This is a genomic window from Geotalea sp. SG265 (assembly GCF_022808985.1).
In the GTDB taxonomy this organism is placed as follows: domain Bacteria; phylum Desulfobacterota; class Desulfuromonadia; order Geobacterales; family Geobacteraceae; genus Geotalea.
Map to the genome: position 1 here is coordinate 1 of NZ_JAKZFT010000021.1, position 51,233 is coordinate 51,233.

At 57.1% G+C, this 51,233-nt stretch carries 37 protein-coding genes and 1 riboswitch; of the genes, 19 read left to right on the forward strand and 18 right to left on the reverse strand.

The features are described 5' to 3' along the window. Window positions 1-189: 189 nt before the first annotated feature. On the reverse strand, window positions 190-339 hold the full coding sequence (locus tag ML541_RS17390) for a hypothetical protein (protein ID WP_243374883.1): 150 nt from the start codon (window positions 337-339) through the stop codon (window positions 190-192). Window positions 340-444: 105 nt separating this feature from the next. Between ML541_RS17390 and ML541_RS17395 the strand changes: the two genes are divergently transcribed. Then, window positions 445-1,374: a zinc ribbon domain-containing protein gene (locus ML541_RS17395; RefSeq protein ID WP_243374884.1), complete on the forward strand. Its 930-nt coding sequence runs from the start codon at window positions 445-447 to the stop codon at window positions 1,372-1,374. A gap of 47 nt (window positions 1,375-1,421) precedes the next feature. Beyond that, entirely contained in the window at window positions 1,422-1,940 is a 519-nt protein-coding gene (locus ML541_RS17400; RefSeq protein WP_243374885.1) for a DUF2059 domain-containing protein, read from the forward strand. A gap of 147 nt (window positions 1,941-2,087) precedes the next feature. Here ML541_RS17400 and ML541_RS17405 read toward each other — a convergent pair whose 3' ends face one another. Next, complete coding sequence (locus ML541_RS17405; protein WP_243374886.1) at window positions 2,088-3,182, reverse strand: TIGR03118 family protein; 1,095 nt, start codon at window positions 3,180-3,182, stop codon at window positions 2,088-2,090. A gap of 240 nt (window positions 3,183-3,422) precedes the next feature. Then, window positions 3,423-4,553 carry an alpha/beta hydrolase gene (locus ML541_RS17410; protein WP_243374887.1) on the reverse strand — a complete coding sequence of 377 codons (1,131 nt, stop codon included), beginning with the start codon at window positions 4,551-4,553 and terminating at the stop codon, window positions 3,423-3,425. A 138-nt stretch (window positions 4,554-4,691) separates the two neighbouring features. On the opposite strand from ML541_RS17410, the gene ML541_RS17415 reads away from it, so the two are divergent. Beyond that, window positions 4,692-5,663 carry an ATP-dependent 6-phosphofructokinase gene (locus ML541_RS17415; protein WP_243374888.1) on the forward strand — a complete coding sequence of 324 codons (972 nt, stop codon included), beginning with the start codon at window positions 4,692-4,694 and terminating at the stop codon, window positions 5,661-5,663. Window positions 5,664-5,746: 83 nt separating this feature from the next. Here ML541_RS17415 and nrfD read toward each other — a convergent pair whose 3' ends face one another. The 5 genes from nrfD to ML541_RS17440 all read right to left on the reverse strand — a co-directional run bounded on the left by nrfD (window position 5,747) and on the right by ML541_RS17440 (window position 13,627). Then, window positions 5,747-6,766 carry an NrfD/PsrC family molybdoenzyme membrane anchor subunit gene (gene nrfD / locus ML541_RS17420; protein WP_243374889.1) on the reverse strand — a complete coding sequence of 340 codons (1,020 nt, stop codon included), beginning with the start codon at window positions 6,764-6,766 and terminating at the stop codon, window positions 5,747-5,749. After that, a complete protein-coding gene (locus ML541_RS17425; protein ID WP_243374890.1) occupies window positions 6,763-7,554 on the reverse strand; it encodes a 4Fe-4S dicluster domain-containing protein in 792 nt (263 codons plus the stop codon). The genes nrfD and ML541_RS17425 overlap by 4 nt, the downstream gene beginning before the upstream one ends. Window position 7,555: 1 nt before the next feature. After that, window positions 7,556-10,825 (reverse strand): formate dehydrogenase, encoded by a 3,270-nt coding sequence (fdh, locus tag ML541_RS17430; RefSeq protein ID WP_243374892.1) that lies wholly within the window; start codon window positions 10,823-10,825, stop codon window positions 7,556-7,558. 107 nt (window positions 10,826-10,932) lie between these two features. After that, complete coding sequence (locus ML541_RS17435) at window positions 10,933-11,952, reverse strand: SDR family NAD(P)-dependent oxidoreductase (protein WP_243374893.1); 1,020 nt, start codon at window positions 11,950-11,952, stop codon at window positions 10,933-10,935. Window positions 11,953-11,983: 31 nt separating this feature from the next. Beyond that, window positions 11,984-13,627: an aspartate:alanine exchanger family transporter gene (locus ML541_RS17440; RefSeq protein ID WP_243374895.1), complete on the reverse strand. Its 1,644-nt coding sequence runs from the start codon at window positions 13,625-13,627 to the stop codon at window positions 11,984-11,986. A gap of 141 nt (window positions 13,628-13,768) precedes the next feature. On the opposite strand from ML541_RS17440, the gene ML541_RS17445 reads away from it, so the two are divergent. From ML541_RS17445 to ML541_RS17465, 5 genes are all read left to right on the forward strand, one after another. Continuing rightward, entirely contained in the window at window positions 13,769-14,110 is a 342-nt protein-coding gene (locus ML541_RS17445; protein ID WP_243374896.1) for a YtxH domain-containing protein, read from the forward strand. A 41-nt stretch (window positions 14,111-14,151) separates the two neighbouring features. After that, window positions 14,152-14,619 (forward strand): DUF2844 domain-containing protein, encoded by a 468-nt coding sequence (locus tag ML541_RS17450; protein ID WP_243374898.1) that lies wholly within the window; start codon window positions 14,152-14,154, stop codon window positions 14,617-14,619. Beyond that, window positions 14,606-16,075 carry a DUF3443 family protein gene (locus tag ML541_RS17455; protein ID WP_243374900.1) on the forward strand — a complete coding sequence of 490 codons (1,470 nt, stop codon included), beginning with the start codon at window positions 14,606-14,608 and terminating at the stop codon, window positions 16,073-16,075. Before ML541_RS17450 ends, ML541_RS17455 begins: the two co-directional genes overlap by 14 nt. Before the next feature lie 224 nt (window positions 16,076-16,299). After that, on the forward strand, window positions 16,300-16,509 hold the full coding sequence (locus ML541_RS17460; RefSeq protein WP_243374902.1) for a GSU3473 family protein: 210 nt from the start codon (window positions 16,300-16,302) through the stop codon (window positions 16,507-16,509). Window positions 16,510-16,535: 26 nt separating this feature from the next. Beyond that, complete coding sequence (locus ML541_RS17465) at window positions 16,536-16,967, forward strand: hypothetical protein (RefSeq protein WP_243374904.1); 432 nt, start codon at window positions 16,536-16,538, stop codon at window positions 16,965-16,967. Window positions 16,968-17,067: 100 nt separating this feature from the next. Here the strand turns inward: ML541_RS17465 and ML541_RS17470 are convergent, their stop codons facing one another. The 5 genes from ML541_RS17470 to ML541_RS17485 form a co-directional block, all read right to left on the reverse strand. Continuing rightward, window positions 17,068-18,432 carry an MATE family efflux transporter gene (locus ML541_RS17470; RefSeq protein ID WP_243374906.1) on the reverse strand — a complete coding sequence of 455 codons (1,365 nt, stop codon included), beginning with the start codon at window positions 18,430-18,432 and terminating at the stop codon, window positions 17,068-17,070. After that, window positions 18,433-18,684, reverse strand: coding sequence for a GSU3128 family (seleno)protein (locus tag ML541_RS18930; protein WP_279342563.1), 252 nt, complete (start codon window positions 18,682-18,684; stop codon window positions 18,433-18,435). Between the two features lie 33 nt (window positions 18,685-18,717). Beyond that, on the reverse strand, window positions 18,718-19,848 hold the full coding sequence (locus ML541_RS17475) for a M20/M25/M40 family metallo-hydrolase (protein ID WP_243374908.1): 1,131 nt from the start codon (window positions 19,846-19,848) through the stop codon (window positions 18,718-18,720). Continuing rightward, on the reverse strand, window positions 19,845-20,354 hold the full coding sequence (locus ML541_RS17480; RefSeq protein ID WP_243374909.1) for a GNAT family N-acetyltransferase: 510 nt from the start codon (window positions 20,352-20,354) through the stop codon (window positions 19,845-19,847). Before ML541_RS17480 ends, ML541_RS17475 begins: the two co-directional genes overlap by 4 nt. A gap of 77 nt (window positions 20,355-20,431) precedes the next feature. Further along, the gene (locus ML541_RS17485; RefSeq protein WP_243374911.1) at window positions 20,432-22,270 is read right to left on the reverse strand and encodes a glycoside hydrolase family 15 protein; all 1,839 of its coding nucleotides are present in this window, start codon (window positions 22,268-22,270) and stop codon (window positions 20,432-20,434) included. Window positions 22,271-22,458: 188 nt separating this feature from the next. Here ML541_RS17485 and ML541_RS17490 point away from each other — a divergent pair, with 188 nt between their 5' ends. Together ML541_RS17490 and ML541_RS17495 are read left to right on the forward strand one after the other, a co-directional pair. Next, window positions 22,459-22,848, forward strand: coding sequence for a hypothetical protein (locus ML541_RS17490; RefSeq protein WP_243374913.1), 390 nt, complete (start codon window positions 22,459-22,461; stop codon window positions 22,846-22,848). Window positions 22,849-23,014: 166 nt separating this feature from the next. Continuing rightward, window positions 23,015-23,773, forward strand: a complete 759-nt coding sequence (locus tag ML541_RS17495; RefSeq protein ID WP_243374915.1) for a hypothetical protein — start codon at window positions 23,015-23,017, stop codon at window positions 23,771-23,773. A 127-nt stretch (window positions 23,774-23,900) separates the two neighbouring features. Here the strand turns inward: ML541_RS17495 and ML541_RS17500 are convergent, their stop codons facing one another. Both ML541_RS17500 and ML541_RS17505 read right to left on the reverse strand, forming a co-directional pair. Continuing rightward, window positions 23,901-24,389: an NUDIX hydrolase gene (locus tag ML541_RS17500; RefSeq protein ID WP_243374917.1), complete on the reverse strand. Its 489-nt coding sequence runs from the start codon at window positions 24,387-24,389 to the stop codon at window positions 23,901-23,903. A 158-nt stretch (window positions 24,390-24,547) separates the two neighbouring features. Beyond that, window positions 24,548-25,567 carry a c-type cytochrome gene (locus ML541_RS17505; protein WP_243374919.1) on the reverse strand — a complete coding sequence of 340 codons (1,020 nt, stop codon included), beginning with the start codon at window positions 25,565-25,567 and terminating at the stop codon, window positions 24,548-24,550. 359 nt (window positions 25,568-25,926) lie between these two features. Here ML541_RS17505 and ML541_RS17510 point away from each other — a divergent pair, with 359 nt between their 5' ends. The 4 genes from ML541_RS17510 to modC all read left to right on the forward strand — a co-directional run bounded on the left by ML541_RS17510 (window position 25,927) and on the right by modC (window position 29,324). Next, window positions 25,927-26,577: a TVP38/TMEM64 family protein gene (locus ML541_RS17510; protein WP_243374943.1), complete on the forward strand. Its 651-nt coding sequence runs from the start codon at window positions 25,927-25,929 to the stop codon at window positions 26,575-26,577. Window positions 26,578-26,813: 236 nt separating this feature from the next. Then, window positions 26,814-27,551, forward strand: a complete 738-nt coding sequence (modA, locus tag ML541_RS17515; RefSeq protein WP_243374921.1) for a molybdate ABC transporter substrate-binding protein — start codon at window positions 26,814-26,816, stop codon at window positions 27,549-27,551. Window positions 27,552-27,583: 32 nt separating this feature from the next. Further along, window positions 27,584-28,267 (forward strand): molybdate ABC transporter permease subunit, encoded by a 684-nt coding sequence (modB, locus tag ML541_RS17520; protein ID WP_243374923.1) that lies wholly within the window; start codon window positions 27,584-27,586, stop codon window positions 28,265-28,267. 1 nt (window position 28,268) lies between these two features. After that, the gene (gene modC, locus ML541_RS17525; RefSeq protein WP_243374925.1) at window positions 28,269-29,324 is read left to right on the forward strand and encodes a molybdenum ABC transporter ATP-binding protein; all 1,056 of its coding nucleotides are present in this window, start codon (window positions 28,269-28,271) and stop codon (window positions 29,322-29,324) included. Window positions 29,325-29,443: 119 nt separating this feature from the next. Here the strand turns inward: modC and ML541_RS17530 are convergent, their stop codons facing one another. From ML541_RS17530 to ML541_RS17540, 3 genes are all read right to left on the reverse strand, one after another. Continuing rightward, window positions 29,444-31,300: a cytochrome c3 family protein gene (locus tag ML541_RS17530; RefSeq protein WP_243374927.1), complete on the reverse strand. Its 1,857-nt coding sequence runs from the start codon at window positions 31,298-31,300 to the stop codon at window positions 29,444-29,446. A gap of 223 nt (window positions 31,301-31,523) precedes the next feature. Continuing rightward, complete coding sequence (locus tag ML541_RS17535; RefSeq protein ID WP_243374929.1) at window positions 31,524-33,392, reverse strand: radical SAM protein; 1,869 nt, start codon at window positions 33,390-33,392, stop codon at window positions 31,524-31,526. A gap of 52 nt (window positions 33,393-33,444) precedes the next feature. After that, entirely contained in the window at window positions 33,445-33,990 is a 546-nt protein-coding gene (locus ML541_RS17540) for an MXAN_5187 C-terminal domain-containing protein (RefSeq protein WP_243374931.1), read from the reverse strand. A 198-nt stretch (window positions 33,991-34,188) separates the two neighbouring features. On the opposite strand from ML541_RS17540, the gene glmU reads away from it, so the two are divergent. From glmU to ML541_RS17565, 5 genes are all read left to right on the forward strand, one after another. Next, entirely contained in the window at window positions 34,189-35,559 is a 1,371-nt protein-coding gene (glmU, locus tag ML541_RS17545) for a bifunctional UDP-N-acetylglucosamine diphosphorylase/glucosamine-1-phosphate N-acetyltransferase GlmU (RefSeq protein ID WP_243374933.1), read from the forward strand. Window positions 35,560-35,642: 83 nt separating this feature from the next. Further along, the gene (gene glmS / locus ML541_RS17550) at window positions 35,643-37,472 is read left to right on the forward strand and encodes a glutamine--fructose-6-phosphate transaminase (isomerizing) (protein ID WP_243374935.1); all 1,830 of its coding nucleotides are present in this window, start codon (window positions 35,643-35,645) and stop codon (window positions 37,470-37,472) included. Between the two features lie 449 nt (window positions 37,473-37,921). Further along, window positions 37,922-37,997: riboswitch (cyclic di-GMP riboswitch) on the forward strand. 81 nt (window positions 37,998-38,078) lie between these two features. Further along, complete coding sequence (locus ML541_RS17555) at window positions 38,079-39,470, forward strand: hypothetical protein (protein WP_243374937.1); 1,392 nt, start codon at window positions 38,079-38,081, stop codon at window positions 39,468-39,470. A 40-nt stretch (window positions 39,471-39,510) separates the two neighbouring features. Further along, window positions 39,511-50,094: a SpvB/TcaC N-terminal domain-containing protein gene (locus ML541_RS17560; protein ID WP_243374939.1), complete on the forward strand. Its 10,584-nt coding sequence runs from the start codon at window positions 39,511-39,513 to the stop codon at window positions 50,092-50,094. A gap of 83 nt (window positions 50,095-50,177) precedes the next feature. Continuing rightward, window positions 50,178-51,014, forward strand: coding sequence for an ankyrin repeat domain-containing protein (locus ML541_RS17565; protein WP_243374941.1), 837 nt, complete (start codon window positions 50,178-50,180; stop codon window positions 51,012-51,014). The last annotated feature ends 219 nt before the right edge of the window (window positions 51,015-51,233 follow it).

Here is a 51,233-nt window from a genome sequence, read left to right on the forward strand (position 1 = left end):
AACAAAGCGGTACCTCAACATCGATCTTCTCAAAGAACAGGAATTGAACCAGAAACTTGAAGTGGCCGAGGTAATCTAACCGAAACAGGCACTGCTAAGAAAAAAGCGAAAAACTCTTTACACTACCCAAAATTTAGGGACAGATTCGGCACGATCAAGACCCACCTCACCAGCCTGGATGATCAGCCTTTAGGTAAAGCGGCCCTTGTAATCATCATCTTCCTGGACATTTTCATCCTGGTTTCCATTTTCGATGGCCTCGACGCCCATACCAGGCAGCTTTCCTCTCCCGATAGCTACATTCCTGGCACCTGCCGGGAGATCGTCATCAACCGCCACTGGAACCCCACCAACAGGATCGACAACCTTTCGCAGATCATCATCTCTTCAAGCACCAGCTATTACCGGGAGGAAGAAAAGAAAAACGAGCAGCATCCCATCTGCGTGCCGTACATGGGCCTGGTCGATCAGGTCAAGAACGACAAGACCCTGATCGCCCTCTTCGAAGAGCGGAACAAAGCGGACGGTGAGGCCAGGGAACTGCAGAGGGAAATCGACAATCTGAAGGGATCGTACGACACTGCCCTGTTGGAAACCATTGCCAGTAAGCAGGGCAGCCAAACGAAGGTTGCCGCAACAAAGGAAGATTTTCAGAAGAAGACCGCAGCCCTTGATACGCTGAAGTCCAGGGTAGCATCCCTGGAACGATCCATTGACAGTGATGGGAAAATAAAGCTTCTGTGGGAAAAACTCCAGAGCCTCCGGGAGCAGGACCGGCAAAGATTGCTGTCCGATTTGCGGACGCTGAATTTCTGGTACCCGGTAAAGAAGCTGGGAATGCAGATGATTTTCCTGCTGCCCCTTTTTATTGCCTTTTATGCCTGGAACAACGCCAGCATCAGGAACAACCGGGGCCTGCAAACCCTTGTCTCTTCCCATCTATTGGGAATTTCCTTCATCCCCATCCTCTGCAAGATCGTTGAAACGGTCTACGACATCATTCCGAAAAAACTGCTGAAAAAGCTTATCGACCTCCTCGAGTCCCTCAAGCTCGTGGCCATCTGGCACTACCTCATTATTGCCCTTGCGGTAGCTGCCGCTCTCTTCCTGATCTACATCTTTCAGAAGAAACTTTTCTCCCGCGAGAAACTCATCGAGCGCAGGATTTCGAAAGGTGAATGCCAGCAATGCGGGAAACATTTGCCTGCCGGATCACAGGCATGTCCCTTCTGTGGCTTCGTGCAGTTCAAACCATGCAGTAATTGCAACAAGCAGATGCATGCCCATGGGAAGTATTGCCGGGAATGCGGCCATGAGGCAATGAACTTGTACCAGGGCAAATGCACAACCAAGTTGCCAGACGAGGCAGGATAAAAGGCAGCCCTTGGCCATATCTACAGTCTTTAGCCAAAGGAGAACCAATGACTACACCAAAGAGAACCATGAGAACGATGTCCGGTTTGATCGCTGCCTGTTTGTTGCTGCTGCTGGTTCAAAATGCCTGCGCCCAAGAGATACCGACGCAATTTCGCAGTGACATCGAGAGGCTGCTGAAGATGACCGGTGCCGAGGCCCTTGGCCTGCAGATGGGTGCGGCGGTCTCCAACCAGATGGTTGACTCGCTGCTCAAGCAGGAGCCGGACGTGCCGCCGAAGGCGGTGGAGGCGGTCAAGGACGAGATCCGCCTGGTCTTTGCGGAGGAAATGCCCAAGCTGATGATGGAGATCGTGCCGATCTATGCCAGGCATTTTACCCATGAGGAGATCAAGGGGCTGATCGCCTTTTACAGTACTCCCCTTGGGAAGAAGAGCATAGCGGCAATGCCTGCGGTCATGCAGGAATGCATGCAGGCAGGGCAGGCATGGGGGGAGCGTATCAGTCCGGTACTCGCCCCGCGTCTTGAATCCCGGCTCAAGCAAGAGGGCTATGGGGACAAGTAGCTGCGGCCTGTTTTCCAAGGAATACAGGCTCCTTCTTTTTGAAACTCCTTAAGAAGCGCGGCGCTGAGCACTTTAAAGGGGACAAGCTCCTTTTACCAATGCGAGCTTGTCCCCTTCTTCATTCCGTACTTCGGTTGTTATCTCGCGTCACTTGCCCGTTGGGGTGATGGTGCCGAAGAGGCCGTCTTTTTCATCGTTTATGCCGGCTGCGAAAAACAGCGTATTCGTCGGCCCAGCGTTCTTGCCATTGCCGAATTCCAGCCCCCACAGCCCATCGATTGTCAGTGTCTTGCCATCGTTTGTCTCAAGAAGGTCAATGAATTTTCCTGTCTCAGGATTGTAAGCAGCAATCTGGCCACTACCGAAGTTCCCGATCAGCAGACTGCTGCTGAACTTCCCGAATTCCGCCGGGGCAAGGGCGACGCCCCAGGGAGAGTTCAACCATTTGCCGGTTTCAAGACGCTGGAGCAGCGTGCCGTTTGGGTCGAAGATATCGACAAAGCCATTACCCGCTCCGGCAACATCGTCATGCTTGGCAGAATCCTGCTTGGCATAGGTGACAAACAGCCTGCCACTGATGTTCATGACGTTGAAAGGAGCAAAGCCGTCTGGAATCTTGGCATCGGAAAAGGCATCCTTGGCCAGCGTCACCGGCTTAAAGTTGGTATCGAAGACATCTATGCTGCCACCCCTGAAGTTGGCAGCATAGAGGAAGAGCTCGCCTTCATTCAAGGCGGTAGCGGCGCCCTTGTAAACTGCCGAATCGGAGTTATCCACCTTGAGAATGGCATTCTTTGCATCGACCGACTGATTCCAGGCAGAGATGGTGCCATCTTCGGTGACAAAGATAAAGGTGGCAGGTTTGTCCTCGGCGACTTCAAAATCCTTGGTGCCATTGAAAACTATCCCGGTGGGAGTCGCCGGTCCAGCCGCACCCTTCGGTGGGGGAATCGTTATGATGAAGGGAGAGTTAAGGGGAAATGGTTGCCCCTGGCCGTTATAGACGGTTGCAACCCCGGTACCGTTGTCATTGATCCACCATGGGCCGGTTGGAGAGTGTGCGATGCCCCAGGAATTGACCAGGTTGCTGTCGGTTTCCTTGGCAAGGCCGGCAACGTCGGAAACCAGGTTGGTCTGCTTATAAAATTCAGCCCGTGCGCCAGTGGCAATGTTTAACAGCACCCCCATTGTGAAAAATGCCATCACAACGTACATAGCTGCCCGTGATTTTTTCAATGCCATAAATGTACCTCCTTTTTGGGTTGGGGTTTTCGTTGAGGGTTCAGTCACCTCCTTTGCCGTAGGATGACTATGATTGAAAACAAAAAAGCCGAGCTCACCGAAAGGAAGATATCCTTCAGCAGCTCGGCCACCATAGTTGGACCGTATCGCTCTGCCCCCTCCTGAGAAGGATTTTTGGATATTGCAGTGCAGGTTGTTACATTAGGTACTTTACCGTAGATATTAGGCGTGTCAAATGAATCAGCCGTTTTCCCTCTCCCGCAGTAAGAGCGAAAGGGCCCGCCAAAGGCGATAGCCGTCCATGAAGGTCGGTTTCAGGTTGACGTGCATCAGTCCGTTAATCAGGTAGAGATGCCCCTGGCCGGGGGGGATCTGCTGGGCAAGGGCTTTGCTCTCGGTGTAGGGAATGATGTCGTCGTCGTAGCCGTGGAGGATGATCATGTGCGCCTTCAGACGGTGCAGGTCGTAGCGGGCGATGTTGAGCCGGTCGATTTCGGTACGGATGGCAGGGGGGAGGTGGCTGATCAGGGCCGGTACCCTGTCCGGGTCCCTGTTCTGGAGAAAGGCAAAGAGACTGCGCCCCTCGGCGGTCAGGCCGTCTGCAAGATCGCCGATGGTGGCCCCCTCGTCGTTCATTTTCCGGGCCGCCATCCTGGCAAAGAGCTGCCTGTCCATGGCCGAACCCAATCGGTTGAGGTTGCTCAGGACGAAGACCCATTTGCCGTAATGATTGGGCTCCCGGTAGCGCCACATATCCTCCTTCTGAAAATAGCCGGTGGTGAAGAAGGTGAGGACCCGGACCAGGTCGTGGTAGCCGCCGATGGTCAGGATGAAGCGGGTCCGGCCGACGATGAGGGGATCAAGAGCCGCCAGCACTGCCGGGCCGCAGGCGTAACTGATGGCACAGAGCCCGGCACGCCCCTCCGGCGCCAGATCTTGTCGGGAAGATAACCAGTAGAAACAGCGGGCCACATCACCGATGTCCCGGGAGCCCACCTGCAGGGAGCGGAATCCTTGCAGATCTGGGACCAGAACGGCAAAGCGCGCCCGTGCCATGCTCCTGGCCAGGGCCTGCAGGCGGGGATCGTCCTTTCCCGTTTCCGCGGCTCCCGGCAAGAGGAGCATTGCCGCAAGCGGCTTTTCAGGTGAAAGGTAGAGATCGGCCTGGTAGCGGACCCCCTTCACTACAAAGGTCTTCGGCACCCGCTGCGGCTGGGAACTCGCTGCACCCGGTTTTTTTGCACTGCCGCCGGCAATGTCGGCAAGGAGCTTTGCCGCCTCGTAATCCCTGACGGGGCTGCAGGCGGCGAGCAGGGTGGCGAGGACCATGATGGCGAGAAGGGTGCCCGGCAAGGCAGGGGTTCTTTTCATGGGGGACTCCCGGTGGTCTGTTTCATGTGCTTTCCTTGCCGGCATGACCGGCAATCGGGCGAAAAAACTTCCCGGCGGCTATGCTTATCCCGATTCTGATATAAAATTATTGAAAAATCATCATGTGTGGAGGGAGCCATGAAACGTATTGCCGTACTCACCAGCGGCGGCGACGCCCCTGGCATGAATGCTGCCATCCGTGCCATTGTCAGGACCGGTCTCGATAAGGGATGGGAGATGTTCGGCGTTCATAACGGCTATTCCGGCCTGATCAGTGGTGAAATAGCACCACTCGGCGCACGGGACGTGGGGGGCATTATCCAAAAAGGGGGCACTATGCTCGGCAGTGCCCGCTGCCGCGAGTTCGAAACCGAAGAGGGCCGCCGCAAGGCCTTGGCCCAGATGGAGCAGCAGGGAATCGGCGGGCTGATCGTCATTGGCGGCAACGGCTCCCAGACCGGCGCCTACGAATTGTCCCGCATGGGTTTCCCGGTGGTGGGGGTCGCCTCCACCATCGACAACGATCTCTACGGCTCCGATATCACCATTGGCGTTCAAACGGCCATGGATGTGGCTCTTGAAGCGATCGACCGGCTCAAGGTTACCGCTTCTTCCCATCACCGCGCTTTCCTCCTGGAGGTCATGGGTCGCAAGTGCGGCTATCTGGCCCTGATGGCGGGTATTGCCGGCGGCGCCGAGGCGATCATGATTCCCGAACAGAAGACCGACCCGGAAAAGGTGGCCGCCGACCTGCGCAAGGCCTACGACAACGGCAAGGCCCATGCCATCATCGTCGTCGCGGAAGGGGCGCAGAACAATGCCGACGGCATGGCCCAGTACTTCCAGATCCACCGGGAGCGGCTCGGCTTCGAGCTGCGGGTTACCAAGCTTGGCCATGTGCAGAGGGGAGGATCGCCAGGTTCCTTCGACCGCATCCTCGGTACCCAGCTTGGCGCCGCCGCCACGGAAGCCATGGAGAAGGGCAACAAGGGGGTCCTGATGGGGACCATCAAGGGTGAGATTGCCGCCACTCCCCTGGATGTGGTGGTGAACAACAAGAAAGACCTGGACCTGCGCCTGCTGGAGCTGGCCAAGGTCCTTGCCACATAAGATTCCCCATCGCCAGAAGGCAGCCGCGGCTTTGCCACTCCCTCCCGAAGTCACGGCAGCCACTCCTTGGGATTCCCTTCCCTTTATTTCTGCACCGCGAAGACTGCCTGGGGTTCCCGCGCCGATTCCTTTCCCGCTTCCAGCAGGGCATAGCGTAACATGATCGAGCCGACCGTGGTAAGCCCCCCACCGAGAAGATGCTTGCCGCGCCACCTGCCTGGGATCAGGCTCACTGCCATGCCGGCGACGATCAAGGCCTTTGCCCCGCGCCACAGGGCAGAGGATCTCCCTTTCTGCAGCGGCTGTGCAACCAGCGGCTTGCGCGCCGCCTCCCCTTCCACGGCAGCGATGGCGGCAAGTTCCGCCGCTTTCCCCATCAACCCAAGCTGTCTGACTACTCCGGCTTCCATATTGTTCAAGGGCAGCATCTCCAGCACTGCTGCGGTGCTCGCCAGGGACGAGGCGACAAAAAGCACCGGCAGCCCGCGCCGCGTCTCGTGCCAGAGTGGATTGGCGGTGTTGCCCAAGAGGACACCCGTGTAGCCGGCCAGTACCAAGCCTCCCGCCGCCAGACCCCAACCGGTGATCTGGCCGGAGGGCTTTTCCCCCTGCAAAAGCGAAAGGCTTGCCAGCAAGCCGGTGGCGGCCAGGGACCAGGAGCCGATGCTCATGGGGGAGGTCGGCCGGAAGACCCGCAGCATGTTGATGAAACGGAATTTTCGCCCCAAGTCCCAGGTCAGCAGCCCCGGGCCGACGGTCGTGCCGAGAAAGGCGAGCATCTTGCAGGCGGCGGCCAGGTCTTCCGTGGATTTCAGGCCATGCAGTACCGCGGCAAGGACCGCGCTTCCTCCCGCCACCCCCCCAAGGTAGAAATAGGCGGGGACCGACCAGATCCAGACCGGCTCCTTCAGCAGGGGAAGCCGGTAGTAGTCGGGGTGCGGTTCGGCCGTGACGGAAGGGACCTGATGCCAGATGGGCACGGGCCAGGTCCCCTTGCGCAGCTCGGGCTGCCGGAGCTTCTGTCCGGCCCCCTCGCCCGAAAGCACAGTCCATTGCGGATTCAGCTCCCTACCGACAGTTTCCCGTTTCCATGGCAGATTCATGTGCGCTCCCCTCCGTGTCGTACCGCAGCTACCGTCACCGCCACCATGCCCGCTGCCGCCAGACCCATGGCCAGCCAGGACGTGCCTATCGTTTTTGTTGGCACCACCGGGCTCGGTGGGAGGTTGTAGGCCTCCGGGGCGTGCAAGAGCAGAAAAAAGGCGTGGAGCCCCTCGGTGCCCGGCTGTTCCTCGGCAGTCATTCCGTAAAGCCAGGCCTCCTGCCTCCCCTGGCGGTGGAGCTCTGCAAGTCTTGCCTCCGCGCGATTCCGCAACTCATCCACGGGACCGAAAAAGATGGAATCGGTGGGGCAGGTTTTGGCGCAGGCCGGCTCCATCCCTTGCCGCTGGCGGTCATAGCAGAGGGTACATTTCCAGGCCCGGCCGTCGTCATTGCGCCGGTTTATGACGCCGAAGGGGCAGGCGACGACGCAGTAACCACAGCCGTTACAGACATCGGGCTGCACATAGACGCTCTCGAACTCGGTGCGGACGATGGCGCCGGTGGGGCAGGCCTCCAGGCAGCCGGCCCGCCGGCAGTGTTTGCAGACGTCGGAGAGGAAGAGCCAGGAGAAGGGCTGGGCCGTTGTCTGCCCGGAGAGGTTCCTGTTCTGCTCGACAAAGGCCACATGGCGCCAGGTGGTCGATTCAAGGTGCAGGGTGTTGTCGTATGAACGCCCGCTGAAGAAATTGCCGTCGGCCGGGAGCTGGTTCCACTGCTTGCAGGCCACCTCGCACGCTTTGCAGCCGATGCAGACGCTGGTGTCGGTGAAGAATCCGGTAGCCGCCATCTCATGCCTCCTCGGTGAGTTCGGTTTTGCCTGCCCGCAGGCCGTGCCGCCCCACCGGCTTGTGCTGCACCGGCGGCAGGTCGCGCTGCCCCGCATCGCCGAGCTCCGTCTCGGCCAGCGGTCCGGCTGCTGCCGCCCGTCTCTCTTCCGGCCGGCGCCCGGCAACGATCTGCACGGAAAAAGCCTTCGATTCCTCGATGCTGACGTTGGGGTCGGCAATGAAGGCGGTCAGCTCGTTGGCGGCATCGCCAGTGGAGCGGCCGACCCAGCTCCAGTGGTAGGGTAGCCCCACCTGGTGCATGATCCTGCCCTGCATGACCAGCGGCCGCATCCGCTCGGTGACCAGTACCCGCGCCTCGATTTCCCCCCGAATGGTGCTGACGGTGGCCCAGCCGCCGTTGATCAATCCTCGCAGCCCGGCCAGTTCCGGTGAAACCTCGACGAACATCTCCGGCTGCAACTCGTTCAGCCATGGCAGCCAGCGGCTCATCCCCCCCGCCGTGTGGTGCTCGGTGAGACGGTAGGTGGTGGCAATGAAAGGGTAGCGGGGATCGCCCCACGCCTTGTGGTAGGGGTTGTCCCGGCGGACCCATTCCATGCGCGCCGGATTGCACTGCTGGCCATAGAGGGGGTTTTGCAGCACCGACTCCTGGGGCTCGTAGTGGGTGGGAAGCGGGCCGTCCAGGAGGCCGCTCGGGTCATAGAGCCAGGCTTTTCCCTCCGCCTGCATGATGAACGGATCGATGCCGGAAAGGGTGTCTATCCCTTTCGCCCCTTCGCCGGGTCGATAATCGGGGGGTCGGGTGGCTATGAAGTCGGGGGTGTCGAAGCCGGTCCACTTCCGCTCCCCTTCATCCCACCAGATGTACCGCTTCCGCTCCGACCAGGGTTTGCCGTCCGGATCGGCCGAGGCGCGGTTGTAGAGCAGACGGCGGTTAGCCGGCCAAGCCCAGCCCCATTCGGGCGCCACCCAGCTCTGCTCGCTCTCCGGCTTGCGCCGCGCCGTCTGATTGATGCCATCCTTCCTGCAGCCGCTATAGATCCAGCAGCCGCAGGCTGTGCTGCCGTCCTTCTCCAGTTCCGTATAAGCAGCAAGAGGCTTGCGGTCGGGAAGGGTATAGCCGTTGATCTCCGCCAGCACCTCCTCGGCATCGGGCTCCTCGTGTGGTCCAATGGTCCGGTATTGCCACGCCAGGTCAAGAATAGGCCGGTCCTTGGCCGCTTTGGAATCTTGGTAAAGCGCCTTGAGCTTTCTCCCCAGATGAAAGGTGAAGTGGAGGTCGCTGCGACAGTCCCCGGGGGGCTCAACCGCCTTGTGGTGCCACTGGAGGAGCCTTTGGGTGTTGGTAAAGGAGCCGTCCTTTTCGGTGTGGGCGGCGCAGGGGAAGAAGAAGACTTCGGTGCCGATCTCCTCCGGCTTCACGTCCCCCCTTTTCACCTCCGGTGCAGTCCGCCAGAACTCTGCGGTTTCAGTGGGCGCGAAATCCCGCACCACCAGCCACTCCAGCTGCCGCATCCCCTTGCGCTGCAGTGCCGTATTCATGGAGCCGACCGCCGGGTTTTCCCCAATGACGAAATAGCCCTTAACGACGCCGTCGGCCATGGCGGAGACCGTCACCATGTGGGAGTGGTCGCCGCTGATGTGAGGGAGGTAGTGGTAGCCCCAGTCGTTGTCCGCAGTGGCGGCATCCCCATACCAGGCCTTGAGGAGCGAGACGATGTACTTGGGGAATTCGCTCCACCAGCCGCTGGCCGATTCGTTGTACTCGATGTACTTCTTCAGGTCAGTATCGTAGGAGGCCTTGGGCATGGGGAGGTAGCCGGGGAGCATGTTGTAGAGGGTGGGGATGTCCGTCGAGCCCTGGATGGAGGCGTGGCCGCGCAGGGCCATGATTCCCCCGCCGGGACGGCCGATGTTGCCCAGGAGCAGCTGGATGATGGCCGCGGTACGGATATACTGCACCCCCACGGTGTGCTGGGTCCAGCCGACCGCATAGCAGAAGGCGCTGGTCCGCTCCCGGCCGGAGTTGGCGCAGAGGGCCTCCGCTACCTTGGAAAAAAGTTCACGCGGGATGCCGCATGCCTCTTCAACCACTTCCGGTGTATAGCGTGAAAAGTGGCGCTTGACTATCTGGAAGACGCACTTGGGATTGGTCAGGGTCTCGTCGTACTCCTCGGCGGAAATCATTGCCCCTCGCTCGGAGCGGGGCTCGCCGGAGAACATCTCCCGGTGCCCCGCCGCTGGCGTGACCTCAACCCCCTTGTACTGCCAGGAGGCGGGGTCGTACTGGCCGCTTTCCTCGTCCCAGCCGCTGAAGAGACCGTCCAGATCCTCCGTATCCAGGAAATCATCGGAGACGATGGCGGCAGCATTGGTGTAGTTGACCACGTACTCCCTGAACCAGCGGTCGTTCTGGATGATATGGTTGACAATGGCGCCGAGAAAGGCGATGTCGCTCCCGGCGCGGATGGGGACATGGATGTCGGCCACGGCACTGGTGCGAGTGAAGCGCGGATCAACGTGAATGATGGTCGCGCCGCGCCGTTTCGCCTCCATGACCCACTGGAAGCCGACCGGGTGGCATTCGGCCATGTTCGAACCCTCGATGACTATGCAGTCGGAGAACTGCAGGTCCTGCTGAAAAGTTGTAGCGCCCCCCCTACCGAAGGAGATCCCCAGACCGGGGACCGTGGAGGAGTGTCAGATGCGCGCCTGGTTTTCCACCTGGACCATGCCCATGGAGGTGTAGAGCTTTTTCAGCAGGTAGTTTTCCTCGTTATCCAGGGTGGCTCCCCCCAGATGGGCAATGCCAAGGGTGCGCCGCAGGGGGTGGCCCTTCTGGTGCTCCTCTTCCCAGGTTTCGTCGCGGGTCTTCTTTACCCGCGCCGCCACCAGGTCCATGGCCCGCTCCAGGGGAATCTCCTCCCACTCCTTACCGTAAGGGGGACGATAAAGGACCTTCTGCAGGCGATGCGTGCCGGTTACCAGCTGCGTGGTCGCCGCCCCTTTAGGGCAGAGACACCCCCTAGAGATGGGGGAGGCATAGTCCCCTTCGATATCCAGGATCTTGCCGTCCTTGACGAAGACTTCCTGGCCGCAACCCACGCCGCAGTAAGGGCAAATGGAGCCGACGACCCTGTCAGCACCGGCCGTCCGAGCGCTGAGGTTCTCCGTGTGGCGTGACCAGGCGCTTTCTCCCAATCCCAATGCATCCAGGTTCGTGAACTGGCGCAAAAGGGGTATCCGCTCCGCCAATCGTTTGTCTGCCATAGAGGTTCCTTCCTCTCGCCTGGAACAGGCAGAAATGTTGAGAATTAAATGTAGCTAATATAACAGCAAACACAGCAGTTGCCCAGAGGCCTCGGGAATTTCCCGGTCTAAGGGGCCTCGTTGTTGCGGGGTACGGCCCGGTCGGCCAGGCGGGTGAGCAATGATGGCGCAATGTTGGAGCGGCACTGCCAACCCGGCTTGAGGCGATCACCGCCGGGATGGGTGGGGGCGGGGAGCAGGCGGTTGGCAAAACTGAATGCCGTGGCGGTGAGATCGGGAAAATTGGCATTCAGCCCATGGAGCAACATGGCGGGCAGGGTGACGATCAGCCGGGGCTTTCCGTAGCGGCAGGCGCCGATGATGCGCCGGGCGGTCCGTTCCGGCGTCGTCGAGAGGAACGGGTTGGCGCCGGAGATGGAGAACCAGGCGAATTCACTGGTGTGTTTTCCCTTGAAAAAAGCCCTGACATGGGAGCCGGTGCGCATCAGGCCGGGGGCGACGGTGGTGACGAGAATGTTGTCTTTGGCCAGCTCGCTCCGCATCCCGTCCGAAAGGCCGGTGAGGGCGAATTTGCTCATGCAGTAGGGAAGCAGATGGGGCACGGCCACAAGGCCGCCGATGGAGGAGATGTTGACGATACGCCCCCTTCCCTGGCGTTTCATGATCGGCACCACCTTGCGCATGAGCAGCAGGGGCGCCCAGGCATGAATGGCCATGGCCTCCCGATAATCCTCCAGCTGCTGGTTCTCCTCCGGTCCCACCTGGATTATGCCGGCATTATTGATCAAAACGTCGATCCCTCCCCGCACTCCCTGCACCGCCGTGACGGCCCGCTCGATCTCTTCCTCGTTGCGCAGATCGCAGGGAAAGACGAGGACATCGGCGCCGCTTGCCATCAGCTCCCGTCGTGCCCGCTCCAGCTCCGCCTTGCCTCGGGCGATGAGGCTGAGGCGTGCCCCTTGAACCGCCAACTGCCGCGCCAGCTCAAGCCCCAGCCCCCTTGAACCTCCGGTGATGAACACCGAGGTGCCGCGGAAATCAAACCTCCGGCTGCGGATTACGGCCACGGCGGCCATTGCCATGATGGCGGCGCCTGCCGCGACGACAGTCATTCCCTTGTTTGCCATGGTGCCTCCTTTTTAAGAAGAGTTCCACCGTTCATGCCAGGACGGCCAGCAGCACCTGTACGCAAATAATCTTGTAAATTGTCGCCGCCGGATAGACCGAGGCAAAGCCGATGTTCGGCAGGTCGTTGCGGGTCTGGTCCAGGGCATAACCCAGCACTGCCGTCTGGGTCTGCAGGCCGGCGATGATGCCGATCAGAAGGGTCATGGGGATCTTCAGCAGACGGTAGCCGATCCAGAGCGCCAGGAGCGATGCGGTGAATGTGATGACAATACCGGTTCCGAAAATGAGCAGGCCTCCCCCTTTGATGAAAGTGGAGAGAAAGCTGTAGCCGGCGCGGGTCCCGACCCCGGCAAGGAACAAAACCATACCGATCTGACGCAGGGTCATGTTGGCGCTGTAGGGAAGATTCCAGACCATTTTGCCGCTGTAACCGATCGTCCCCAGTATCAGGGCCACCACCAGGGGTCCGCCGGCAAAACCGAACTTGAAGGTGATACCGCCAGGGAGGGGGATGGGTACGATACCGAGCAGCAGCCCCAGGGCCAAGCCGCTGCTGAAGGTCAGAATATCGACCTCGCTCACCGCCCGATAGGAATCCCCGAAATAGCGCGTTACCGCTTTCATATTGTCGTGGTGGGTGACCACCCGCACCCGGTCCCCCAGTTCAAGGACCAGGTCGCCGTTGGGCAGAAATTCGTCATCTCCCCGCCGGACCCTGGTGATGACTGCGCCAAACCGTTTGCGCAGGTTGAGGTCCCTGATGCGCCGCCCCGCGACTTGTGGACTTGAGACGAAGATGCGCCGGAAGTCGAATTCACTGCGATCCAGATCAATCTCTTCCTTGCTCCGCTCCCCAAGGTAGGCGGCGGCCCGTTCGATTTCCCCGGCCGACCCCACCACCGTGATCAGATCCCCGACCAACAGTTTGTCTTCCATGGTTGCCAGCTGAAACTGCCCGGCCCGCTTGATCCGTCCAAAGATCACGTCCCAGCCCTGTTCGCGGCGGATATCCTCAAGGGGCTTGGTGCAGCAGATCGGTGCCCGGGTGACCTGGATGGTGAAGTTCTTCAAAGGTTCGGTGGGAGCTCCCAGATCGCGGAGCTGTTTTGCCTCGCTGCTGAAATTGATCCGCCACAGGCGCTGGGCCAGACTGATTGCCAGAACGGTACCGATGACCCCCATGGGATAACAGAGGGAATAACCGACCACTGGCTCGGCCAGGAGGTCTTCCAGTCCACTGCCGGAATAGTTATGCTTGAGGGTGTCGAGAATGGCCGCCAAGGCAGGTGTGCTCGTGAGGCTCCCGGCGAACAAACCGGCGGCGATGGTCGATTTCAGATGGAGGAATTTCCCCACCCCCGCCACAACGGCAGCGCAAACCGTCAGGATACCGACCACCAGCAGGTTGTAGCGCAGCCCCTGGCGCTTGAATGAGGCCAGAAACGCAGGTCCGCCGCTCAGGCCGATGGTGTAGATGAAGAGGCTTAAGCCCAGCATGTAGATCACTTCCGGCAATTTCATGGCCGGATCGAGGGCGCCGAAGGCCAGGCCGACGAAGAGCACCGCTGCAACCCCGAAGCTGCTGCCGCGAATGCGGATCCTGCCCAGGGGATAGCCGATCCCTGCTACGAGAAAGAGGAGCAGCAGGGGATTTTCCATGAGGATCTTGGTCATAGTGGATGCCTTTCTTTTTTGCTTAAAAAATTATAACTAATTTTTCCGGATATCCAGCCGCGATTTCACCTCTGTCGTTTGCGGCGGTCATTTTTATGCTATAGTTTAAATTAAAATTTATAAATAAAAGGAGGAACGATTATGGCACAGAAAGACACCATGGCGGATGCTTTGATGCTTGTCGGTGGCGGTATTGTTGGCGCGGGCCTGGCCTTGTTGCTTGCTCCGAAGGCAGGAAAGGAGACCCGCAAGGATATTGCCCGTGTGGCGCGAACCGTCGGCAGCAAAACAGACAAGGTGGTCCATGAGTTTGCGGACAACATTTCCGAACTGGCCGACACCGTCGGCGAAAAGGCCTCCAGCATCTTAAGCAGTGGGACCGAACTTGCTCCCGAGTCGAAAAAGGAGCTCCTGGCGGCCATCGAAAGGGGGCAGGTCAAGTTGGAGAAGCAACGGCAGAGAGTGGCGCGCCTGATCGGCTGATTCGCGGCATGTCCGCATACCCTACCCGGAGGACGACCATTATGCCCAGTCACCTGTTTTTTATAGGAGCACTTGTCTTCCTGGCGGCGCAAACGATTGCCGTCCAACCGGCAGCAGCCGTTTTGGGCGAGCCGGCCGCCTCCATTGCCACAGATAAGAATGCCCTGGGGGGGGAGCGGATCGCCAAATCGGCAGGCAATGGCTACGAGGTCCAGGAAATAGAATCAGAAGCAACTGCAGTACGGGAATACGTATCCCCGGAGGGGATTGTTTTCGCCCTTGCCTGGAATGGTCTGGTCAATCCGGACCTTACCCATCTCCTAGGTTCCTATGCGGCGGAGTACGAACAGGCGCTGAAAAAAACGCCCCGGAAGCCGGGACAGCGAAGCCTGCAGGTAACCGCGCCCAGGGTGGTTGTGGAAAAATGGGGTCACATGCGGAACCTGCAGGGACGAGCCTATGCACCTGATCTCTTGCCGGCGGGGGTGACCATCGATGAAATCCGCTAATTTTCTTCTGTTCTGCGTGTTGATGCTGGTCATTACCGGGTGCGGGGGTGACGGTGCGTCAGAGGCAGCATTGGCGCCAAAGGCTCTCCGCTCCATTGCCGTTACCCCGGCGGCTCCAACCCTCGCCATCGGTAAAACCCAGCAGTTTACCGCCACCGGCAGCTACTCCGACGGCACGACCCAGGATATTTCGGCCTCAGCCACTTGGATGTCGGCAAATGGGGCTGTGGCAACCATTGACAAGAAGGGGCTCGCAACTGCAGTTGCTGCCGGTACAGCGGCAATTACGGCGTCAGCCGCAGGTATCACCGGCACCACCACCATTGCGGTAAACGCAGGCGATGGTACTACCGCTGCCGATGGCGCCACCGATCCCAATGTCATGGCGGTTACGGTCAATGGTGCTCTCTGTTCAGCCAATTCCTATCCCAATAAGCCGTGCGTCAGCGTTACCGTCTGTATTCCCGGTACCACCACCTGCAATACGATCAATGATATCCTGCTGGACACGGGAAGCTTCGGCCTGCGTCTTTTTAAGCAGCCCCTGGGGCTCGACCTTCCCCCCGCGCCGGGTGGAGCAGGGGAATTGGCCGAATGCATCCAGTTTGCCGACGGATCTTCCGAGTGGGGGCCGATCCGCATGGCCAGGGTCATCCTGGGCAACGAGCCGGCCATAGAAATACCGATCCACGTGTTCGACACCACCTTCGGCACCCGCCCCGCTGCCTGTCTTGATGCCGATCCCGATCCGGCCAAGGCAGGATTCAACGGCATCCTGGGGGTCGGACTGTTTCCCCAGGACTGCGGCAGCAGGTGCGCCGGCAGCGTCGCCAACGGCATGTATTTTTCCTGCAGCGGTGCTGCCTGCACCGGAACCTCGGTAGCCGTTGCCAACCAGGTGAAGAATCCCGTCGCCTCCCTTCCCCAGGACAACAACGGCATACTGGTCCACTTTCCTTCCGTCCCGACAGGGGGCGCTCCGTCCCTTGACGGCAGTCTCATTTTCGGCATCGGCACCCGGCCCAACAACACTTCTACGGCGGTGGAAACCTTTCCCGTGAACCAGTTTGGAGAGATCACCACCGTTTTCAATGGGGTGTCCAACGGCAGCTTCATCGACAGCGGCTCCAACGGTCTTTTCTTTTCCCAGGCGTCCCAGCCGGCGCTTCCAGTCTGTCCTGCTCCTTTCGCCGTCTGGTACTGCCCCCCCGAGGAGGTATCACTTTCCGCCACCACCATTGCGGCTTTCGGTAATCCCCTCGCCGAGATTCCATTCCGCATCGGCAACTTCAGCAGGCTTACCGCCACGGGAAGCAGGGTCTTTGACAATATCGGCGGCCCGGCCCATGGAAATATCTTCGACTGGGGATTTCCCTTCTTTTTGGGGAGGAATGTCTTCATCGGCATTGAAGGGAAGGCTACGAACCTGGGAACCGGCCCTTTCTGGGCCTATTGAAAATTAAATTTGCACTCTCCTGTAGCCGTACCGGGTCCTAGCCCGCCCGGTGCGGCGATTATCCCTCAGCGGTAAGTCGGCAGGGGCATCTCAAGATTTCCAGGGCGGATTTCCGGAACATATCTTGTGGCCATGCGATATTTTTTTCGGGTGCGGCAGATATTGTGGCGTCGGTTTAGTATACTTATCGTGTTAGATCAATCTAATTTGACCTGGGGATCTACATGCTGATCAATGTCATATACCGCGACGGCAGCGTCGATATCGTCAATTCCTCAGTTTTGGGCCATCTGATCAAAAACGGACAGATCTTTGCCTTCTGTCGGTCTGATGGCTGGGTACGACTCGATCGTGACCCGATCCGCAAGGGGCGGCTTCCCTTCGACGGGCCCGGGAAGCGGGTCAACGACCTGATGGAAGACTACTTCGGCTGACCGCCAAGGGGTCACCTTGCTTTCAAATGTCTGCTCCTGCAAATACGCCAATCCACAAGCCTTCCCGCTGGAATCCGACGGCGGCACTGGAAGAGGCGTTGACGAAGAATTCCCTTTCCCTTGCCGATCTCTTCGACCGCGCCTATAGGCCGATCCCGAACAGCATCCCCCAGAAATTCACTACCCGCTTCGACCGATTCTTTGATCAGGCCATCTCACCCATCCAGGAACGGATTGTGGCGGAAAATGATGATATATATTTTGCCATCTGCGTGGATCACGGCTATTGCCCATCCCACAACCTGCGCTACACCAAGCCGCTTACCGGCGATCCCGACATCGACAAAGGGCCAACCGGACCAAGCGGATATTCGACGACCGGACCGGCGTGCGGGGAGCGCAGAACACGGAGCCTTTCCTCCTGCAGACATACATACGGGACACCGGCGAGATCATGAATGACATGTCCACCCCCATCGTCATCGGCAACCGCCACTGGGGGGCGGTGCGGATCGGCTATAAGGCAAAGTAGAGCTCCTAACCTCTGATTACTTCAGGTTATACTATGATCTGATGCAGGTCGCGCTGCTTGTATCGCCAGGCGAAAGCTACGGCGCGGAAGAGCCAGTCCAGGAGAAAGACCCCCCAGACCATATAGAGGGAAAGGTGGAGAGGAACTGCGGCGAGATAGGAGAAAAGAACCCTGATTCCCCACATGGCGGCGAGGGTGACGAGGAATACGTAGTGGGTGTCGCCGGTGCCGCGCAGGCTGCCGGCATAGACGAAGGAAATCGCCAGGGGGATCTGGGCGAAGGCCACCAGGCGGAGAAAGACGCACCCCTTTTCGACTACCTGCGGATCATGGGTGAAGAGACCGATGAGCAGGTGGGGAACGAAGAAGAAGAGCACCGCCATGAAAGCCATGACGAGAATCGCCAGTCGCAGGGCTTCGTTATGGCTGATGCGTGCCCGGCTGATCTTGCGTGCTCCCAGCGCCTGCCCCATGAGGGTTGAGGCGGCAATACCCATCCCCGCCCCGGGCATGAAGGAGAGGGACTCGATGGAGAGACCGATCTGATGGGCGGCATAGGCGGCGGTACCGTAGCTTATGATGAACTTGGAATAGAAGAGCTGCCCCGACTGCTGGGCGACCCGCTCCAGGGCCACCGGATAGCCAACCTGCCAGACCTTGCGGAAGAGGGGAAGGTCCGGTTTGCCGATCTTGATGTAGTCCTTGCGCAGGGCCTGGATCAGCAGGTAGAGAAAACCGCAGAGCTCGGAAATGTTGATGGCATAGGCGGCGCCGGTGACCCCCAGCTGGGGCAGTCCCAGCTTGCCGTAAACCAGCGGATAGGCGATGAGCACATGGAGGATGTTGACTAGGATGATCCCCTCCATGGGGGTCCGGGTATTGCCGGTGCCGTGCATGATGGCGGAGAGGATATTGAGCCCGGCGGTGAAGGCGAAATAGAGAAAGACCAGCTTGATATAGCCGGCAGCAAAGGCGAGCACGTCCGCCCGTGCCCCGAGGAAGCGCGCCAGCTCCTCACCGAAGAACCAGCCGAGGAACGAGGCGACGACTGCCATGCCGGCACAGGCGAGGCAGGCGGCAAAAGCGGCACGCCTCGCTTCCCCATGGCGCCCTCCCCCCCACAAATGTGCGATAACGACGGTCGTGCCGGTGGCAAGTCCCCAGAAGACGGTCATGACGACGAAGATCAACAACTGGCCGAGACCTGTTGCGGCAATGGCGGCCGCTCCCAGTCCGCCGACGATGAAGATATCCACGATGGAGACTAGCCGCTGGAAGAGGGAAGAAAGAAGCACCGGCAGGGAAAGATTGATGACGTTGCGGCGGATGGAGATCCGCTTGGCGGGTCTCCTCCTGAGCAGCTCGGTAAATACGGCAAGGTTCAGCGACAATTACAGCTCCAGTTCCTCCGCCATGGCCATGACGAAATTCTTCGCCCGTCCCGAGGGGGCGATGATGCCGTAGGCAATGGCTTCTTTCAGTTCAGCCTGTGTTGCTCCAGCTTCCTTCGCCACGGCGAAGTGTTTCCTCAGTCAGGTGGGGCAGCCCACGGCTGCGGCGCAGCCGATGCGGATCAGCTCCCGGGTCTTAACGTCGAGCACTTCTTCGAATTCGAAATCCAGAATCTTCTTTTTAATGTTCATTGTGCGTCTCCTTTCGCCTGATTGCGGTGGCAATCAGCCGGCGCTAAGGCAAAGGGCGGCATAGATTTTGGCAGCGGCAGCGACATCATCGAAAAGTACCTGCTCGTCGGAGGTGTGGGCGGTCTCCAGGTCGCCGGGACCAAGAATGAGCGGCTTCGTGCCGGCGGCAAAGAAAAGGTTTCCGTCGGAATGGGAACGGAAGGCATCGAGACGCAATGCTCGACCCAGCTGCGGATAGATCCGTTCCAGGGTGTGCACCAGATGATTGTTCCGGTCCAAGGCGTAGCCAGGAGAGGCGAAATCGAAGGTCACATCCAGATCCAGCCCCTGAATGGCAAGCTCCGCTCCTGCGGCGATACGACGGATCGCCTCCTGGATCGGTGCCGGGTTCTGGGAGGGGGGCAGATGCAGGTCGATCCATGTCTCGCAACGATCCGGGACGACAAATCCGGCGCGGGATGAGCTCATTTCGCGGATGGAGTAGACGATGTCAGACTTGGCGCGGTCGAAGAGAGGGTCACGCCCCAGGTGCATGAGGACGCGGAGCATGGACTCCACGGCGTTGTGTCCCAGCTCCGGCAGTGACGAATGGCTGCGCACGCCGCGGGTAACAAAACCTGCCTCCATATAGCCGTAGTGGGCGAAACAGGCGGTAAGGCCCGTCGGCTCGCCGATCACCGCCCAGGGGGGGCGGCATTGTTCCAGGAAGGCGGCACTGCCGTCCCCGTTTTCCTCCTCGCCCACCGCCAGGAGCAGCCCGACCGGCGGGCGCTCCTCCGGCTCAAGCGCCGCGGCCAGTGCGAGCCACGCCTCGACCATGGCGGCGCACCCTCCCTTCATGTCGGCGCTCCCCAGGCCATGGATCACCGCTCCTTCTTCCTGGGCGCCGAATGCCTCCAGGTCCCAGGCGGGCACGGTGTCCACGTGGGCTACCAGGTAGAGGAGGGGTTCGCCTCTGCCCATGGTGACGCAGAGGTTGTAACGTTCCTCGTCCACCTCCTGGCGCCTGACAGCAAAACCTGCTGTCGTCAGGAGCCCCTCCAGATAGAGCTGGATGTCTTCCTCCTTGCCCGAAGGGGAGTAGATATCCACCATCTCCACGAGGGTCCGGCGCAGGCGTGCCGGATCGATGGCCTGCCATACTCGCTGGACGCGGTCGGTCATGCCTTTTTCCCCGGCTTCCTTTTCTGCTTGCGAGTCAGGTTGAGGGACATGTAGACGTGTTCCTGGATGTCGGCAAAGCCGTGCTTCTCGAAGAAGCGGATTGCCGGCAGGTTATCTGCCGAGGTGTCGATGAGGATCATCCGCACCCCCTGGTCCTTCATGCGCCGTTTCATTTCGGCAAAAAGGCTGGTGCCGACCCGTCCCTTCTGGATATTCCTGCTTACCCCGAGCCAGACCAGATAGCCGTATTTCCAGGGGGAGTGGTGCTTTTTCACCGTCGTTCCCAGGGCAAACCCGCAGATGCGCCCCCCCGCCTCCGCCACCAGGCAGAGCTCAGAGTCGGAATTGAAGAGGGTGGTGATCTCGTACTCGTCCCAGGTGCGGTAGAGGCTCTGGGAATACTCGGCGGTGAAGACCTCTTCGCCGATGTGGAATACCTCCGGGAAATCATCGATGTTCATGTCGCGGATGCGGAGCGGCTCCTCCGCTGCCGATGTCTCTGCCATAGCTACCTCGCAAAATTAGCAGTACTCCATAAAGCGGCAAATTTCAAGCTGTTGTATAAAGGCCTTGTCATGCCGGCTCAAAACCTGCTGCTCAGGGTGCGATCCAGGTTGAAGGCGGCGCTGATCAGGGCCAGATGGGTGAAGGCCTGGGGAAAATTGCCGAGTGCCTCCCCTTGGGAGCCGGTCTGCTCTGCGTACAGCCCTAGATGATTGGCGTAGCCGAGCATCCGTTCGAAGAGGAGCCTGGCTTGGTTCAACTTTTCCGGATTGGCCCTTCCGGCGCGGGTCAGGGCCTCCACCAGCCAGAACGAACACATGTTGAAAGTTCCCTCTTCCCCCGGCAGTCCGTCTACACGAGGTTGGGGAGGATAGCGGTAGACCAGGCTGTCGCTGGCTAGACCGCCGTTTTTCGGATAATCGAGAATGGCCTCGATGGTGCCGAGCATGCGGGGGTCGGTGGGGGCAAGAAAGAACACCAGCGGCATGATCAGCAGGGAGGCATCCAGGTCGTTGCTGCCGTAAAACTGGGTAAAGGCGCGCCGCTGTTCATTCCACCCGTGGCTCATGACCTCTTCGTAAATGCGGTCCCGTTCTTTTTGCCATTTCCGGTGCCGGGCGGGGAACGAGCGTTTGTCAGCCAGGCGCAGCCCCCGGTCCAGGGCCACCCAGTTCATCACCTTGGAATAAATGAAGTGTTCCCGCCTGTTGCGCATCTCCCAGATCCCCTCATCGGGGCGGTGCCAGTTGTCGCAGATCCAGTCTAGCCGCTCGCGGATTTTTACCCAGACATCGTAGGAGATGGGGCTGACATACTTGTTGTACAGGTAGAGAGCGTCCATCAGCTCACCGTGGATGTCGATCTGAAACTGGGACGCGGCGGCATTGCCGATCCTGACCGGCCCGGACCGGCGGTAGCCTTCCCAGTGGTCCAGGGTCTGTTCCGGCGGGAGACAATCGCCGCCGACGGTGAGCACCACCGGCAGCGCCTGCCCCGGTACAAAGTGCTGGGCGGCGCAGCCCTCCAGCCAGCTGACGAAGGCGGCCGCCTCGGCGACGAAGCCGATGCGCAGGAAGCCGTAGACGGTGAAGGCCGCATCCCGCAGCCAGGTGTAGCGGTAATCCCAGTTGCGGCTGCCGCCGATCACCTCGGGCAGGCTGGTGGTCGGGGCGGCGATGATGGCGCCGGTCGGCTCGAAGGTGAGTAGTTTCAGGGCAAGTGCGGACCGTTGCACCTGCTCCCGCCAGCGACCGTGGTAGGTGCAGGCGGAAAGCCATTTCTGCCAGTATTTGACGGTGTTCTGGAAGAGTTCTTCGGCCTCCTCTTCCGGCGGAGGACAGGGACATTGGACAGCATCGACATTTTTGAAAAGGAAAACCCGCGATTCCCCCTCCTGCAATATGAATTCGCCGGCAACGCCCCCTTGATCGTCCAGCCGCAGTGGAACTGCGGTGGAGAGGGCAAAGCTGGCCTCATCGGTCCGGAAGACGGCGCCATTTTCTTCGATGGCCGTTTCATGGCGCTTTCTGCCGTAGTCGAAGGCTGGGCAGCAGAGGACGGAGAAGGCCATCGCCCCCCTGACGCAGCGCACCCGGCGATAGATATAGTGGTACCAGGGGGATTCCTGTGCCGGTCCGACAGGCATGAAGTCCTCGATCTCGGCGATGCCGTCTGCCGTCAGGAAGCGGGTAATGAGGATGTTGGTGGAAGGCCAGTAGAATTGCTTGTGCTTGAACAGTTCGGCAACGGGGGAAATGCGGAATCGTCCGCCGCGGCTGTCGTCCAGGAGGGCACCGAAAACGCTGGGGGAGTCGAAGTGGGGGTGGCAGTACCAGTCGATGGAACCATCCACCCCCACCAGGGCGACGGTGCGCATGTTGCCGATCATGCCGTAGTTTTCTATGGGCTGGTAGGACATGTGTGCCTCAGCGGAAGGAGAGCCATAGCTAACAGTATACCGCCGTCCCGCTGCTGTGCAACGGGGGGCGGAGCGTTGCCGCGCCGTGAATGCCCTCCTGGCCGGCATTCTTGACTAGCTTCCTGTCGCTGCTAAAATCAAAGTGAGAGCACCTTTGCAGCCGTTTTCCCAGGCAGAAGGAGGTATGCATGTTCTTCGCAGGAATCGGTCTCGCGCTCATCATCGCCTTCATCCTCACCCTCATCGTCGGCAGGGGATTTAAGCAATTTGCCTACGCCGACCTTCTCGGGCTCTTTTTCGTCATCTTTCTCGCCACCTGGGCAGGCGGGCTCTGGATCCAACCGGTTGGCCCAGTCATGTGGGGGATTTCCTTCACCGTCTTCATCGTCGTCGGCGTTCTCGTCGCCTTGCTGGTGGCGGCAACACTGCCGACTCCCCGCCACCGCACGGCGCATCCGCCGGCAACCGGCGGCCCTATCGACCGGGTTCACACGGAAAGCTTTCTCAATGTCTTCGTCATCATCATCATCCTGACCCTGATTGCCGCCATCGTCTACCGTCTGATACGGGTGGGTTGAGGATTGTCTAACTGGCGGAGGCTGAGGTGGTACTGCATCAAGCCTTCTACACAGGGTGGAAAAGGGCTCATGCTTTGCTGCAGCAGCACAAGATCAGATTTTTGAATAAATCCATGGGATGGTTTGACTTTACAAGAGGTGCGACACTACTGAAGGAGGTAAAGCTATGGTGATGGTAAGGCGCATGATACTGACCACAGCCGCGCTAGTTTCGCTGACAGCATGGGCTTATGCGGAGTCCGCCGGCCATGGGGGAACAGGCAGCTCCGACAGAAAGGTCCTGCTTTCCCAGGCAGGCGGTACCGGCATGGGGACCGGGACCGGCGGTTTCTCCACAGGAGGCTTCGGCTCAGGGACCGGCGGCACTTTCGGCACCGGTAGCGGCACCACGGGGGGCAGCACTTTCGGTACTGGCACCGGGGGTGGCACCGGCACTGGCGGCTTCGGAACTGGCACAGGCGGGAGCTCCGACACCGGCACCGGCAGCACCTTTGGGGGAACCACTGGAAGTGGCGGTACCTTCGGCACCGGCGGCACGACCGGCACAGGCGGCAGTTTAGGTACCGGCAGCGGCGGTGGCACCGGTACGAGCGGCACAATGGGGGGCAGCGGCAGCACTTTCGGCACCGGCACAGGAGGCAGCACCAGTACCGGCACAGGCGGGAGCTTTGGCTCCGATACCGGCACGGGTGGGACCTTTGGCGGCACGACCGGGAGCGGGGGGACCTTTGGCACGGGCACCGGTGGCTCCACCTTTGGCACCGGAGGAGCCTCCGGATCGGGCACCGGCGCTACACCAGGCACCGGTGGCACCTTCGGCACGGGCAGTGGTGGTACGACAGGAACCGGCACTGGCGGAACGTTCGGCACCGGAACCGGCGGCAACTTCGGTACTGGCGGGACCGGCAGCACCTTCGGGAGATAGGGAGGGCAACGAACAGAAGAGAGCTGAGATGGTCGGGGCGCTATTCCAGCCCGGCAGTATTTCGGTGGCCGGTGGTGGACCCCGACCTTGTCATCCATCTGCCGCAGGCTCCAGCAGCCAAGAAGGCTCAGAAGACAAGCGCCTGCATTGCTTTCAGGGACACTTTCTCCGCTTCCGTCGGTTCAAGCAGAACGAACGGTCGGGTCCGATAGGCGCGGTGGATCAGTCTGTCACCCTGCTGCAGCAGGGCCTGCAAGCGGTCGCGGTTGACCTGGTGGGTAACCAGCCCCAGGGCTTCCTCAGCTGAAAACCAGCTTACTTCCTGGGTCTCGTCACTGGGGGTAAGCGCGCCATTAAGATACCGGCCGCTATAGCCGAAGATGGTGGCGGGGGGTAGGCAGACCTTGGACCAGACAACCGCCAGTGGCCCCAGTTCGATACACGTCCCTGTCTCCTCCAGCACCTCCCGGTGGACAGCCTCCGTCAGGCTTTCCCCTTCCTCGACCCGCCCCTGGGGCAGTTCCCATCCCCGCCGGACATGTCTGACCAGAAGAATTTCCGCTGCTTCATTTCTGATCAGACAAGTGACGACCACCGTCTGCTTTTGCTTCTCCATGGTTACCTGCTCTGATTGGATAATGGCGGCCTTCGCCACCGGCTTGGACAGGTTAGCAGAAGGGGAACTCTTTGTATAGAGACTGCAGCGATACAGCCTGCAGGCAAGGGAATTACCCCCCGGGGCAGGCAAGGATGGCCGGTCCCGGGGGTGCGGCTTCAAGGGGTTGGAGAAAAGCCTCCCGAGCGGTAATTGGATGTCAGGTAGAAGGCGCCGATGTCATGGGTCTGGGTGTCGTTGCCGGTGGCGCCGGTAAAACCGAAGTAAACATCCTGTGTGGGGAAGATGCTTTTCAGCTCTATTGCCCTGGAAAGGAGCAGCGTTGCCGTGCTGCGGTCATTGCCGGAGTTCAAGCGCACTTCCATGGTAGTTCCGTCATAGTCGATCCATACATAGTAAGTACCGCCGTCGCTGAAATGCAGATCAGTGGCGACCGGGGGCGATGCTGGAGTATGCGCGACCGACCCGTTCATCACCAAAGCCACGTGATCTCCGTCCGGATCATTGTTGCCATAGTTTTTAAAAGTGTCGAATTCCACACCTAATGAAGGCGAAATCCCTCCGAAGCCAAGATTGCCGCCAGTCCCCCCCTCTTTGTTCGACACGGTCTGCAAGGTGAAGACGAAGCCATCGGCGTGCCTGTCGCTCCGGCCCCCTGCCCCTAGGGTAAAGTTGAAATAGGCATTGAAGACAAAATTGCTGCTCAAGGTGAAAGGACTGGTCAGAAAGGCGCTGCCGGCGGTGTTCTTTTCATTGGGGGTCAGCCTGATGCTGTTGTTGTTCAATACGGCCGCGCCGTTCAACTGAAAGGCGGTGCTTTTGTTGCCGTCGAAGGTGGGGATCTCTGTCGTCGTCTTCAAGGCATCGGCAATGGACTGGATTTCGCTGGCGCTGAGCTTTGCAAGACCCCCCATACCCCCCATGTTGGTGGTTATAGCCGCCTGGATCTCGGCAGCGGTCTTATTCCGTTTGGTGGAGGTGGCCAGGGGCTGATGGCACTCCTGGCAGTGTTTTTGGTATAAGGTGCTGCCACTGGCCTGAACGTTGGCACTGGTGTTGGAGTTAGCGGTTGTCCCGGAATTTCCCCCTCCGCCGCACGCCCATAAACTGCACAAGGCGATGCAGAGAAGGAGATTGTTCCCCCATTTCCCGATCCGGCATTCATTCATGTAGCACATACATTCTCCTTTTCCGATGAAGTGATCCATTTAATAAATTAAAGCTAATTTATTATAATACGAGGATCGTTTTCTTCAAGGCCGGGAGTGAGATCCCTATAAAGCCAGCACGGAGTGTGAGCGCAAAAATGGAAGGGATGGGGGTGGGATGGAATCGAGGTGAAGGCCGCCCGTTTACCATCAACGGCCCCTGAAGGACTAGCTTGGCTGCAGGTAAGGGTATGAGAAAATAAAGCATCGTTACAGTATTTTCCTGTGCTACTGCTTTCATCCGGCGGATATTTCCGTTATACTCGAATGCCGGTGTCATAACGATATTTTGCCATGAAAGATTTTGCGTGAAAAAAATCATCCTCCTGATGTTGCTGCTGCTCTTGATCGTGCTTTTTTTCCAGTTGGACCTGGACCGCTTTTTGACCATCGAGTCGCTGAGGGCGAACCGTGCCCGGCTGATTTCCTATTACGAGGGCCACAAGGCTGTTGCCGCCATTGCCTTCATTGCCGTTTATGTGATCCAGACCGCGCTTTCCCTGCCGGGGGCAGCGATACTTTCCCTTGCTGCCGGAGCGATTTTCGGCGTTGTGCACGGAACCTTGTATGCCAATATCGCAGCTACAAGCGGCGCGGCACTGGCCTTCCTCGTCAGCCGTTACCTGCTTCGGGATGTGGTGCAGAAGCATTTCGGCGGCCGACTTGAAGCCCTGAACCGGGAACTCGACCAGCGGGGCTTCGGCTACCTGCTTTTTCTGCGGCTCGTTCCCATTTTCCCATTTTTTCTTATCAATTTGGCAGCAGGCATGACGGGGGTGAGGTTCAGCACCTTTTTCTTTGCCACCCTCATCGGCATTATCCCCGGCAGCTTCGTTTTCTGCAATGCCGGGGCCAGCCTGGCCGGTATCGAGTCTCCGGAACAAGTGCTTACGTCGAGGGTTCTCGCCTCCCTTGCATTGCTGGGTACATTTGCCCTGATCCCCACCATATATGGGAAATGGAAGGGGACGCGACAGTAATTGGACGAAGCAGGCTGCCTTTTAATTGGGCATTCTCAGCCGGGCTCCATGTGAAAATGGGTTTTTCTCGCTCAGGCGTTTGCACCATAGCAATTTCCACAGCGCCTTTTTGCATGAAAGAATCTAGAGCAGGCGCCTCGTGAGCGCTGAAAGCGGCTCATGCAGGTAAGAGGCACGGTAACTGCACCAAAGCCGGGGGAGATGCAAATATTTATCCGCCAGAAGGAGCCGAAAAGATGAAGCGAGTGGCCATATTCTTCGTTGTGCTGTTGTGGTCTGCATCCGCCTCTGCCGGGCAGGTTTACGTTTCCGTTGCCGCCAGTCTCAAGGAGGTGGTCGATGAGCTGGCGGACAGCTTCAGTCGAAATAACAGGGCTGCCTCTATTTATAAGAATACCGGCGGTTCCGGCATTCTTGCCCGACAGATCGAGAATGGGGCACCTGCGGATATCTTCATTTCAGCTGATAGTCAGTGGATGGAGTATCTTGCCGCCAGAAAACTCATGTCACCTGCCACTATTGCAACTTTTGCCGGCAATGAGCTCGTTTTTGCCGGCAAGCCCGACAGGCGGATAAAATCCATGAAAGATGTTGCGCTCCTGGAGAAAATCGGCATCGGCAATCCCAAAAGCGTACCAGCAGGGGAGTATGCCATGGCTGCCATCAGGTCTTCCCATGTGGAAAAAAGCGTTGCAAAGAAACTGGTCTTTGCCAAGGATGTTCGGGAATGCCTCCTCTACATGGAACGTGGCGAGGTGGACGGCGGGTTTGTCTACCTGACAGAGGCACTGCAGGCAAAGCAGGCGAAAGTCATTTTTACCGTGCCGCAGAGCCTTTATCCCAAAGTGGAATACAAGATGGGGCTGACGGTTACCGGTGGCAGGAATTCCGCGGCAGTCGCCTTTTTTAATTACCTCAAGGGCCCGGAGGCACAGACGGTCCTGCTCAAGAGAGGATTCAAAACGCGCAACTGATTCTGCAACAGCCTGATGAAGAGAGATATACCATGACTTCACTTACTCCCCCCGATTACCAGGCGATCTACCTGTCCATGAAGGTGGCGCTGGCCGCCACGGCCCTCTCGCTGCCATTCGGCATCGCCTTCGCCTATATCATGAGTTTTGCTTCCTTCAGAGGGAAATTGTTGCTGGAGGTGCTCATCAATCTTCCCCTGACTTTGCCTCCGGTGGTGATCGGTTACCTGCTGCTATTGCTGCTGGGCAAGAAGGGCTGGATCGGTTCCTTTCTCGACCAGCTGGGAATGGGGATCATCTTCACCTGGAAAGCGGCGGTCATAGCTTCGGCAGTCGTCGGTTTTCCCCTGCTGGTCCGCTCGGTACGCCTGAGCATGGAGCATGTGGACCAGCAGCTCATACAGGCATCCCGCACCTTGGGGGCCTCGCGGCACGATACTTTTCTCACGGTTATCCTGCCCCTTTCCCTGCCGGGGGTCATAGCCGGCTCGCTCTTGATGTTCGCCCGCAGCCTCGGTGAATTTGGCGCCACCATCATCGTTGCCGGCAATATCCCCGGCGTTACCCAGACCATTCCCCTCGCCATTTACGATTATGCCGGCGCTCCGGCAAGCCAAGCCCTGGCCATATCTCTCTGTGCCGTTTCCATCGGCATGTCTGCGGCGGTACTTATCTTCCATGAGTTCGTCAGCGCCAGGCTGGCGAAGAGGGGGTGATATGGAGCTGTACGTTCAGGCGAGCAAGAGTTTTGTCGGATTTCAGCTGGAGACCGATTTCACCGTCTCTGGCGAAAGGATAGGTATTTTCGGCCAATCGGGAGGAGGTAAATCGACCCTGGCTGCGCTCATTGCCGGTCTGCACAGTCCGGACAAGGGGGAGATAATCCTCGACGGTCACTGCCTTTTCAGCAGCGCCAAGGGGATCTCCGTTCCACCTGAGAAAAGAAGGATTGCGGTGGTTTTCCAGCAGCCATGCCTGTTTCCCCACCTGGATGTACGGTCCAATCTGCTTTATGGTTTCAAACGCTGCGCCCTCAAGCACAGAACAATCGATTTTGCCGTCCTGATCGAGGTCCTCAAGCTTGGCGACCTGCTGGAGCGTGGGGTAAACAATCTTTCCGGCGGTGAAAAGCAGCGGGTGGCCCTGGGGAGGGCGGTACTGGCCAACCCCAGGCTGCTGCTCATGGACGAACCGCTCTCGGCCCTGGATGAAGGCCTCAAGTTTCAGATCATGCCCTATCTGAATAGTGTCAGTAGCGAGTTCGCCATTCCCTATCTCTTCATCTCCCATTCACTGGTGGAAATGAGGCTGATGGCAGAGCAGGTTCTTCCGGTCGAACGGGGGCGGGTCCTGCCGCAGACGACTCCGGACGAACTGGCTAGGGCGCGGATGGGGTACAGCCAGGTCGGTTACATCAACCTGCTCAGACTAACGGCACCACGCCCGGAGAGGGGGATCTATGCCTATGGATGGGGCGACCACGAGCTTGCCGTCTCCGCCGGAAGTACCGAACCTGCAGCGCTGTTCGAGCTTTCGTCCAAGGATATCATCATCTTCAAGAAGCATCCGGAAGCGATCAGCGCACGGAACCTGCTGCGGTGCATGGTGGTGAAGACCTTTTCGTCGGGGAACACTGTCGGCGTCGAGCTAGCCTGCGGGACGGAGCGCCTGGTGGCGGAGGTGGTGGCGGAAGCGGCCCAGGAATTAGGTATTGTCCCCGGCTGCCAGGTCTTTGCCGCGATCAAGGCTTCTTCATTCAGAAAACTGGGATAGACGCGCACGCAGCCATGGCGGTTTTGGCAGCATAGTCATTGTGAAAGCCGGAGAAACAAAAAAAGAGAGGGCTGCCAATTCGGCAGCCCTCTCTTTTTCATGCCTGCAGCAATGGGAGGCTAGTGGGAGCCTCCGGCAAGGAAGGCGAACAGCATCAGAACGACCAAGGTAAGGCCGGTGATGACGGCGCAGAAGCCGAAGGCCTTGACGATGAAGTCGTAGGCAACGCCGCTGGTCTTCTTGGCGCGGAATTGCTCTGTTATTCCTGCTTCTTCATATCGTTTCCACTGATCGCCGCGCTCCTCAAGGAACTCATGCTTGGGCAGCTGGCCGTTGAAAATGACGAAGTCCATGGGGAATTTCTCCGGACGGCCATGGGTATTGAAGAAGTGGACGGTGAAGATGAAGCCGGTGGCCAGCAGCGCCTCGTCGGAATGGACGATGGTTGCCACGTTGAAGGCCCAGCCGGGGAGGAAGTAGCCGAAAATCTCGGGGAACCACAGCATCAGACCCGAACCGCCAATAGCAAACATACCCCAGAAGACGGCGATAAAGTCGAATTTTTCCCAGTAGGTCCAGCGTTCGAAAGTTGGCTTCGGTCCGCGGAAGAGGAACCAGCGTACCATCCCGGTGACGTCCTTGATATCCCTGAAGTTCGGACAGAGGGAGTCGGGACCGAAGAGCCGCTGCAGGATGTTGCCCTTCAGGTCCTTGCGGACGAAGAGGAAGTGGATGCTCAGGGCAATGGCGCTGCCGAAGTAGACGAAGGTGATGCCTGCACAGATCCTGTGGATGAAGCCGGCATTGGCAGAGCCGCCATAAAGATTCATGAACATCTTAGCCCAGACCTGGTCGCTGAACTTGAGGGGCAGACCGGTCAAGGACAAGCCGAGGAAGCTGATGATCACCAGGAGGTGGAGGAAGATGTGCCGTCTCTTGAAGCGACGGTAGACGGCATGGCCATCGGCAACGGCATGTCCGATATGGCCTTCAATAAGAGCCTGTGCCTTCTCCCGGTTTTCCACGAAACCACGGAACATCCAGAGCAGCGAATGGAGCCAGAAAACCGCGAAGGTGCCGACGAGCAGGCCGGTCATGGCGACGAAGGTGTAAAAGAGGATGGGATATTTTTCCCGGTCGGTATGCTCGCCATGGGCATAGAACTTGGTAAAGAGCGGTGTGGCATTCTTATGGCACTGGGCGCAGGTTTTTACCAGGTTCTGCGGGTTAACGCTGGATTGGGGGTCCTTGGCGGGGAGCACCATGTGGGCCGTGTGGCAGTCGGCACAGCCGGCAACCTTTTCGGGGAAGCCGAGGCGGTAGTTCTTGCCATGGTAGCTTTCCATGTAGGTCTTGACGGCAACGTTGAAGACGCCGTTGCGTGCCATCATCTTCTCGTCGCTGTGGCACTTCATACAGACCTTGGTGTGGAACTCCCGATTGGTCCGGGACTTGGGATCACCCAGCGGTTTGATCTCGTGGAGATTGTGGCAGTCTGGACATGAGGCGGAATCCTGATTGCCTGCTGCCACTGCCTTGCCATGAACCGACTTCTGGTACTCGGCTTCTTTGTCGTGGCACTGGACGCATTTGGCCACGGCTATACGCTTGTCCTTCTTCCAGTAGGTGTGGGTGTGGATGTCGGTGTGGCAGTCGGCGCATTTGACATCGTGCTGAACATGGACGCTGTTGTAGTGCTCGGCGTTTTCCTTTTTGTGGCAACGCTCGCAGTGCACCTTAGCGATCTTGGTTTCGCCGCGCATATGGCGGGCGAGGTCGGTGATTTCCACATGACAACTGGTACAGGCATTTTTGCCATGGACGGATGCGGCAAAGGCCGCAGCGGAAATCTTGTTGCTGTGGCAGCCAAGACAGGTGGCGGGATCGATGGCCATCCCCTGCTCGGCGGCTGCCGGCCCGACAAAGCACAGAAGCAGCAACAGGGCAGGGAGCAATCTGTTTACGATCTGAAACATGAAACAACCTCCGCGACAATAGTAAGCGTTTTTTCAACGCGCATAGCCAACTGCGGCTGCTTAATGAGGTTATGATAATGTAACGCCCACATTGGCAAGCCTTTCAAGCAAATGGCCGAATACTAATATGGCCAAGATTAAAAAGCAACTGGAAAAAATATATTTGTATATATAAATACTTATAAAAATGTAGCGGGGGAGTAAAGAAAAATAACTTTGATGATTAACTGCAAATGGTGACAATGCCCTCTGCTGCAGCAAATTCCAGGAAGGAGATTGCCTCTTCGGCATCAAGCCCGGGAAGGGGGAGGATATCCCCTGCGGGCTTGCCGCTGCCGAGATGTTGCAGCAGGAGGTAGTAAGGCTCTATGAGTGATTCAGTGAAAACATCGTCGCCGCGGGGATAGATGACGGCGAACGACCCGCAAGGCTTGAAACAGCCTGCAAATTCACGCAGGTTCACTTCACCCGCCTCCAGGATATCGATAATTTCATAATTGAACCGGGCAAGAATGGCGGAGGAGGAAAGGACGAGCGGTTGACGGAGGAGATCAGTTCTTTCCAGTTCCCTGTCGGTGGGGAGGTCGGGGAGGGGGGATAGAAGGGCTGCTGCGTAATAATAATGGTAGTCCACCAGGTCGTGTACCAGCGGTACCAGCTTTTGGCGATTTTTTTCCGTGAACAGCTCGTGCAGGAACCGACGCTGCAGTTGCCGGATCTGACCATCGTTCAGCTGATCTTCTCCCCTTACCTCCTGCTGTCCGGCGAACCACAGAGCGAATTCGCCGAGCAATGCGGAGGGGGAAAGGTGAAGGGCCTGCAAGACCGAGTTGAACCAGGCCACTGCCTTTCCCCTGCTGTAGAAAATATCACAGGCCGCGGCGAGCCGTGCGGCGATTACCATATCGGCTGGGGGAAAGGTGGGGGAGGAGATGACAGTATAGGGTGCAGTATCTTTTCGGACAAGCCCCAGTTCGTCTGCCCGCTCGGCAAGACGTGTTCCGGGCAGTACGGCAAGGGGGAAGATGTCGAGATGGTTCGGGTAGAGGGACAGTGCAAAATCGAGGCTCCGCCTGAACCCGGAGAGACTGTCCCCGGGAAGGCCGTAGATCAGATCGAAGCCGAAAATGGCCCCTGTTTCGTTCAGCATCCCGATCCGGCTGCTGAAGTCTTCTCGGTTGAAAACCCTTCCCACGTTCTGCTGCACGAGCGGGTCGGCGCTTTGCAGTCCTATCTGCAGAGAACAGGTGATCTGGGTGAAAAGATCTGCCAGCTCGGCATCGATGAACTCGCTGCGTACCTCGAAGTGGAAATGGATGTGCGGTGCTGCCTTGCGGATCAGCTGCAGGATTTTTTTAGCCCGTTTTATGTCAAGATTGAAGGTGGAATCGAGAACGAAAACCTGCGTTACCTTCTGCTTGGCGAAGACCTGCAGCTCCCGGGTGATCCTTTCTTCCGGAAAATACCGCACACCTGCATGTCCTTTATGGTCGAAGCAGAATTCGCAGGCAAAGCTGCAGCCACGGGACAGTTCCCACAAGGCGCCGTCCCCTTCACCGGGAATGAGAGTACCGGATAAGTAGGGGGAAGGAAAACGGCCGGGATTGGGCTGCGCCGGCCGGGGGAGGGATTGAAAGGAACCCTGCCGCATCAGGGCGATCCCTTGTAGTCCGTCAACGGGAGAGCACTCGCTCAGACGCGCCATAGCTTCAACGAAGGTTGCCTCCCCTTCGCCAGTAATGATGAAATCCAGGCTCGCCCCCGACAGAATCCGTTCCGCATCGGCACTCGCTTCGGGGCCGCCGGCAAAGAGGATCGCTGCCGGCCGCAGCAGCCGAAGGGCAGCGGCCATTTCCAGACACTCGGCACGATTCCAAGCATAGATGGAGAAGCCGATGGCATCGGGATTCAGCGCGAGAATTTCTTCCAGGAACGCTTGTCGTGGTTGACCAAGGGTGGTCGCGGCAAGGGATACGGCGACCCGGGATGAGAGGGAAACGTTTTCCGACAGGGCTGCCTTCAAACAGGCAGCGGCAAGGGGGACTGCCTGGGGGGAGGGAAAGGGATGGATCGACGCAAGGACTACCTGCATGGGAAACTCCGATCCAGAGCGGCATCGGACGTTAGCGTGGGGAAAGCGGTCATCACTGCTTCGGCCGGGCTTTGATTTTAGGTTTGCCTTCCTCGATGACGACCTTGAATTCAACCCTGTTGCAGTTATACTTTGAGGAAATCAGCGGCTTCTGTTTCTCCACGGCAGCGGAGATCATGCCGGGTGTGATGCTGTCGGTGGGCAGGTTGCAGGCCTTCCGTGCCTCCAGGTAGTCCCGGTACAGCTGATTCATTTCGGTATTGGCCTCCGCCTCGCGGGGGTGGGGGTGCTTATCGGGGTGTTCAGCGTGCATGGCCATTTTGAAGCGGTCGCGGGAATACTTTCCCTCCTCGATCAATCGGTTGATCCTGTTCCATTTCTGCTTGTGCGTGTTGAATGAAGCAACCAGGGAGTTGTACCTGAACTTGAGCATGGTATTGGTGATGGTGACGTTGGCGTATTTCCGGCAGGCCCTTTCCACGGAGTCGAGAAGTTTCAGCGGTTCACGCTTTTCCAGGCCCAGGAAAAACTGTTCGTATTTTGTCACCAGTTCGTGCAGGTTCTGTTCGAAGAACAACAGATCTTCAGGTATCCCCATGTTCCCTCCGAGGCTCTAACTATAACTGCACTCCGTTGATTCTGTAAAGTGAAAACCATGGATGTCACTGGATAGGGAAGGGGATGAGCTGTTCTACCGAATCACCCGGTAATCCACACGGGAATAGGTTGACTAAGCTGGTGCATATTTGTTAGATATGGCAGCTTGTACTAATAAATTCTGACGGGAGACCTTCCAATGGCGAAAGTGGCTGCAATTGTTCTTGCTGCCGGCAAGGGGACACGAATGAAATCGGACCTGGTCAAGGTCATGCATCCCCTGTGCGGCATCCCTATGATTTCCTGGCCGGTCAATGCGGCACGGGAGGCGGGAGCTTCGGTCATAACCCTGGTCGTCGGCCACCAGTCGGAGAAGGTGCGGGAATTTTTTGCCGATCAGCAGGACATCCTCTTCGCTGCCCAGGAAGAGCAGCTGGGGACCGGGCATGCAGTCGCCTGCTGCCGGGAGACGCTCGCCGGTTTCGAAGGGACCGTGCTCATTCTCTGTGGCGACGTACCGCTCATTGCTCCGGCAACGCTGCAGGCATTTCTCGCCGACCACCAGCGCCATCAGGCAACCGTCACCGTCCTTACCGCCGCCATGGAGAACCCCTACGGGTACGGCAGAGTCGTTAAGGATGGGGCAGGGCAGGTTACGGAAATCGTCGAAGAAAAGGATGCAACCCCCGAGCAGCGCCTGATCCGCGAAATCAATTCCGGCATTTACTGCGTCGATGCACGGTTTCTTTTTACTGCCGTTGCCGATCTGAAGAACGACAATGCCCAAAAGGAATACTACCTGACCGACATCATCAAGACGGCCATTGCCGCCGACAAGACCTGTCGTTCCTTTCCTGTTGCCGATGCCGTAGAGGTGATGGGGGTCAATGACCGGGTGCAGCTGGCAGAGGCGGGGCGGGTGTTGCGGGAAAGGATCAACAGGGCTTTCATGGTGTCCGGCACCACCATTATCGATCCTGAGGCGACCTACATCGACCATGGGGTGACCATCGGCCGTGACACCACCATCCATCCCAACGTCAGCATTTCCGGCGGGACCGTCATCGGAGATAACTGCCTCATTGAGTCTTCTGTCGTCATCAGGGGATGCAAGATAGCCGACTGCGTGACAATCAAGGCCGGCTCGGTCATGGAGGATTCCGTCATCGGCAGGGGGGCGGCCATCGGTCCCATGGCGCACCTGCGCCCGGGGAGCGAGCTTATGGACGAGGTGAAGATCGGCAATTTCGTCGAGACGAAGAAGATCGTCATGGGGGTGGGCTCAAAGGCTTCCCACCTCACCTACCTGGGAGACGCCACCATCGGCAGCCATGTCAACATCGGCTGCGGCACCATAACCTGTAATTACGACGGCGTCCGCAAACACCGGACCGTCATCGAAGATGACGTCTTCGTCGGCAGCGACGTGCAGTTCGTGGCACCCGTCTCCATCGGTCGCAATTCCCTGATTGCCGCGGGAACAACAGTCACCAAGGATGTGCCGCCCGATTCTCTGGCCATTGCCAGGGCGCCCCAGGTCAACAAAGAAGGCTGGAAACTCAAAAAATAAAAGTTCTAAGTTCTATGTTCTAAGTTCTAGGTTTCAACCTGGAACATCGAACCTTGAACCTGGAACTTCGAACGGAGTTCGATATGTGTGGAATTGTCGGTTATACCGGTACCCAGGAAGCAACCCCCATCATCCTTGATGGTCTGAAAAGACTCGAATATCGCGGTTATGATTCTGCAGGAATATGCACCCTCAACAACGGCCATGCCGAGACCCGGCGAAGCGAGGGGAAGCTCGTTAACCTGGAAAATCTCCTGGTAAAGGAGCCCATAGCGGGCTCCATCGGCATCGGCCATACCCGTTGGGCGACCCACGGCAGGCCTTCGGAGATAAATGCCCATCCCCACCAGGCCGGGCCGATCGTCGTCGTCCACAACGGCATCATCGAGAATTACCTGCAGCTGCGGGAAGAGTTGCGGGCTGCCAGCCATACCTTCAAGAGCGAGACGGACACCGAGGTCATCGCCCATCTGGTGGAGAAAAAGCTGCGGGAGACGGGGGATTTCGAAAAGGCGGTCCGCGTGGCGCTCAGTGAACTGCGTGGCGCCTATGCAGTCTGCATCCTCTGCGAAAAGGAACCGGGGACCATGATCGCCGCCAAACAGGGGTCGCCGATGGTCATCGGCCTTGGCAAAAGTGAGTATTTCGTCGCCTCGGACATTCCGGCGATCCTCTCCCATACCCGAGAGATGATTTTTATGGAAGATGGGGAGATGGCGGTCTTTCGCAACAACCAGCCGGCCTTCTCCACCGTCGCCGGCGCACCCCTGGCGAAGAACCCCAGGCACATCGACTGGTCGCCTCTCATGGCCGAGAAGGGGGGATACAAGCACTTCATGCTCAAGGAAATCTTTGAACAGCCGCGCGCCATCAGCGACACCATCGCCGGCCGGCTCGTGGAGGCAGAGGGTGACGTCTACCTGGAAAGCCTCTCTCTGCCCGACAGCGAGCTGAAAAAGGTGGAGCGGATCTGCATCATCGCCTGCGGCACCTCATGGCATGCCGGGCTGGTGGGAAAATTCCTCCTTGAGGAGCACTGCCGGATTCCGGTGGAGGTGGATATAGCCTCGGAATTCCGCTACCGCAACCCGGTCGTCAACGACCGAACCCTCATCGTCCTCATCTCCCAATCGGGGGAGACCGCCGACACCCTGGCCGCCATGCGCGAAGGCAAGGCGCGGGGGGGCAAGAACGTAGCCATCTGTAACGTGGTCGACTCCTCTATCGCCCGTGAGGCTGACGGCGTCGTCTATACCCATGCCGGCCCCGAGATCGGCGTTGCCTCCACCAAGGCCTTCGTCACCCAGCTGGTCGCCCTCTACCTTTTCACCATCAAGCTCGGCCGCACCATCGGCACTATCGACAAGGCCAAAGGGCAGGCCATGATAGCCTCCCTGGTGAAGGTACCGACGCTGCTGGAAAAGACTCTGGAACTCAATGCCCAGGTGGAAACCGTTGCCAGGCGGTATATGAACGCCAGGGATTTCCTCTATCTGGGGCGCGGCATCAATTATCCCATCGCCCTGGAAGGGGCTTTGAAGCTCAAGGAAATCTCCTATATCCACGCTGAGGGCTACCCCGCCGGCGAGATGAAACACGGCCCCATCGCCTTGATCGACGAGAATATGCCGGTGGTCATCCTGGTACCCCAGAATGGAAATTACGAAAAGGTCGCTTCCAATATGGAAGAGGTCATTGCCCGTGGCGGCAAGGTCATTGCCGTCTGCTCGGCAGGGGACCGGGAGATAGCCGGCAAAGCCGAAGTGACCCTGGAAATTCCCCAGGACAATGACGACCTGGCGCCGATTCTCCTCTCGGTGCCGCTGCAGCTTCTGGCTTACCACGTGGCGGTGCTCAAGGGGACCGACGTGGACCAGCCGCGCAACCTGGCCAAGAGCGTTACTGTGGAGTAGGTACAAGATTTGGGATAAAGACAACAACAACACCGCAATAAACGAAGGTTGCGAAAGGGGGTGTGAAATACATGGATTTCACACCCCCTTTAATTTTTACGCCATTGGATGAATAGGTACCGGTTTGAGCAGATAATAAACAGGTGTAAAAAAACTTTACACAAATAAGACTTTATAATTACAGCATTTTATTAAATGTGTAAAAAATCTTTACAGTTCCTAACTTGCTAAAATAGCAACGTTTCTTGTTAAAATGTAAAAAATCTTTACACATGAATTATAAAGGTCCTTTTACCGAATAGGGTATCAGTAAATTTTTGCACTGTTATTACAGCAGGTTACAGCTTTGGTATGCAAATTGATAAAGCGTCCGGGTCATGTGGGCCGAAAATTAATTAAAGAGCAGGAGGTGCTGCCGGAGAGCATCTGCAAACATAACTGTTTTTATGTCGCCGAAAAGGTAAAGCACGGGCAACCGTGTGGCACAAAGCTTCCATCCGCTATACGGATAGAGGGGCTACCGAAGTGACATGTGGTGGAGTTTATCCATATGGAATTCAAGCCTATCCTTTCGTGGGGTAGGCTTTTTTTATTTCAGGAGGGAATATGAAATTTTTTAAGGTGATGTTTCTGGTTTTGATGGCCGGGCTGATTGCCGCGTGTGGCGGTGGTGGCAATAGTCCGGGTAGCAATAATGCCAATGTTAATCTTTCCTCCACGACCAATGTCGGCGGTGGCTATACGTTGACCGCTTCCGGTGGGACACTGAATGACGGCTCGACTGCCAAAGGGCTGGCATTGCTAGTTACCCTGAGGGACAGCAACGGCAACGGCCCGGGGCTGAACGGCGGCTGGCAGATCAGCCTGACCGGCCCCGGCATTACCCGGCCACTGATGGCGAAATACGATGACGGCGCTCCATCCAGCTACCAGATCTGGCGCTGGCAAGACATTACCCCTTCCTCGGGCACCTATACCGCCACTGCCTCCAATGGCGCCGTGACCATCAGCTCTACTTTCAATCTCAGTACATCCAGCACCATCCCAAGGGCTGCCATCAGCAAAACAGGGAGCACCATATCCTGGAACCCTGTCTCCGGTGCAGGTTCCTATTACTATAAACTCACCGATGGTACCGGCAGTACGGTGAGCTCCGGTTTCATCGACGGGGCCACTGCATCCCCATCCTTACAGCTGCCGGGCTTGACGGACGGCAGCTACTTGGTGGAGGTCCTTGCCTACAGCCAGAACTTTACCACGCTCATGTCTGACACCGCAGCGGCACCGTCCCTGGCCGCTCCAAATAATTGCTCGGTGGCAAGCTTGGATATGGTGCTGGCCGGGGGTGCTGCCGGTTCCTATAATCTGGCAGCAAAAGGGGGAATCCTTTACCTGGGCAAGGATGCCAAGGGTGTCGACCAATACGGTCTGACAGTCTGGACCTCCCTCCTTACCTCGACAGACACCACACCGGCTGGAGATTGGACTATCACCGTCACCGGTCCCGGCATTGCCACCCCTCTGTCGTTCACCTATCCGAGGACCAATTCCCACTACCTTTACTGGGATTTCGGCACCACCCCCCTGTCGGGAACTTACACTGTCACAGCTGCTGCTTCGGGATATAGTCTGACCTCGAATTTTACCATTCCTGACCTGTCTGCTCAGTTGCCGGTTGTCACAAATATCGCGGTTATCCCCACCTCCAGCAACTACGGCGTCAGTTGGGGCGGTGTTCCGGGTGCAGCCTCCTACTACGTGAGTATCTGGACCATGATCAACGGCGTTTATACTGAAGTGCAGGGTCTGTGGGTCGGCGGCAGCGCCTTTGCCGCGTCCCTGGCGAGAAGCAGCCTGACCAAGGGGACCACTTATGACGTCTATGTCACCGCAGCGTCGGTGGATATGACCACGTCCGGCAGCGTGCCGCCGCCAAGCCCGGTGCAGGTCAATATGTCCGACAACACCTATCGGGCTGTTTCTTTCACGGCGCAATGACCTTTTTAAATTGAATGTTATTGAAGGGCAGGGAGGGATTATGTTTGTCGAGCGTAAATTCAAGGCAATAACGGCAGCTGCGGTGCTCATGGCCATGCTGGTGCAGCCGTTTTCAGGATGGGCCGCAACGGGACAGATGGAGGGTTCAGTTCAGGAGTCGGTGCCGGTGAAGCTGACACCGGTGAAGGTCTTTGCCGATACTTCGGCGCTTCCCCCAAAACTGGCCGACGATGAGAACCGGGCGGTGTGGCGGCTCTTCGATCGTGATACTGGGTCAACCTACAAGCCTACCCAAACGGCACGTGTAACCGTGTCCCTTGCCGATGCCAGGTCAATCTTAAAGCTGCGTTTCTTCGGCAGTTCCTCCTATCAGCTCAATATCTATAGGGACAACAACGGCAGCTGGGAATCCGTCCCTTCTCTGAGCAACATTTCCCTGGCCTCCGGCAATGCGTCTGCCTGGAACACCCTGAACGCCGATTTACCCTTCGCTGCGGCTAATCTGCTCCTGGAGTTCATCCCACAGGGCAATATCAGCGCCGGAATAGCCGAAGTGGAGATATGGGGAACAGGCAGCACTCTTGCTGGAGATTCCTCCCCACTTACCCTGGCCAACATCCGCACTCCCGAGCAGCTGAACAGTTTGCTCGACAAGGCGCCGCACATAATCTCATATGCCGCAACACCGTCCGAGATTACCGTACCGGAGACTGCTGCCGATGCAGCTGCTGTTGTAAACCTCAACATTTTCCAGAACCCATCCCTCTTCAAGCGTGCCTATCTCCTCTACGAAGGGTCCAATATTGCCGAGGCAGTCAGCGTTGAGCGTTCCATCAACAACCTCTCCTGGTCCGGCGGCTTTGCCGTTAGAATGCCTGAGGGGGCAACACCCGCCTGGAAACAGCTGATGGAGGAGATCAACCCGGCCTGGCTGCTTCAGGGGGAGAACACCATCAGGTTTCGATCCCCCAACGGGCAGGCCTATATCAGGAATTTGAAACTGGTGGTGGAAACGGACAGCGGTTGGAATTCAGTCGCCTTAGTTTCTGCGCTGGAACTCTATGACGGCGACACGGCGACTGCCTACCAAATTCATGCCTCTGCAGAAAACCCGTCTATTCAGCTGGATTTTGAACGAAATGTGGAGCCGGAAAAAATCAGGCTTCACCTCCCCGATTCCTGCAACCTGAAAGGAGAGATCCAATACCTTTCGGGAGGGAGTTGGCTGCCCTTGAAATCAGGTTGGCAGCTGGATCTGTCGGTCATGCAGGCAGGCTGGAACGAGGTATCCCTGCCGGCACAGGTTACCACCAGCGCCTTGCGAATCGTGTTCAATACAAGCTACCTGCGCTTGAAAAGCGGCGTCCCTACCGGCGCAATCGATGAAGTCCAGGTTGCCGCCGCTCCGGTCGGTTCGCAAGATGCGCCGCGCCTGGTGGTGAGTTACCCGCGCAGCGGCCAATTTTTCGGCAGGACTGCCTACCTCCAGGGTTTTGCCACCCCGGGAATGGCCAGGGACAATTTCGTCCAGGTCAATGTGGAGAACAAGCTCTCCCAGAACCGGGATGGTGCCTTCAGTGTGGCCCTATCCAAGGATGATACGTCGTTTACGTCCCAGACCGATGACGAGGCTTGGTCTGCCAGCGTTAAATCTGAATACGCCGGTGTAGCAGGCGCTTCCCAGACCGTAGCCCTGACAAGCAATGTCAATGCCAGCACGGCGGAGGCAAAAACAGACAAGAGGGGGGACGGCTCCTTTGCCGACAACCGGGAGAAGCACAGTGAGAAGGTCATACCCGGTCAGGCAAAGAAAATAAAGTACAAGGACGTGACCCTGGACATCCCCGAAGGTGCGGTGGACCAGGAGACGGAGATCACCATCGTCCCCCTCAACGAAGCCGATCTGGCCAGGCTCGATCCGGGAATGGTCAACGTCACCTATCCGGCGGCCGGTTACCGTTTCCTCCCCCACGGCATGAAGTTTAAGAAGCCGATCAAGATCTCCTTCGGTTACTCCAGAAGCCTCTTTGCCGCCGGGCAGACCGATACCGACGTCACCATGTTCTACTACAACGAAAAAATGCTCCGTTGGGAGGCGCTGACCCGGAGCAGTGTCGATCCGGCAAACTCGGTCATCGTCTCCGACAGCGACCATTTCACCGACATCATCAACTCCACCCTGGTGGTGCCGGAGCACCCCCAGGCCCTTTCCTTCAATCCCAATTCGATCAAGGACATCAAGGCAGCCGATCCGACCGCCAATATCAACCTCATCGAGCCCCCCAAAGCCAATAACCGGGGCACGGCTAACCTTTCCTATCCCATAGAGGTGCCGCCTGGGCGGAACAAGATACAGCCTAACATCGCTGTGCAGTACAATTCGGCAGGCGGCAACGGCTGGATGGGGATCGGCTGGGATATCCCAGTTCAAGCAATCTCCATCGATACCCGTTGGGGGGTGCCGCGGTATGATGCAACAAATGAGACCGAAACCTATACCTTGGATGGTGAACAGCTTACGCCGCTCGCCCACCGTGGGGCTCTGCAGCCGCGGACGGCGGAAAAAGTCTTTCACACCCGCGTAGAGGGGCAATTCAGAAAGATCATCCGCCACGGTACGGCTCCCAGTAACTATTGGTGGGAAGTGACAGACAAGAACGGCACCCGCTACTTTTACGGCCGGGTGCCTAACGGCGGTAACGATGCGGTTCTTGCCGATGCTGACAAAGGGAATATCTTCAAATGGGCGCTACGCCAGGTACGGGATGCCAATGGCAATACCGTAAACTACAGTTACAAGGTGGTCTCCAACACGGGTATCGTGGGAGGGACGGTGCCGGGCTACCAGATTTACCTGGAGAAGATCGACTATACCGGGCACAACGACGAACCTGGCGCCTATTCGGTCCACTTCACCCGCGACCGTGACCAGAATACCTTCAATCCGGGAAAACAGCGGCCGGATGTAACCATCGATGCCCGCTCCGGCTTCAAGATGGTTACTGCAGATCGACTGGAGCGCGTAGAGGTTCATTTCACAGATGCAAAGGGCCGAGATTCTCTAATCAGGAGCTACAACTTTGAATATGTTGAGGGTGCGTTCAGGAAGACGCTCCTGAAATCAGTCAGCCAGTACGGCTCGACGGGAACGTTTTTCAACAAGCATGAATTTTCCTACTACGATAGCGTACGGCAATTTGACGGTTCGTATAATGGCTTCAATACGTCCGCGAACTGGGACACAGTTTCGGATAACGTGGGTAAAAGTTTTCTCGGCTTGCAGTTTGACGCCAGCGCCCTGGGAGGGACCGAAGGGAGCAATATCGGCGGATCGCTGTATGTAGGGTTCGGGATAGAGCCGCCTAAGCACATTTCCGTAGGTGGGAAGCTGGGCATGAGCAGTAGCGACACGAACGGGTTGATCGCCATGGTCGACATCAATGGTGACGGACTTGCCGACAAGGTATTTAAATGCGGCAATAATGTCTGTTACCGTCTCAACACATCAGGACCCCACGCTGATCTTGCGCGAATAACCTTTGGCGAAAGTCACCAAATCGAAGGCATCTCCGATTTTTCCCGCGATCACTCCGACCAGATCTCCTTTGGCATTCAAGGTTTCGCAGCTGGCGCCAGCGCTCTTTTTGACATGAGCAGTACCACTACGACCCAGTCTGTATACTTTTCGGATGTGAACGGCGATGGTCTGGTGGACCTGGTCGATGAGGGCACGGTGTATTTCAACACAGGAAAACCCAATGGCAAAGGAAACATTGTTTTTTCCGCCAACAGCAATTTAACACCTTCCCCCATCGGGCTCAGCAGTGTCAACGCCACCGGGATGCTCCCTGATTACAAGGACCGCTATGAAAAAATGATAGATCAGGGCCCGCTTCTGGATGGGGTAAGGCGTTGGGTTGTTCCATACGACGGCACTATCAGCATTACCGGCGGGGTTCATCTTGTTGACTCCAGCCTGGAACAGAAGAACAAGAACTACAAAACCGCTGACGGAGTGCGGGTCGCCGTGCAGAAGGAAGGGAGCGAATTGTGGTCCGATACCATCAAAGGCAACGACTTTTCGGTCCATACTCCTACGGGCCTGGACAGCATTAAAGTCAAAAAAGGCGAGAGGATTTATTTCAGGGTTCAGTCAGTTTTTGATGGTTCCTATGACCAAGTTAGCTGGAATCCCACCATCAGCTACGTGGGTGCACCTTTGGCACAGACGGACGCGAACAGCCTGCCATCTTATCAGTACACAGCCGCGGACGACATGGTGTACGGCGGGCGCGAGTTCCCCATTACCCTGCCGTTCAAAGGGAAAGTGCGCATTTCCGGAGATCTGAGCAAGAAGGGCATTACTACCGATGATGTGACACTTGCCGTGTATCTTAATAACGTGCGGATACGGAATACCACCCTGGCCTGGGATCAGCCCGGCACTATGACGGTGGATGATATAGCCGTTGCGCAGGGTGACGTGCTCAAACTCAAGGTGCTTGTGGATTCGGACGTTGACCTGAAGCAGATTGAGTGGAAACCGCGAGTATTTTACGTGCAAGCGACTTACCCGGATACTACCCCTCTTGATGCAAACGGGAACCCGGCCAAAGATTCTGACGGCAACCAGGTGGGACCTGCACCAGGTTCGCCGGTGACCATTCAGGATGATAGCGGCAATTACATTGTGCAGCTCAAACCGCTTTACGATGTGGATTTCTATCCGGCAAATACCCTGTCCTCACCTCAGCAGTCCTGGATTGCGTCTCAGACAGGGAGCGTACTGGTCACGCCCTACCTAACCTCTTCTACAGCTGGCCCCGACCCTTCATTCAGCGTCAATAGCAGTGTGACCTTCACGGTAAAACGTCGTAATGCACGGCTCGGCAAGAATGTCATCACCATTGCTGCAGGAGTTCCTTATAACGCAGAGCAGCACGCAGTGCAGATCCCGGTGACTGCCGGTGACGAACTGTTTTTTGACTTCAGCACGCGGGACCAGTACCTTGCCGGACAGATCGGTGGAGTCAGCGCCACCATGCAGTATATTGTTCCGTGGGATAATATCAACGCTGCCATTGCTGTGCCCGCCGCACTGCATAGTCATAATGTCCCTGATGTATTCTCCAGGCCCTATCGCGGATGGGGGTACATAGCGTATAACGGCAACCGCAGCCGGGCCAGTGAACCGATTCACCAGGAATTGCTTGTCGTGTCATCCAACCGGAACGATTACAACCTGCCTTTGCCCACCAGTTCCAGCCCGATTACTGTTACGCCCAAGGATTTTTATATCGCACTTCCCGAAGCATTCCAGAGTCGTTGGACCAGTGCGGACCAAAACTGGTGGATAGCGCCTGAGGTCACAAGTTCTTCTCGCCTGGGTTTGCAGTATCTCTCAGTCCCTACCGCCGATAAATTCAACGGGGCTGCTGCTCCTTCCAGGATAACTGAGAGTTCGCAAACCTCTGCCGGCGCCGGCTACTATGTAGCCATCAGCGGTACGAAGGCGCCGAGTCAGACCATTCTCGATTACATGGATATGAATGGCGATAGCTTTCCGGATGTCGTCGGCCAGGGACGTGTTCAGTACACGACGATGCTTGGTCCATTGGAACCGAATAGCACGGGAAATCTCAGGTTCGGGGCGGTGCGTGACACCGAAACGGATTCTCTGAGTATTGGGCCGGGCGGTACCGTGCCGGATACCCAGGATGAGAGCCAGAAAAAGCCACCGGCAAAACCGGAATCACAGAACCCTTCCTATGGCCTGAACGGCAGTCTTGGAGGGGGATGGTCCAATACCAAATGCGATATGATGGACATAAATGGTGATGGATTGCCCGATATTGTCTGTCAAAACGATGATCTAACCATAAGAGTGCGCTTGAATATGGGTTATCGGTATTCCGACACCTTTGAAAACTGGGGAAAATATGCAGCTAACATGAATGATGGTTCGAATATCAGCGGCAGCGTTTCCTTTAGCTACAGTGATGGGGTGAAAGGATTTGCAGGGGGGCCATCGGTATCCACATCCAAGTCGAAGAATACTGCGCAGCTTATCGATATAAACGGCGACGGTCTTCTTGACCGCGTGTATAACGATGGAAGTCATGTTTATGTGGGTTTTAACACCGGCGCGGATTTCGCCCCGCCAGTGCTATGGAGCGAGAGTATTGGCCATAACATCAATTCGGGGCTTAACGCCAGCTTTGGTGCTGGCCTGTCTTACTACTTTTCAATCGGTCCCTTTTGCGTTGCAGCCTGCTTTATTATCATCAATCCTGAGATAAACGGCGGGATGAGCATGTCGCGGGAAGAAAGCACGCTACGCGACGTCAAGGGGGATGGCACCGCCGACTATCTGTATTCTTCAACTGACGGGAAGTTGCAGGTCGGCACCAACCGTACGCAGAACACCAATCTGTTGAAAACCGTGAAACGCCCCCTTGGCGGCAGCATCAACCTGGAGTACCAGCGCGAGGGGAATACCATTTACATGCCCCAGAGCCAGTGGACTCTTAAAAAGTCTACGCTCACCGACGGCAAGGGCAATAGCTACGCCACGGCTTTTTCCTATGCCGATGGCTACAAGGACCGCTTTGAGCGGGAATTTTATGGCTTCCAGACGGTCACCGAGACCCAGGCCCCGGGTACTGCCATAGAGCGTTCCATAACGGAAACCTTCCACACAACCGAATTCAATGATGAGCGGGATTTTTACCTCAAAGGATTGTTGTTGAAATCGGTAACGGCCGACTGGCGAGGCAATGTCTGGGCTAAGACCGCCAATGCCTATAATCTTTACCCTGTAACAGAAGGAACCGACACAGTTGCATTTGCACAATTCCCAGCGCTCAGCAGAACCGATACCTACTTCTATGACGGGACAACCAGCGAGACGGGAGCGAGGAAGAGCACCTTCCAAACCTTTGCCTATGACAGCTACGGTGATGTAACCACCTTTTACGACGCCGGCGAGCTTGCCACTACAGCCGACGATGTTACCGCCACCATCACCTACTGGAACGATCCGCAGCAGTACATACGGAAACCGGACACCATTACGGTAATAGATGCAGGAAGGAACATCCTGCGCAAGCGCTGGGCTTCCTACGAAAACGGCACCGGCAATCTGAAGAGCCATACATCACTGGTCCGGGGCAATCAGAATGCGACTTGGAAGATGGACAGCTATGACATCTACGGCAACCTTCTCAGTATCACCGATCCTGTAGGCTATACCCTAAAATACAACTATGATGCAGAGGTGAACACCTACGTCACCCAGATAGCCGACAACTTCTCCGCCCGTGACGGTGGTCCCTACTGGTCCCAGTCCGGCTATGATCCGAAGTGGGGCAAGCCCGCCTGGATGCGCGACGTGAGCGGCGCGTACCAGCTGGACGGATATGATGAGTTCGGCCGCCTGCAGATGGTCTATGGCCCCTACGATACCGACAGTTCCGGCAATGCCGGCACCAAGCCGACCCTCTTCTTCGAATACAAGGCACCGGTCATTGCCTTCGATGGTGAAAATCTCACTACTCCCGCCGGTGCCATCACCAGGAATAAGGCGGTTTCCCGCGTAGGAAGTAACGGCAATACCCTGGACACAATTATCTATGCCGACGGTATGAAGCGGGTCCTGCAGACCAAAAAAGAAGCCGACGTGGAAGGTCGCTACGGCATGGTCGTCTCCGGGCTCATCACCTACGACGAATTGGGGAGGACAATCGAGCAAGCATGGCCCAATTTCCAATCTACCGGTGATCTCTATGGCTACGTACCCATCGACATCGACAAGAAATCTACAAAAACCGCCTACGATCCCCTTGACCGCACCATCCGTCTGGAAACACCCGACAGGCAGGCCTCAAGCGGATATGCAATAACCACCACCAGCTACGGCTTTGGCCAGGTGAATAACTCAGGCACCCTCTACGCCACCACCAAGGTCGTCGATCCCATCGGCAACGCCGCTTGGGAAGCCAACCGCAAAGGGACCAAACTATCGTACAAAGACGTGGACGACCGGATCATGGCCGTAGTCGAATTCAACCACGGCGCACCCATCACCACCACCTACGACTACGATCCCCTCGGCCAGATCACCCTGGTAAAAGACGACCGGGGCAACCGTACCACAGTAGAATACGATCTCGTCGGCAAACGGACCGCCATAGTGAATCCCGACACCGGCCGCACCGAATACGACTACGACGCAAATGGCAACCTGACCAGTAAACTCACCGCTAATTACCAGAAGGGCAAAGAAATCCGCTACGACTACATCTTCAACCGGCTGATGCGGATCAACTACCCCGACACCACCGATGTCACCTACGAATACGGCCCCATGGGCGCCTTCGAGTACAGGGCAGGGCGGGTCACCAGGGTCACCGACGAATCAGGCACAGAAGAACGCTACTACGGTGCCCTGGGCGAAACCATCCGCGAAGTAAAGCAGGTAAACGCCAAGACCCCCGCCGCCCAAAGAAAGATCTATACCACCGACTACGTCTTCGACTCCTTCGGCCGCATGCTGCAGATGACCTATCCCGACGGGGAGAACCTCTACTATAGCTACGATAACGGCGGCCTCTTGAACGCCGCCTGGGGAGAAAAACGGGGCAACCGCTACAACTACATCAATGCCCTCACCTACGACAAATTCGGCCAGAGGAAATTCATCGCCTACGGCAACGGCGTCAAATCAAGCTACAGCTATGACGACAAGACCAGACGTCTGGACAGCCTCGTCACCACCACCCCAGACACCCGCACCGTCCAGAACATGAGCTACGAATATGACTTGGTCGGCAATGTCCTGAAAGTACACAACAACATCAACGTTCCCACAAACACCGCCCTCCCCGCCGGTCCGGTTATCCAGCAATTCACCTACGACGACCTCTACCAGCTCACGGTCGCCAATGGCGAGTACCAGTTCGGACCTGGCAAAGGCAACCGCTACACCAACGAATTCAGCTACGACACCATCGGCAATTTCACGAGAAAGAGCCAGCTGCACAAGATCATCCAGCCATCGGCCAGCGAGCATCTACCCAAAGAGACCAACTATCTCTTAAACTACAAATACACAAGCTCCCATCCCCATGCCGTCACCGATGCTGGCGATAAGCTCTACGCCTACGACAACAACGGCAATATGACCGGCTGGGACGACAAGACCAGCGGCAAAAGAAGAACCATCCTCTGGAACGAAGAAAACCGCGTCAAAGAGATCCAGGACAACGGCAAGAGCACCTACTTCCTCTATGACGATCAGGGAGAGCGGGTCCTGAAACGCGGCCAGCATGGCGAAACCTTCTATATCAACCGCTTCTACTCAATCAGAAACGGCGAGCTGGGCACCAAGAGCATCTATGCCGGCAACACCCGAGTAGTCAGCAAGCTGGTCAAGACCCCCAACACCGTAACCGACAACACCACGACAACGACAAACTCAACCACCCCCGGCATCAACGGCCTGGACAATGGCCAGGGGAAAAAGCTCGGCATCATCAGAAGGCTTAACGGCACCAATACCACCACCGCCATCCTCCCCCCTGAAGAAAAGGACCAGTTCTTCTACCACGGCGATCATTTAGGCAGCAGCAACATGATCACCGACGCAAAAGGGGCCATCTATCAGCATCTGGAATACTTCCCCTATGGCGAGACCTGGATCGAAGAAGGCGGCAGCTACGGCGGCAACACCCCCGGCTACAAGTTCACCGGCAAGGAGCTTGATCCGGAGACCGGGTTGTACTACTTTGGGGCCAGGTATTATGAGCCGGTGATTTCAAGGTGGATTAGTGCGGATCCGATACTTGGGAAGTATTTAGATGGTAAGCCTAATGGTGGTATATACCGGTCATTGAACGTTGCGATGTATACTTATGGTTACCAAAGTCCGCTCGTTTTAGTAGACCCGGATGGAAATGCTCCAACCGCCAAAGAGGCGGCAGTTATGTCAAGCCATGTTTATGGAGGTAGTGGTACGCCTCTTATTGGTGGCTGGCAGGTTGCGCCAGCGAGTATTTCTCGCCAAGCCGGCATTCGGTTACGGGATGATTCAACAGGCTTTAACTCGCAGCTTTATGTGAGAGGTAAAAACGAATATTTTTATGCGACACAAGGTACCGAGCCTAAAAGCGTCCGCGACTGGGAGAATAATGTTGGGCAAGTCTTCGGTAAATCGGCCCAATATCGTCAATCAGCAACTAACGCGAGGACTCTCAACCGATATCTCGGTGCAGGTGCTGATCTCTCCTTTGGTGGGCATTCCTTGGGCGGTGGACTGGCGGCTGCTAACTCAATGGCAACCGGGCGTGATGCACAAACTTTCAATGCGGCGGCTGTAAGTAAAGCAACAAAGAATGCGCTAGGATTGGGACAAGCTGGTCAAATTGATGCTTATGTGGTGAGAGGCGAAATTCTTGACAAAGCACAGGGGCTAATTGGTATGACAGCCGATGGCACAAGGCACACTCTTGAGCCATCAATTCCGTATGCGCCAAATATTCCCTTCACAGGGGTAGACGATTTAATAAGAGGAGCGCAGTCCGGTTACAACCATACGATGGGAGTTGTGTTGGATGCTTTGCCTTAAATCTAAGGATACTACAGTACCGTGAGTTGCACTTTTCGTAAGAGGGTGAAAGCCCCATTCATGTTAGTAGGAGTTATTTTAAAATGCATTTGATAAGTGCAGGCTATAGATTCCTAATGCTGTTGGTATTGTTACTGACCCTAGTTTCCTGTAAAGGCAGCTTTTTGGGGGATGACATCCGACTATTTAGAAAAGTGCAAGCTTTGGCGAACGCGGTTGCCACTGAAGATCTGGGTAAAATCAAAGAGATAATTAGCGATCAACCTACGCTCCTTAATTATCAAGAACCTCGCTTTGGACAGACATTGCTAATCTGGTCGATCTTGAACGACCGCTATAAGTCGGCTGAAAAATTGCTACAGCTGGGTGCCGATCCAAACCTGCAAAATCATGATGGTTTGTCTGCATTGATGTATGCTGCTGAATGGAGTAGCAAAGAGTGGAAAGGCAATCCAAAGTACCTGAAGCTGGTGCTGAGGTATGGTGGTGACCCAAATGCCATTGCAAAGCCGATATCGCCGCCCGCCCGGTTGCAAACCCCACTGATCTCAGCAGTCAATTCACTGAGTTTAGATAATGTCAAAATTATCATAAATGCGGGGGCTGATCCCAATTACATTGATGGTTGTAAGAGTGCATTGGTGGCAGCTTTTGATTTAGGACAAATTGACATTGTGCATTATCTCATAATTGAAAAGAAAATAGATGTTCATACCGCTGATTGTAAAACTTTGAACGGTGACACGATTACTGTTCTAAGCCAACTACGTAATATGGTATATCCGCTTGGTTCACGAGAACACAAGGTAAAGATGGAAGTGGTTCAATATCTGAAATCGCAGGGACTTGACTATAATCAGGAACCTGTGCCGAAGCATTTTTACAAGATATATGATGAAAATTTCCTGGAAAAATACTGAACAAGATGAAAGAGATGTTAAACCATCTGGGGAGCAATAAAGGGGTCAGCCCTCGACGTAAGACAACCAAACCTGAGATAGGGAGAAAGTAGGGTAGATTCTATTCGTAAGTGCACCACGTGATAAAAAAGCAGGACATGATGGTTTTCTGGTAGTGTGTGAAGCGCGACCAACACTCACTCCAGAAAGGAACCCACCATGTCCTACAGCCATTTTACT

Bases quoted from the DNA above. Each gene is read 5' to 3' on its own strand.
- glmS (WP_243374935.1), top strand. From the start codon at position 35,643: ATGTGTGGAATTGTCGGTTATACCGGTACCCAGGAAGCAACCCCCATC.
- ML541_RS17530 (WP_243374927.1), bottom strand. From the start codon at position 31,300: ATGTTTCAGATCGTAAACAGATTGCTCCCTGCCCTGTTGCTGCTTCTG.
- ML541_RS17460 (WP_243374902.1), top strand. From the start codon at position 16,300: ATGCTGATCAATGTCATATACCGCGACGGCAGCGTCGATATCGTCAAT.
- ML541_RS17405 (WP_243374886.1), bottom strand. From the start codon at position 3,182: ATGGCATTGAAAAAATCACGGGCAGCTATGTACGTTGTGATGGCATTT.
- ML541_RS17415 (WP_243374888.1), top strand. From the start codon at position 4,692: ATGAAACGTATTGCCGTACTCACCAGCGGCGGCGACGCCCCTGGCATG.
- ML541_RS17400 (WP_243374885.1), top strand. From the start codon at position 1,422: ATGACTACACCAAAGAGAACCATGAGAACGATGTCCGGTTTGATCGCT.
- glmU (WP_243374933.1), top strand. From the start codon at position 34,189: ATGGCGAAAGTGGCTGCAATTGTTCTTGCTGCCGGCAAGGGGACACGA.
- ML541_RS17480 (WP_243374909.1), bottom strand. From the start codon at position 20,354: ATGGCAGAGACATCGGCAGCGGAGGAGCCGCTCCGCATCCGCGACATG.
- ML541_RS17445 (WP_243374896.1), top strand. From the start codon at position 13,769: ATGGCACAGAAAGACACCATGGCGGATGCTTTGATGCTTGTCGGTGGC.
- ML541_RS17475 (WP_243374908.1), bottom strand. From the start codon at position 19,848: ATGACCGACCGCGTCCAGCGAGTATGGCAGGCCATCGATCCGGCACGC.
- ML541_RS17455 (WP_243374900.1), top strand. From the start codon at position 14,606: ATGAAATCCGCTAATTTTCTTCTGTTCTGCGTGTTGATGCTGGTCATT.
- modA (WP_243374921.1), top strand. From the start codon at position 26,814: ATGAAGCGAGTGGCCATATTCTTCGTTGTGCTGTTGTGGTCTGCATCC.
- ML541_RS17505 (WP_243374919.1), bottom strand. From the start codon at position 25,567: ATGTGCTACATGAATGAATGCCGGATCGGGAAATGGGGGAACAATCTC.
- ML541_RS17465 (WP_243374904.1), top strand. From the start codon at position 16,536: ATGTCTGCTCCTGCAAATACGCCAATCCACAAGCCTTCCCGCTGGAAT.
- ML541_RS17535 (WP_243374929.1), bottom strand. From the start codon at position 33,392: ATGCAGGTAGTCCTTGCGTCGATCCATCCCTTTCCCTCCCCCCAGGCA.
- ML541_RS17410 (WP_243374887.1), bottom strand. From the start codon at position 4,553: ATGAAAAGAACCCCTGCCTTGCCGGGCACCCTTCTCGCCATCATGGTC.
- ML541_RS17485 (WP_243374911.1), bottom strand. From the start codon at position 22,270: ATGTCCTACCAGCCCATAGAAAACTACGGCATGATCGGCAACATGCGC.
- ML541_RS17510 (WP_243374943.1), top strand. From the start codon at position 25,927: ATGTTGCTGCTGCTCTTGATCGTGCTTTTTTTCCAGTTGGACCTGGAC.
- ML541_RS17495 (WP_243374915.1), top strand. From the start codon at position 23,015: ATGGTGATGGTAAGGCGCATGATACTGACCACAGCCGCGCTAGTTTCG.
- ML541_RS17440 (WP_243374895.1), bottom strand. From the start codon at position 13,627: ATGACCAAGATCCTCATGGAAAATCCCCTGCTGCTCCTCTTTCTCGTA.
- ML541_RS17425 (WP_243374890.1), bottom strand. From the start codon at position 7,554: ATGGCGGCTACCGGATTCTTCACCGACACCAGCGTCTGCATCGGCTGC.
- ML541_RS17540 (WP_243374931.1), bottom strand. From the start codon at position 33,990: ATGGGGATACCTGAAGATCTGTTGTTCTTCGAACAGAACCTGCACGAA.
- ML541_RS17435 (WP_243374893.1), bottom strand. From the start codon at position 11,952: ATGGCAAACAAGGGAATGACTGTCGTCGCGGCAGGCGCCGCCATCATG.
- ML541_RS17500 (WP_243374917.1), bottom strand. From the start codon at position 24,389: ATGGAGAAGCAAAAGCAGACGGTGGTCGTCACTTGTCTGATCAGAAAT.
- ML541_RS17450 (WP_243374898.1), top strand. From the start codon at position 14,152: ATGCCCAGTCACCTGTTTTTTATAGGAGCACTTGTCTTCCTGGCGGCG.
- ML541_RS17555 (WP_243374937.1), top strand. From the start codon at position 38,079: ATGAAATTTTTTAAGGTGATGTTTCTGGTTTTGATGGCCGGGCTGATT.
- ML541_RS17490 (WP_243374913.1), top strand. From the start codon at position 22,459: ATGTTCTTCGCAGGAATCGGTCTCGCGCTCATCATCGCCTTCATCCTC.
- modB (WP_243374923.1), top strand. From the start codon at position 27,584: ATGACTTCACTTACTCCCCCCGATTACCAGGCGATCTACCTGTCCATG.
- ML541_RS17565 (WP_243374941.1), top strand. From the start codon at position 50,178: ATGCATTTGATAAGTGCAGGCTATAGATTCCTAATGCTGTTGGTATTG.
- modC (WP_243374925.1), top strand. From the start codon at position 28,269: ATGGAGCTGTACGTTCAGGCGAGCAAGAGTTTTGTCGGATTTCAGCTG.
- ML541_RS17560 (WP_243374939.1), top strand. From the start codon at position 39,511: ATGTTTGTCGAGCGTAAATTCAAGGCAATAACGGCAGCTGCGGTGCTC.
- nrfD (WP_243374889.1), bottom strand. From the start codon at position 6,766: ATGAATCTGCCATGGAAACGGGAAACTGTCGGTAGGGAGCTGAATCCG.